At 63.9% G+C, this 55,820-nt stretch carries 54 protein-coding genes (2 of these 54 only partly in view); 28 read left to right on the top strand and 26 right to left on the bottom strand.

The genetic code is table 11. The features are described from left to right. The 3 genes from DOD19_RS07390 to DOD19_RS07380 form a co-directional block, all read left to right on the top strand. A protein-coding gene (locus DOD19_RS07390; RefSeq protein WP_024975724.1) for an ABC-F family ATPase crosses the window boundary here: on the top strand, positions 1–831 show its 3' portion. It extends 792 nt beyond the left edge of the window; 831 of the gene's 1,623 nt are visible here — the last part of the coding sequence; the start codon falls outside the window, past its left edge; the stop codon is at positions 829–831. Between the two features lie 242 nt (positions 832–1,073). After that, positions 1,074–1,697, top strand: a complete 624-nt coding sequence (locus tag DOD19_RS07385) for a carboxymuconolactone decarboxylase family protein (protein ID WP_112184907.1) — start codon at positions 1,074–1,076, stop codon at positions 1,695–1,697. A gap of 319 nt (positions 1,698–2,016) precedes the next feature. After that, positions 2,017–3,564, top strand: coding sequence for an acetyl-CoA hydrolase/transferase family protein (locus DOD19_RS07380; protein WP_024975722.1), 1,548 nt, complete (start codon positions 2,017–2,019; stop codon positions 3,562–3,564). Between the two features lie 17 nt (positions 3,565–3,581). On the opposite strand, the gene DOD19_RS07375 is transcribed toward DOD19_RS07380, so the two are convergent. Both DOD19_RS07375 and DOD19_RS07370 read right to left on the bottom strand, forming a co-directional pair. Beyond that, positions 3,582–4,475, bottom strand: coding sequence for a LysR family transcriptional regulator (locus DOD19_RS07375; RefSeq protein ID WP_024975721.1), 894 nt, complete (start codon positions 4,473–4,475; stop codon positions 3,582–3,584). Positions 4,476–4,644: 169 nt separating this feature from the next. Then, a complete protein-coding gene (locus tag DOD19_RS07370) occupies positions 4,645–5,181 on the bottom strand; it encodes a hypothetical protein (RefSeq protein ID WP_024975720.1) in 537 nt (178 codons plus the stop codon). Between the two features lie 151 nt (positions 5,182–5,332). Here DOD19_RS07370 and DOD19_RS07365 point away from each other — a divergent pair, with 151 nt between their 5' ends. After that, on the top strand, positions 5,333–6,769 hold the full coding sequence (locus tag DOD19_RS07365) for an aldehyde dehydrogenase family protein (RefSeq protein ID WP_024975719.1): 1,437 nt from the start codon (positions 5,333–5,335) through the stop codon (positions 6,767–6,769). Positions 6,770–6,838: 69 nt separating this feature from the next. Here the strand turns inward: DOD19_RS07365 and DOD19_RS07360 are convergent, their stop codons facing one another. Together DOD19_RS07360 and DOD19_RS07355 are read right to left on the bottom strand one after the other, a co-directional pair. Continuing rightward, entirely contained in the window at positions 6,839–7,072 is a 234-nt protein-coding gene (locus DOD19_RS07360) for a DUF1289 domain-containing protein (RefSeq protein ID WP_112184933.1), read from the bottom strand. Positions 7,073–7,104: 32 nt separating this feature from the next. Continuing rightward, on the bottom strand, positions 7,105–9,006 hold the full coding sequence (locus DOD19_RS07355; RefSeq protein WP_112184905.1) for a glycoside hydrolase family 15 protein: 1,902 nt from the start codon (positions 9,004–9,006) through the stop codon (positions 7,105–7,107). Between the two features lie 37 nt (positions 9,007–9,043). On the opposite strand from DOD19_RS07355, the gene DOD19_RS07350 reads away from it, so the two are divergent. The 4 genes from DOD19_RS07350 to DOD19_RS07335 all read left to right on the top strand — a co-directional run bounded on the left by DOD19_RS07350 (position 9,044) and on the right by DOD19_RS07335 (position 13,903). Beyond that, on the top strand, positions 9,044–10,270 hold the full coding sequence (locus DOD19_RS07350; RefSeq protein ID WP_024975717.1) for a DUF2252 family protein: 1,227 nt from the start codon (positions 9,044–9,046) through the stop codon (positions 10,268–10,270). Between the two features lie 65 nt (positions 10,271–10,335). Then, a complete protein-coding gene (locus DOD19_RS07345) occupies positions 10,336–11,466 on the top strand; it encodes a 3-deoxy-7-phosphoheptulonate synthase (RefSeq protein WP_112184902.1) in 1,131 nt (376 codons plus the stop codon). 333 nt (positions 11,467–11,799) lie between these two features. Continuing rightward, a complete protein-coding gene (locus tag DOD19_RS07340; protein ID WP_112184900.1) occupies positions 11,800–13,341 on the top strand; it encodes a methyl-accepting chemotaxis protein in 1,542 nt (513 codons plus the stop codon). Between the two features lie 94 nt (positions 13,342–13,435). Then, positions 13,436–13,903, top strand: coding sequence for a hypothetical protein (locus tag DOD19_RS07335; RefSeq protein ID WP_112184898.1), 468 nt, complete (start codon positions 13,436–13,438; stop codon positions 13,901–13,903). Positions 13,904–13,920: 17 nt separating this feature from the next. Here the strand turns inward: DOD19_RS07335 and DOD19_RS07330 are convergent, their stop codons facing one another. The 12 genes from DOD19_RS07330 to DOD19_RS07280 all read right to left on the bottom strand — a co-directional run bounded on the left by DOD19_RS07330 (position 13,921) and on the right by DOD19_RS07280 (position 25,982). Next, positions 13,921–14,643, bottom strand: a complete 723-nt coding sequence (locus DOD19_RS07330; protein ID WP_112184896.1) for an MgtC/SapB family protein — start codon at positions 14,641–14,643, stop codon at positions 13,921–13,923. A gap of 99 nt (positions 14,644–14,742) precedes the next feature. Continuing rightward, positions 14,743–15,846, bottom strand: coding sequence for an SDR family oxidoreductase (locus DOD19_RS07325; protein ID WP_112184894.1), 1,104 nt, complete (start codon positions 15,844–15,846; stop codon positions 14,743–14,745). 273 nt (positions 15,847–16,119) lie between these two features. Further along, entirely contained in the window at positions 16,120–17,151 is a 1,032-nt protein-coding gene (locus DOD19_RS07320) for an XdhC family protein (protein ID WP_112184892.1), read from the bottom strand. 55 nt (positions 17,152–17,206) lie between these two features. Beyond that, positions 17,207–17,884: a carbon monoxide dehydrogenase subunit G gene (locus DOD19_RS07315; protein WP_112184890.1), complete on the bottom strand. Its 678-nt coding sequence runs from the start codon at positions 17,882–17,884 to the stop codon at positions 17,207–17,209. Continuing rightward, positions 17,875–19,107: a VWA domain-containing protein gene (locus DOD19_RS07310; RefSeq protein WP_112184888.1), complete on the bottom strand. Its 1,233-nt coding sequence runs from the start codon at positions 19,105–19,107 to the stop codon at positions 17,875–17,877. Before DOD19_RS07310 ends, DOD19_RS07315 begins: the two co-directional genes overlap by 10 nt. A 3-nt stretch (positions 19,108–19,110) precedes the next feature. Beyond that, complete coding sequence (locus tag DOD19_RS07305) at positions 19,111–20,007, bottom strand: MoxR family ATPase (RefSeq protein WP_112184886.1); 897 nt, start codon at positions 20,005–20,007, stop codon at positions 19,111–19,113. A 20-nt stretch (positions 20,008–20,027) separates the two neighbouring features. Further along, on the bottom strand, positions 20,028–20,834 hold the full coding sequence (locus DOD19_RS07300; RefSeq protein WP_112184884.1) for a xanthine dehydrogenase family protein subunit M: 807 nt from the start codon (positions 20,832–20,834) through the stop codon (positions 20,028–20,030). Between the two features lie 15 nt (positions 20,835–20,849). Further along, positions 20,850–23,228 (bottom strand): xanthine dehydrogenase family protein molybdopterin-binding subunit, encoded by a 2,379-nt coding sequence (locus tag DOD19_RS07295; RefSeq protein WP_112184882.1) that lies wholly within the window; start codon positions 23,226–23,228, stop codon positions 20,850–20,852. Between the two features lie 18 nt (positions 23,229–23,246). Continuing rightward, positions 23,247–23,774: a (2Fe-2S)-binding protein gene (locus DOD19_RS07290; RefSeq protein ID WP_024975706.1), complete on the bottom strand. Its 528-nt coding sequence runs from the start codon at positions 23,772–23,774 to the stop codon at positions 23,247–23,249. 370 nt (positions 23,775–24,144) lie between these two features. Next, positions 24,145–24,321, bottom strand: a complete 177-nt coding sequence (locus DOD19_RS27695; protein ID WP_009238172.1) for a hypothetical protein — start codon at positions 24,319–24,321, stop codon at positions 24,145–24,147. A 182-nt stretch (positions 24,322–24,503) separates the two neighbouring features. After that, positions 24,504–24,983 carry a CreA family protein gene (locus tag DOD19_RS07285; RefSeq protein WP_112184880.1) on the bottom strand — a complete coding sequence of 160 codons (480 nt, stop codon included), beginning with the start codon at positions 24,981–24,983 and terminating at the stop codon, positions 24,504–24,506. A gap of 33 nt (positions 24,984–25,016) precedes the next feature. Next, positions 25,017–25,982, bottom strand: coding sequence for a LysR family transcriptional regulator (locus DOD19_RS07280; protein ID WP_024975704.1), 966 nt, complete (start codon positions 25,980–25,982; stop codon positions 25,017–25,019). A 64-nt stretch (positions 25,983–26,046) separates the two neighbouring features. On the opposite strand from DOD19_RS07280, the gene DOD19_RS07275 reads away from it, so the two are divergent. After that, complete coding sequence (locus tag DOD19_RS07275) at positions 26,047–27,600, top strand: MFS transporter (protein WP_112184878.1); 1,554 nt, start codon at positions 26,047–26,049, stop codon at positions 27,598–27,600. A 3-nt stretch (positions 27,601–27,603) separates the two neighbouring features. Here DOD19_RS07275 and DOD19_RS07270 read toward each other — a convergent pair whose 3' ends face one another. Beyond that, positions 27,604–30,636: a transglycosylase domain-containing protein gene (locus DOD19_RS07270; RefSeq protein WP_112184931.1), complete on the bottom strand. Its 3,033-nt coding sequence runs from the start codon at positions 30,634–30,636 to the stop codon at positions 27,604–27,606. Positions 30,637–30,739: 103 nt separating this feature from the next. After that, entirely contained in the window at positions 30,740–31,651 is a 912-nt protein-coding gene (locus DOD19_RS07265) for a LysR family transcriptional regulator (protein WP_024975701.1), read from the bottom strand. A gap of 111 nt (positions 31,652–31,762) precedes the next feature. Between DOD19_RS07265 and DOD19_RS07260 the strand changes: the two genes are divergently transcribed. From DOD19_RS07260 to DOD19_RS07230, 7 genes are read left to right on the top strand one after another with little or no spacing between them, the layout of a single operon-like run. After that, positions 31,763–32,872: a muconate/chloromuconate family cycloisomerase gene (locus tag DOD19_RS07260; protein WP_112184876.1), complete on the top strand. Its 1,110-nt coding sequence runs from the start codon at positions 31,763–31,765 to the stop codon at positions 32,870–32,872. A 38-nt stretch (positions 32,873–32,910) separates the two neighbouring features. Then, positions 32,911–33,201, top strand: a complete 291-nt coding sequence (gene catC, locus DOD19_RS07255; protein ID WP_024975699.1) for a muconolactone Delta-isomerase — start codon at positions 32,911–32,913, stop codon at positions 33,199–33,201. A gap of 37 nt (positions 33,202–33,238) precedes the next feature. Further along, positions 33,239–34,174 (top strand): catechol 1,2-dioxygenase, encoded by a 936-nt coding sequence (catA, locus tag DOD19_RS07250; RefSeq protein ID WP_024975698.1) that lies wholly within the window; start codon positions 33,239–33,241, stop codon positions 34,172–34,174. Between the two features lie 28 nt (positions 34,175–34,202). Next, positions 34,203–35,561 (top strand): Rieske 2Fe-2S domain-containing protein, encoded by a 1,359-nt coding sequence (locus tag DOD19_RS07245; protein ID WP_024975697.1) that lies wholly within the window; start codon positions 34,203–34,205, stop codon positions 35,559–35,561. Then, entirely contained in the window at positions 35,558–36,046 is a 489-nt protein-coding gene (benB, locus tag DOD19_RS07240) for a benzoate 1,2-dioxygenase small subunit (RefSeq protein ID WP_112184875.1), read from the top strand. Before DOD19_RS07245 ends, benB begins: the two co-directional genes overlap by 4 nt. Before the next feature lie 36 nt (positions 36,047–36,082). After that, positions 36,083–37,111 carry a benzoate 1,2-dioxygenase electron transfer component BenC gene (gene benC / locus DOD19_RS07235; protein ID WP_024975695.1) on the top strand — a complete coding sequence of 343 codons (1,029 nt, stop codon included), beginning with the start codon at positions 36,083–36,085 and terminating at the stop codon, positions 37,109–37,111. Then, positions 37,108–37,890: a 1,6-dihydroxycyclohexa-2,4-diene-1-carboxylate dehydrogenase gene (locus DOD19_RS07230; RefSeq protein WP_024975694.1), complete on the top strand. Its 783-nt coding sequence runs from the start codon at positions 37,108–37,110 to the stop codon at positions 37,888–37,890. The genes benC and DOD19_RS07230 overlap by 4 nt, the downstream gene beginning before the upstream one ends. Positions 37,891–37,979: 89 nt before the next feature. Here the strand turns inward: DOD19_RS07230 and DOD19_RS27690 are convergent, their stop codons facing one another. Next, entirely contained in the window at positions 37,980–38,147 is a 168-nt protein-coding gene (locus DOD19_RS27690) for a hypothetical protein (RefSeq protein WP_200869025.1), read from the bottom strand. 394 nt (positions 38,148–38,541) lie between these two features. On the opposite strand from DOD19_RS27690, the gene bioA reads away from it, so the two are divergent. From bioA to DOD19_RS07205, 5 genes are all read left to right on the top strand, one after another. Next, positions 38,542–39,948 carry an adenosylmethionine--8-amino-7-oxononanoate transaminase gene (bioA, locus tag DOD19_RS07225; RefSeq protein ID WP_112184873.1) on the top strand — a complete coding sequence of 469 codons (1,407 nt, stop codon included), beginning with the start codon at positions 38,542–38,544 and terminating at the stop codon, positions 39,946–39,948. Then, positions 39,935–41,182 carry an 8-amino-7-oxononanoate synthase gene (gene bioF, locus DOD19_RS07220; protein WP_112184872.1) on the top strand — a complete coding sequence of 416 codons (1,248 nt, stop codon included), beginning with the start codon at positions 39,935–39,937 and terminating at the stop codon, positions 41,180–41,182. Before bioA ends, bioF begins: the two co-directional genes overlap by 14 nt. 1 nt (position 41,183) lies before the next feature. Next, positions 41,184–41,873, top strand: a complete 690-nt coding sequence (bioD, locus tag DOD19_RS07215) for a dethiobiotin synthase (protein WP_112184870.1) — start codon at positions 41,184–41,186, stop codon at positions 41,871–41,873. Positions 41,874–41,928: 55 nt separating this feature from the next. Further along, positions 41,929–42,447 (top strand): hypothetical protein, encoded by a 519-nt coding sequence (locus DOD19_RS07210; protein ID WP_112184868.1) that lies wholly within the window; start codon positions 41,929–41,931, stop codon positions 42,445–42,447. A 165-nt stretch (positions 42,448–42,612) separates the two neighbouring features. After that, positions 42,613–43,137: a hypothetical protein gene (locus tag DOD19_RS07205; protein ID WP_112184866.1), complete on the top strand. Its 525-nt coding sequence runs from the start codon at positions 42,613–42,615 to the stop codon at positions 43,135–43,137. Here the strand turns inward: DOD19_RS07205 and DOD19_RS07200 are convergent. From DOD19_RS07200 to DOD19_RS07190, 3 genes are read right to left on the bottom strand one after another with little or no spacing between them, the layout of a single operon-like run. Then, the gene (locus DOD19_RS07200) at positions 43,106–43,978 is read right to left on the bottom strand and encodes a DUF817 domain-containing protein (RefSeq protein ID WP_112184864.1); all 873 of its coding nucleotides are present in this window, start codon (positions 43,976–43,978) and stop codon (positions 43,106–43,108) included. The genes DOD19_RS07205 and DOD19_RS07200 overlap by 32 nt on opposite strands. After that, positions 43,979–44,188, bottom strand: a complete 210-nt coding sequence (locus DOD19_RS07195) for a DUF1653 domain-containing protein (protein WP_024975687.1) — start codon at positions 44,186–44,188, stop codon at positions 43,979–43,981. A gap of 7 nt (positions 44,189–44,195) precedes the next feature. Beyond that, positions 44,196–44,543, bottom strand: a complete 348-nt coding sequence (locus DOD19_RS07190; protein ID WP_024975686.1) for a hypothetical protein — start codon at positions 44,541–44,543, stop codon at positions 44,196–44,198. Between the two features lie 355 nt (positions 44,544–44,898). On the opposite strand from DOD19_RS07190, the gene DOD19_RS07185 reads away from it, so the two are divergent. Further along, positions 44,899–45,885 carry a hypothetical protein gene (locus tag DOD19_RS07185; RefSeq protein WP_112184862.1) on the top strand — a complete coding sequence of 329 codons (987 nt, stop codon included), beginning with the start codon at positions 44,899–44,901 and terminating at the stop codon, positions 45,883–45,885. Positions 45,886–46,070: 185 nt separating this feature from the next. Beyond that, positions 46,071–46,409, top strand: a complete 339-nt coding sequence (locus tag DOD19_RS07180; protein ID WP_024975684.1) for a zinc ribbon domain-containing protein YjdM — start codon at positions 46,071–46,073, stop codon at positions 46,407–46,409. A 141-nt stretch (positions 46,410–46,550) separates the two neighbouring features. Here the strand turns inward: DOD19_RS07180 and DOD19_RS07175 are convergent, their stop codons facing one another. Beyond that, positions 46,551–47,762, bottom strand: coding sequence for an MFS transporter (locus DOD19_RS07175; RefSeq protein ID WP_112184860.1), 1,212 nt, complete (start codon positions 47,760–47,762; stop codon positions 46,551–46,553). A gap of 74 nt (positions 47,763–47,836) precedes the next feature. Between DOD19_RS07175 and DOD19_RS07170 the strand changes: the two genes are divergently transcribed. Next, complete coding sequence (locus tag DOD19_RS07170; protein WP_051541445.1) at positions 47,837–48,856, top strand: AraC family transcriptional regulator; 1,020 nt, start codon at positions 47,837–47,839, stop codon at positions 48,854–48,856. Between the two features lie 3 nt (positions 48,857–48,859). Here DOD19_RS07170 and DOD19_RS07165 read toward each other — a convergent pair whose 3' ends face one another. After that, positions 48,860–49,777 carry a LysR family transcriptional regulator gene (locus DOD19_RS07165; RefSeq protein ID WP_204360042.1) on the bottom strand — a complete coding sequence of 306 codons (918 nt, stop codon included), beginning with the start codon at positions 49,775–49,777 and terminating at the stop codon, positions 48,860–48,862. Positions 49,778–50,008: 231 nt separating this feature from the next. Here DOD19_RS07165 and DOD19_RS07160 point away from each other — a divergent pair, with 231 nt between their 5' ends. Genes DOD19_RS07160 through DOD19_RS07150 form a run of 3 tightly spaced genes read left to right on the top strand, consistent with a single transcriptional unit; the run spans position 50,009 to position 54,052 of the window. Continuing rightward, positions 50,009–51,310 carry an MFS transporter gene (locus tag DOD19_RS07160; RefSeq protein WP_112184856.1) on the top strand — a complete coding sequence of 434 codons (1,302 nt, stop codon included), beginning with the start codon at positions 50,009–50,011 and terminating at the stop codon, positions 51,308–51,310. A 34-nt stretch (positions 51,311–51,344) separates the two neighbouring features. Further along, entirely contained in the window at positions 51,345–52,556 is a 1,212-nt protein-coding gene (locus DOD19_RS07155) for a M20 aminoacylase family protein (RefSeq protein ID WP_112184854.1), read from the top strand. A gap of 20 nt (positions 52,557–52,576) precedes the next feature. Next, positions 52,577–54,052, top strand: a complete 1,476-nt coding sequence (locus tag DOD19_RS07150) for an amidase (RefSeq protein WP_112184852.1) — start codon at positions 52,577–52,579, stop codon at positions 54,050–54,052. Here the strand turns inward: DOD19_RS07150 and DOD19_RS07145 are convergent. Continuing rightward, positions 54,041–54,970: a LysR substrate-binding domain-containing protein gene (locus tag DOD19_RS07145; RefSeq protein WP_112184850.1), complete on the bottom strand. Its 930-nt coding sequence runs from the start codon at positions 54,968–54,970 to the stop codon at positions 54,041–54,043. The two genes, DOD19_RS07150 and DOD19_RS07145, sit on opposite strands and share 12 nt — an antisense overlap. A gap of 148 nt (positions 54,971–55,118) precedes the next feature. Between DOD19_RS07145 and DOD19_RS07140 the strand changes: the two genes are divergently transcribed. Beyond that, positions 55,119–55,814 carry an NAD(P)H-dependent oxidoreductase gene (locus tag DOD19_RS07140; RefSeq protein WP_112184848.1) on the top strand — a complete coding sequence of 232 codons (696 nt, stop codon included), beginning with the start codon at positions 55,119–55,121 and terminating at the stop codon, positions 55,812–55,814. Here DOD19_RS07140 and DOD19_RS07135 read toward each other — a convergent pair. Further along, a protein-coding gene (locus DOD19_RS07135) for a phosphodiesterase (RefSeq protein WP_112184929.1) crosses the window boundary here: on the bottom strand, positions 55,811–55,820 show its end. 839 nt of this gene lie beyond the right edge of the window; 10 of the gene's 849 nt are visible here — the last part of the coding sequence; the start codon falls outside the window, past its right edge; the stop codon is at positions 55,811–55,813. The two genes, DOD19_RS07140 and DOD19_RS07135, sit on opposite strands and share 4 nt — an antisense overlap.

Below are 55,820 nucleotides of genomic sequence, written 5' to 3'. Positions count from 1 at the left end.
CTGCAGGACTTCGTGCGCCGCTTCTCGGCCAACAAGTCCAAGGCCCGCCAGGCCACGTCGCGCCTGAAGATGATCGACAAGATCAAGGTGGAAGACATCAAACCGTCGTCGCGCCAGAACCCCTTCGTCCGTTTCGAGATGGAGAAGAAGCTGCACAACCTGGCGGTGGAAACCGACAACGCACGCAAGACGTACGACCGCAAGATTTTCGATGGCCTGACCATGGCCGTGCGCGCGGGCGAGCGGATTGCCATCATCGGTGAGAACGGCGCGGGCAAGACCACGTTGCTGCGCTGCCTGCTGAACGGCGCTGTGAAGACCGGCGTACAGCGCGGCATCGAGGTCGACGGCGGCGCCGTCAAGTGGGCCGAGAACGCCAATGTCGGCTACATGCCGCAGGACACCTACGAAGAATTCCCCGAAGACCGCGACCTGATGGACTGGATGAGCCAGTGGACGCAGGCCGGCGACGACGACCAATCGCTGCGTGGCACGATGGGCCGCTTGCTGTTCTCGGCCGACGACATCAAGAAGAGCGTGAAGGTGCTTTCCGGTGGCGAGAAGGGCCGCATGATCTGGGGCAAGCTGATGCTGGGCCGTCACAACGTTCTGGCACTGGACGAGCCGACCAACCACATGGACATGGAGTCCATTGAGTCGCTGCAGATCGCGCTGGACAAGTACGAAGGCACGCTGATCTTCGTGTCGCATGACCGCGAGCTGATTAGCGCGCTGGCCACGCGCGTGATCGAAGTGCGCCCGAACGGCACGCTCACCGACTACCTCGGCACCTACGACGAGTACCTGCAGAGCCAGGGAGTCGAAGTCTGAGCGCCGATCTTCAGCCGTAACCAAGGGGCCGCCGATGTGCGGCCTCTTTTTTTTGCGGCGGGCTTTGCAAGGCGAACGCGCGTTGTCCGATCCTGATCTGGCCTGCACGTGCCGCTTGCCAAGGCTGCGTTGACAGTACCTCCTCCCGATTCCAGAATGCCTTGGCCGAACGCCACACCTGCATCCCTGCCGCTGCGTTCAGCGCCAGCAAAGAACAATCAAAACATATGAGGAGACTCACGTTGAAAAACGTACTGAGGTTACTGTCGACAGCCGCACTTGTGCTGATGACGTCTGCCCACGCAGCAGAGCGCCTGCCAACCATTCCGCCGGACAAATACGACGCCGAACAGGCCAAGGCAGCGCAAGACTTTCAGGCTGCGCGCAAGGTGCCTGTATTCGGGCCTTTCGAGCCACTGATGCATAGCCCGGAGGTGATGAGCCAGACCCGGGCAATGGGCGACTATCTGCGATATCACTCCGCCATTGGCAACACGTTGAGCGAATTGGTCATCCTCGTCACTGCGCGGGAGTGGAGCCAGGATTACGAGTGGTACGTGCACCATCCGATCGCCCTGAAGGCCGGCATCAAACCGAGTATTGCCGATGCGATTGCCGATGGCCGCCGCCCCACCGGGATGAGTGAGGACGAGGAGATCGTCTATGACTTCACGACCGAACTGATCCGCAACAAGCGCGTGGCCGACGGGACCTATGCCCGGGCGGAAAAGCGGTTCGGCAACAAGGGCATCGTAGACATGACCGGTATCTGCGGTTACTACACGCTGCTCGCCATGGAAATGAACGTGGCGCAGTATCCGGTGCCGAAAAAAGCCGCCAAGCTCGCGCGTTTCCCGGAGCCCTGACCGACGTGCCGCCGAGCGAGGACTACGCACAGCTTTGATGCCGCGTATGGTGAGCATCGATTCTTTGCTGTAACTACGGGCCGCCCATGTGCGGCCCTTTGCTTTTGGTGTTCACCGCAAGCGGCAGACGCGCCACCAAAGTCGGCCATTTATGAAAAAACCGACTGGATTCCATGATTTTTTATCGCCATCGGAATTCATTGCCGTCGCTACACTGGGCTGCATATCACAGTGAACAGGCCGAGACCTGCGGACGAGGCGTCACGCATCACACCAAGAAGCGCCAAACGCAGGCCCGGCGAAGTACCCAGGAGACGAAATGACCTCTGATATCGGCGGCCGCATTCGGTTGCAATCCCTGTTGGACAAAGTGGTGTCTGCGGACGAAGCCGCAGCCGTGATCCGCGATGGCATGACGGTCGGCATGAGCGGTTTCACCCGTGCCGGCGACTGCAAAGCCGTGCCGTTTGCCCTGGCCCGGCGTGCTGCGCACGAGCCGCTGCGTATTACCTTGATGACCGGTGCCTCGCTGGGCAACGACATCGACAAGGTGCTGGCCGAAGCCGATGTGATTGCCCGCCGCCTGCCGTTCCAGGCCGATGCCACGCTACGGCGCAAGATCAACGCAGGCGAGGTCATGTTCATTGACCAGCACCTGTCGGAAACCGTCGAGCAGTTGCGTTCACGGCAGATTGCACCGCTGGATGTGGCGGTTGTCGAAGCCACAGCCATCACCGAGAACGGCGGCATCGTGCCGACCACGTCGGTGGGCAATTCCGCAAGTTTTGCGGTGCTGGCGAAACAGGTGATCGTCGAGATCAACCTGAACATGCCCGCCAATCTGGAAGGACTGCACGACATCTTCTTCCCGGTGCAGCGGCCCCATCGTCAGCCGATTCCGCTCATTGCACCGGAGCAACGCATCGGCCTGCCGTATATCCCGATCGATCCGCGCAAGATCGCGGCCATCGTCATCACGGGGCAGGATGACAGCCCGTCCAACGTGTTGCCGCCCGATGCCGAGACCAACGCCATCGCCGGGCACCTGAATGCGTTCCTGGCGCGCGAGGTGCGCACGGGCCGTCTCTCGCCCACGCTGCAGCCGCTGCAGGCGGGTATCGGAACCATCTCCAACGCCGTCCTGCATGGCTTCATCGACTCGCCGTTCCATGACCTCAAGATGTATTCGGAGGTCTTGCAGGACAGCTCCATCGAGCTGCTCGACTCGGGCAAGCTGGCGTTTGCCTCGGCTTCGTCGATCACGCTGTCGCGCCCGGTCTACAAGCGGTTCCTGACGGAACTTGAGCGCTACAAGACGCGCGTGGTTCTGCGGCCGCAGGAGATCAGCAACCACCCGGAAGTGATCCGCCGGCTGGGTCTGATCACCATCAATACCGCGCTGGAATGCGATATCTACGGTAACGTCAATTCGACGCACGTGGGCGGCACGCACATGATGAACGGCATCGGAGGCTCGGGCGACTTTGCGCGCAACGCGCATCTGTCGGTTTTCGTGACCAAGTCGTTGGCCAAGGACGGCGATATTTCGAGCATCGTTCCGATGGTCTCGCATGTGGACCACACCGAGCACGACGTCGACATCATCGTCACCGAACATGGGTTGGCCGATCTGCGAGGGCTGGCGCCGCGCGAGCGTGCTGTCCAGATCATCGGCAACTGTGCTGATCCTCGCTACCGCGAGCTGCTGCGCGACTACGTTGTGCGCGCGCAGCGGCGCGGCGGGCATACCCCGCATCTGCTGGAAGAGGCGCTGGCCTGGCATGTGCGCTTTCGCGATCAGGGTTCGATGGCCCCGGCAGGTTCTACGGATGAGAACCTGCTTCCGGAACCCGTTCTCAGCGCTTGAGGCGTGGGCGCCGCTACTCAGGCGCCCAGCACTTCCTCGCACGTCGCGAGCCACGCACGGGCGGCGTGGGAAAGATAGCGGCCCGGCGACCACAGGTGCGCAAGCGCCCAATCCATGTCGGGAGCGGTCAGGCGTGCCACGGCCAGCTTGTCGCGGTTCGCAAGATTGGCCACCAGCGGCTGTGGCAAGAAAGTCGTGCCCAGTCCCGCAGCCGCCATCGAGGCGAGGAATTCCCAGTGCCCGCTCTGTGCAGCAATGTGCGGCTCGATGCGGGCTTCAAGAAAGGCCTGCCGCAGCTTGCGCGTGAGCGAGAAATCTTCAGCCAGCAACAGCAGCGGTTCGTCTCGCAGTGCCGAGAGGCTGACGGTCTTGCCCTTGGCCCATTTCGCTTTGCGCGGTCCCACCACCCAGATCGGATACTTTGCAAACTGCCGCGTAGCGAGTTCGAGGCCGCTGTCGCCGGGCAGAACCGTGGCGCCGACCTCCAGTTCGCCGTTGGCCACCTGCTGTTCCACCGTCTTGCCGCCGTACTCGGCCAGGTTCAGCGCCAGATTGGGATAACGCTGCCGAAATGCGCTTACGACGGGCGAGAAGAACAGGTTCACCATCGGCGGGATGCCGACCGTGAGTTCGCCCCGTCCAAGCGAAGACAGGTCAGCCACTTCAAGCGTCAGCCTGTGCACCACACCGAGCGTTTCCTGGCCGCGCGCGTACACGACACGGCCCACGTCGGTGAGCCGCACCTGCCTGCCTTCACGGATCAGCAGCGGCTGCCCAACCTCGTTTTCCAACTGACGCACCATCTTGCTGATGGTGGACTGTGTCACCGAGAGCGAACTCGCCGCCTGCGTGAAGCTCTGCAGCCGCGCGGTTTCGACGAAGTAACGAAGGGCTCGGATATCGATGGGCATGGGCGGTCCTCTGCCATGAAGCACGCGAATGGGATTCGCCATGGTAATGAAGTTTTCCCATTCCGCGACGCGGTGATCTCGAAATCTGATGGACGCTCGCATTCAACGGCGCTCGACAAAAAAGGCGGCTCACGCGACCGCCTTTCATGCAAGCCAGGATGCGTTGCTCTCAGCCTGTTGCCTCGTCGATCAGCAGATCGAGCTGGGCGATCACGTTGCTGGTCTCGGGCTCGCCGCGTGTTTTGCTGAGCGCGGTCTTGAGCGTGTCGCGCAGGGCGACGAGTTCGGCGATGTTGCCCGCTTTCTCCACTTTCATCTCAAGCAGATAGCCGCGCAGGCCGAGATACCGGCTGATGGTTTCGGTATAGAAGCGGTAAAGGCGTTGATAGCCTTCGGCGGCCGGCTCTTTTGAAGTGGCTGCAGATGCGGGGGACGCCGCCTCTGCCGTTGCCGCAGATGCGGTGGCCGGTGCCGCCTTCACGGTCGTGGCTCCGGGCGCGTGCGTACGGATATACCCGGCGTTCTCGAGCTCGTCGAACACGGCTTGCGTCATGCCCAGAGGTTGCAGCTGGACGAGGATGTCGTCGCAGGTTTTTTCGCCGTTGATCATCAGAAGGACCGCGCGGTGACGCTGGTCAAGGTGATTCGCACGTGTGCGGATCTCGTCCTGACCTTTTTCGGTCTTCTGGTAGATGGTGGTGGTCATGCTGTCTCCCTCGGCCGGCGCGTCTGCAGCGCGCGCTCTGCTGGCTCTACAATAGACCGATCATAACCGCCCGGGGGTGACGTGGGCCTCAGTCGCAACCCGGATAGCACAACGCGCAAATCGCGCATCCACCAGAGCGAGACGACCAACGATGCAGCAACGCGACAAGCTTTTCATCAATGGCAAGTGGGTGGCGCCGCAGGGCAAGGGCGTCATTGAAGTGATTCATTCGGCCACTGAAGCCGTGATGGGAACCATTCCCGAAGGCAGCGCGGCCGATGCGGAAGCCGCCGTGGCAGCGGCGCGCGCCGCATTTGATGACTGGGCTGCCACGCCCGTGGCCAAGCGTGCCGAATACATCCAGAAGATTGCCGACGGCCTGCAGGCCCGCAGCGAAGAGCTGGCGCAGTTGATTGCCGGCGAAGTCGGCATGCCGATCAAGCTGGCGCGCGCCATCCAGGTGGGCGGCCCAGTCTATAACTGGGGCAATTTCGCCAAGCTGCTCAGCACGTTCGAGTTTGAAGAGCACGTTGGCAATTCGCTGGTGGTGCGCGAGCCGGTGGGTGTGGTGGGCGCCATCACGCCGTGGAACTACCCACTCAATCAGATCACGCTGAAGGTCGCACCCGCGCTGGCCGCCGGTTGCACGGTGGTGCTCAAGCCGTCGGAAGTGGCGCCGCTCAACGCCTTCGTGCTGGCGGAAGTCATTGAAGAAGCCGGTCTGCCGCCGGGCGTGTTCAACCTTGTCACGGGTTATGGCCCGGTGGTGGGCGAGGTGCTCGCAAGTGATCCGGATGTCGACATGGTGTCGTTCACGGGCTCGACGCGTGCAGGTAAGCGCGTGGCCGAACTGGCATCGCAGTCGGTCAAGCGCGTGGCGCTGGAGCTGGGCGGCAAGTCGGCCTCGGTGATCCTGGATGATGCGGACCTGGCATCGGCGGTCAAGGGCACGTTGTCGGCGTGTTTCCTGAACTCTGGGCAAACGTGCTCGGCGCACACACGCATGCTGGTGCCGCGCGCGAAGTATGACGAGGTGAAGGCGCTGGCCGCGCAGTTTGCCGCCGCGTACGTGCCGGGCGATCCGGCGCACGAAAACACGCGCCTCGGGCCGCTCATTTCTGCCGTGCAGCGCGACCGCGTGCTGGGCTACATCCGCAAGGGCTTGGAAGAGGGCGCCGAACTCATTACCGGTGGAGCGGAGACGCCGGAAGGCCTGTCCACTGGTTTCTTTGTCAAGCCGACGGTGCTCGGTAACGTCAAGACGACTGACACCGTGGCGCGCGAAGAAATCTTCGGCCCCGTGCTGACCGTGATCTGCTACGACGACGAGGAAGAGGCCGTCCGCATTGCCAACGACAGCATCTACGGCCTGGGCGGCGGCGTGTGGTCGGGCGACGAGGCGCGGGCGATTCGTGTGGCGCGGCGCATCCGCACGGGGCAGGTCAATATCAACGGCGGGCCGTTCAACATGCAGGCGCCGTTTGGCGGCTACAAGCAGTCCGGCCACGGGCGCGAGAACGGCAAGTACGGCCTGGAGGAGTTCCTGGAGTACAAGGCGATGCAGCTCAATCCTGCGAAGACGGCCTGATCGGCTGAGCGTGCCGCACCAATGAAAAACCCGGCTTCGGCCGGGTTTTTTGCGTTTGATGCGTTGCGCCTACTTGCGGCTGCCATCTGGGTTGTAGCCCTGGGCGGTGCCTTCGGCAAGGATGCGCGTCCAGACCGTGTTGCGTTCTTCGTCCGTCATGAACACCCAGTTGCTGACCTCAAGCTGCGTGCGCCCGCAGCCTTGGCAGACCTCGTCGAAGAGCGTTGAGCAGATGCCGATGCAGGGACTGTCTGGGCGGCCCAGCAGGGTGCTGTCGGAAGCACTGGTTGCGTCGTCTGGCATGGGGCTGAATGCGGTCGATTCGGTCATGGCCGCTATTTTACCGGCTTTGGCCGCTCGTCAGCCTCGCGGCGAACCGGCTCGCCCGTGCGCTGGCTGACGTGATCCGCCGCGGCAGATAGCGCCAGTGCTGAATTCACGAGCGCGATATGCGAAAACGCTTGCGGGAAGTTGCCAACCAGCCGTTTCACGCGCGGGTCGTATTCTTCGGCCAGCAGGCCGACGTCGTTGCGCAGTGCCAGCAGCTTGGTGAAGAGCGCGCGAGCCTCGTCATGGCGGCCTTGCATGACGAGGTTGTCGACATACCAGAAGCTGCAGGCGAGAAATACGCCTTCGCCCTGGGGCAGGCCATCGGTTACGGCTTCGGTGCGGTAGCGGCGCACGAGGCCATCAACGAGCAGGTCTTCTTCGATGGCCTTGACCGTGCCCTGGATGCGCGGGTCAGACGCCGGCAGAAAGCCGACGAGCGGCAGCATCAGAAGCGCGGCATCCAGCTCATCGCCACCGTAGCTCTGCACGAAGCAGCCGCGCGTGGCGTTGTAGCCGTGGGCGCAGACTTCCGCGTGGATGCGATCGCGCACGGCGCGCCAGCGCTCTACGGGGCCATCCACGTTGAATTGCTCGATGGTTTTGACGGCGCGGTCGAATGCGACCCATGCCATGACCTTGGAATGCGTGAAATGGCGCGAGGGGCCACGGACCTCCCAGATGCCTTCGTCGGGCGTCTGCCAGATGTTTTCCAGATGCGTCATCAGCGCGGCCTGCAAGCGCCACGAGGCTTCGTCGCCATCCAGGCCGCCTTTGCGGGCGATGAAGAGGGCGTCCATCAGTTCGCCGTAGACGTCGAGCTGGAGTTGCATCGCGGCCGCATTGCCCACGCGCACGGGTTGCGCGCCTTCGTAGCCGGGGAGCCAGGGAACCGTCCACTCGCCCAGGCGCCGTTCGCCGGCAATGCCATACATGATCTGCACCTGTGCCGGGCTGCCGGCGATTGCGCGTTCGAGCCATTGTCGCCAGGAGCGTGCCTCGTTGTAGTAGCCCGCGTTCATGAGCGCGAGCAGCGTAAGGGTGGCGTCACGCAGCCAGCAGTAGCGGTAGTCCCAGTTGCGCACGCCGCCGAGCTGTTCAGGCAGCGACGTTGTGGGGGCGGCCACGACGCCGCCGGTGCGGTGATACGTCAGTGCCTTGAGCGTGATGAGCGAGCGTTCGACGGCTTCTGTCCATTGGCCTGCACCGTGGCAGCGGCCAGACCACGCACGCCAGCGCGCCTCGATGTCGACCTGGGCTTCAAGCGCATCAATCGATGCCGGTAATGGCAGATGCGAGGGCGAATGCGTGAGCACAAATGGCACCGCTTCACCTTCGCGTACGGTGAAATCCGCGACGGTGGAGAGGTTCTCGCCACGGATCGGGGCAGGGGTGCGCAGCGTCGTCATGTTGGGTCCGGCCACGGCCCGGAGCACGCAATCGGACATGTCGCACGGGCCGTCAGCCGGCGCCCCCGTGACTTCGGACACGCGGCTGACCCACGGTATCGACGTGCCGTAGTCGAACCGCAGCGTGAGGTCCATGCGCACGTCGACGGTGCCAGAGAGCCCCCGCACGATACGGATGAGGTCCGAGGTGTCGTCCCGGGCGCTGGCGGGGCCCGGCAGGCGGGCGGTCATCAGGTCGGTCACGCTGGCGGAACCGGTGTCGGTCTCGAATACGGTTTCCAGCACGAGCGTGCCAGGCAGGTAGCGCCGGCGCGTGGCACGAGCCTCGCTTTGTGGCGCGATGCGCCATCGGCCGTGGTCCGGCGTGCCGAGCAGCGCGGCAAAACAAGCGCCTGAATCGAACCGCGGCCAGCACAGCCAATCGATGGACCCGTCGCGCGAAACCAGTGCCGCGGTTTCGCAATCGCCAATCAACGCGTAATCTTCGATTTTCGAGGGCATTGCGCTCCACTCCAAGCACTTCAACGAGGCCGTGACCATGCATGACAGCACCCGCATCCTGCTTGAATACAACGCCGGGCGTGATCCGGAAAGACTCACCCGCAAGCTGGATGCCATCGCCGCCGACCCGTTTTCATTCTTTCGCGGCACCAACAACCTGTATGCCGCGTCGCTGGCCGATGCTGCGCTGCTGCACGACGCGCCCCGCACGCTCGTCTGCGGTGACCTGCACCTTGAAAACTTCGGCAGCTTCAAGGGCGACAACGGCCTCGTCTACTTCGACATGAACGACTTTGACGAAGCGCTGGCGGCACCGTTCACGGTCGATCTGGTGCGGGTGCTGTCCAGCCTGCAGGTGGCGTCCTTCAGCTGGAAACTGGCCGATGAAGACGCTCACAACCTGTGCCGGCGCTTTCTCGACACCTATGCGGCCGCGCTGGTTGACGGTAAGCCGCGCTGGGTCGAGCGGGCGACCGCCACGGGCATCGTGCGCGATCTGCTGCGTGCCTTGCGCAAGCGCAACCGTGCGGCCTACCTGGCGCAGCGCACCGTGCGCAGCGGCAACCGCATCTCGCTGCGCATTGACGGGCGCCGCACATTGCGTGCCAGCAAGGACGAGGCCCGCCGCGCACGGCGCATCCTCCAGGCGTATGGCCAGCAGGGCAACGGTCAGCGTTTCATTGCCATCGACGTCGCCCGGCGGATTGCCGGTACAGGCAGTCTCGGGCTTGAGCGCTATTCAGTGCTCGCCCGCCCGGAAAACGACCCCGCCACGCTGCGCCTGATCGACATCAAGCTCTCCATCCCAAGTGTCTGGGACGATGTGCTGGGCAGCGCCTGCAGCGTAGCCCCTTGGCGTAGCGAGGCAGGGCGCGTTGTCGATATCCAGCGCATTTCGCAGGCCATTTCGCCAGCACTGCTGCGCGGCGTTGTCTACGGCGCCAAGGGTGAGAAACCGAAGTCGTACGTCGTCAAAAGCCTGCAACCGACCGCCGATCGCGTCGCGCTAGGCTCGGGCAAGAACGTGGTCGCCAACCTGGACGATGCACTGCAGACCATGGCTCGCGTGGCAGCGTGGTGCCATCTGCGCGGCTGCGGCCGGCATGGAACGGATCTCGTGGAAAAGGTGCAGGACTACGCGGCCGGCACGGCATGGCGCAAATCGGCCCTGAAGCTGGCGGCGCATGGCAAAGACGTGTCGCTCAAGCAATGGGCTGAGTTTGCTGAGGACTATCGTCAAGCGCGCGGTGGCAAGGCCGCTTAAGTGCGCGATGGCGCGCCATTGACGTCAGGCGCGCGATTCATATTTGAAGTCCCTCGGAGATCACAATGAAGAACCTCGACAATCCATCACATGATCGCGAGGTGGGCGTCGCCGACGCGACGCAAGACACGACGCGCATCGACGACACCCGCATCGGCGCGGTGCGTCCGCTTATTTCCCCGGCGCTGCTGCTGGATGAGCTGCCGGTGCCGGCCGATACGCAGACGCTCGTCGAAGACACCCGACGGGCCATCGGCAACATCCTGCACGGCCGCGACGACCGGCTGCTGCTCATCGTCGGGCCGTGCTCGATCCACGATCACGACCAGGCGCTCGATTACGCGCGCCGCCTCAAGGCTGCGGCTGATGCACTGAAGGACGACCTGCTGATCGTGATGCGCGTCTACTTTGAGAAGCCGCGCACGACGGTCGGTTGGAAGGGGTACATCAACGACCCGCGCCTGGACGGCAGCTTCCGTATCAATGAAGGGCTGCGCGCTGCGCGGCAACTGCTGCTCGACGTCAACGCGCTCGGTCTGCCTGCCGCGACGGAATTTCTTGATCTGCTGAGCCCGCAATACATCGCGGACCTCATCGCGTGGGGCGCGATCGGCGCGCGCACGACGGAAAGCCAGAGCCATCGACAGCTCGCGTCGGGCCTGAGTTGCCCGATCGGTTTCAAGAACGGCACCGACGGCGGCGTGCAGGTTGCGTCGGACGCAATCATTGCGGCGCGCGCCAGCCATGCGTTCATGGGCATGACCAAGATGGGCATGGCCGCGATCTTCGAGACGCGCGGCAATGACGACGCGCACGTGATCCTGCGCGGCGGCAAGAGCGGGCCGAACTACGACAGCGCGCACATCGAGGCGACCTGCGCGGCGCTGCGCGCGGCAAAGTTGCGTGAACAGGTGATGGTCGACTGCTCGCACGCGAATTCAAACAAATCGCATGAACGGCAGATCGAGGTTGCGCAGGATCTCGCGCGGCAGTTGTCGCAGGGGGAGCACCGGATCGTCGGCGTGATGGTCGAAAGCCACCTCGAAGCGGGCCGCCAAGATCTGAAGCCGGATGTGCCGCTCAAGTACGGCGTGTCGATCACCGACGCGTGCCTGAGCTGGACGCAGACTGAGCCAGTGCTCGACATACTCGCTGAGGCTGTGCGGCATCGGCGCGCGTATTCGTACGACGGGTGATGTGATGGCGGCAGGTTCAGGGTTGTCGCCTTGTACCTATTGCTGATGTAGCTCTGCGCCTCACTCGCCGTTTCCATGATGGCCAGCCGCCGCACATTCGCATGCGGTTCGGCCCAGTACTGTGTTTCGGCACCGAACCGGGTGATCGGCACGTCCTCCAACGGGCACTCGGCAATCACGAAACTGCCCAAGACGAGGCGGGCTGCAGCGATGTATTCGCCTCTCCGCCCTTAAGTTGATCGATTCCGCGGCCGATAGTGCTGAGGTAGCCGGCCGCCCGGCGCGATGGTCGCGCCCGCGTGAAGAGCCGCGCACACCACTCTCGCCGCGCCCATGTCCGCTCGCCTGACCATCCGCACCCGCCTGGTGCTTTCGGTTTCCATTCTGTTTCTGCTTGCCTTGCTGATTGGCGTGGCTGGCCTGCTCGGCCTGCGCGGCGCCAACCATGCGCACGAGGAAACCTTCACCAATCAGTTTCCGTCTGCGCTCGCGCTTGGCGAGTCTGATCTGAGCCTCACGCGCGCCCGCACGGCCCTCGACAAGGCCATGCTGTATCCGAACGACAAGGGCGCGATGAAGTTGCTCGATCGTACCGAAGAGCTGATCGCACGCTCGGATGAAGCGTGGAAAAAATACCTGACGCTGCCCCGCAGTGAAGAAGAGGATCGCCTGGCCAAGGAGGTCGCCACCACGCGTGAAGCCGCGGCGGGCAGCCTGCGCGACATCATCAAGGCGCTGCGCGCGGGCGACCGTGCGACGGCCGACGGCATCATGGAAAAGCGCGTGTCCAACGCTTTCCGCGATTCCAACGACAAAAGCCTCGCATTGAGCAAGAAGCAGCTCGGCTTCTCCAAGGCCAACTATGACGAATCCCAGGAGGCCTACGCGCGTTTTCGCGTGATCGTGACGGCGGCCATTCTCGTCGCCCTCGTGGTCGCGCTTTGGTGCGCATGGTCGTTGCTGCGTGCGATTGTGGAGCCGCTAAACGCTGCGCTGGCCCAGTTCGACCGCATTGCCGCCGGTGATCTCACGCAGCCCGTGCGCATCGACCGTCACGACGAAATGGGCCGTTTGCTCGAAGGCCTGGCTCGCATGCAGACCGCGCTGACCGATACCGTGCGCCGCGTACGCACGGGCTCCGAATCCATCGGCGCCGCCACCAAGCAGATTGCCGCGGGCAATGCAGACCTGTCGCAACGCACGGAAGAGCAGGCCAGCTCGCTGGAAGAAACTGCTTCGAGCATGGAAGAGATGACCTCCATCGTGCGCCAGAACGCCGACAACGCGCGCCAGGCCAGCCAACTGGCCGACAGCGCATCGGAAGTCGCGAGCCAGGGCGGAGCCGTGGTGACCGATGTGGTGGCGACCATGCGCGAGATCAGCACGTCGTCGCGCACGGTGTCGGAAATCATCGGCGTGATTGACGGCATTGCATTCCAGACCAACATCCTTGCACTCAACGCTGCCGTGGAAGCCGCTCGCGCCGGCGAACAAGGCCGTGGCTTTGCCGTGGTGGCCGGTGAGGTGCGCAACCTCGCGCAGCGCAGTGCCGCAGCCGCCAAGGAAATCAAGGAAATGATCGAGGCGTCGCTGTCCAAGGTCGAGACCGGCAGCGCACTGGCCGAGCGCGCGGGCAGCACGATGGAAGACATCGTGTCGTCCATCCGCCGCGTGACCGACATCATGGGCGAAATCGCCGCCGCCTCGAACGAGCAAAGCTCCGGCATCGAACAGGTCAACAAGGCCGTCACGTTGATGGACGAAGCCACGCAGCAGAACGCTGCGCTGGTCGAGCAGGCTGCAGCAGCGGCTGAATCGCTGGAGGAGCAGGCCCAGGCCTTGAACGCCGCCATCGCTGCGTTCCGCCTCGCCTGATGTTGGCCCCGTCGATGCACGGGGCACGCTAAAGACTTGCCTTGAGCGCCGTTTCGGTTGATATAACCGACTGGTCTATTCAAGGAGTCGCCTCATGCCGTTCATCATTGCCGCGCTCGCGCTGGTTGGTCTGCTGATTTATGGCGCAGTCTGGCTGTATGCGGGGGTTGCCGCAACTTACGGCGCGTTGGCGGGCAGCGCGGCGGTGCTGCTTGCCGTGGCGCTGCTGGCCGGCGCAGTCATCACCTTCATCCGGCGTTACCGCGCCGTTCATGGCGTGAACGTGAAAGGGCAGCGGATCGTGTCGCTCAGCGCAAGCTGGGGGCAGGTCGCGGTCGATGCCGAACAGAAACGCGGGACGCTGCAGTTGCACGGGCAAAGCGCGCGCTTTCTCTTCGCCGATATTGCCGGCGCCGATGCGGTTGAACGCGAAGGTGCCTGGACGCTGGCGCTGCGCCTGAAGCATCAGGCGCAGGCAGATTGGTCGATCCCGATGCGCAACCGCCACGAAGCGAGGCGCTGGGCGAAGATCTTTGCGCTAGCGGCGAGCCAGGAGCTTTGACCCGCGCGTTGACCCGCTTATTCCGTCGTGCTCGGGTTCCAGAAGGCCTGCGCCACGTGCGGCTGCGATTGCAGCGACGCAACGATGCGGTCCAGCTCGGCCGCGTTCACGGCGGTCGACATCAGCATCGCTTCAATTTCTACGTGGTCGTCGCCAAAGGGTTCGACTGACAGATCGCTGATCGGGTAGCTGGCTTCTTCAAGCAGACGTTCCAGATCGGCAAGCGCTTCTTTCTGGCGCTCGCTCGTGGAGATGACGCACATCGTGTACGTGACTTCGCTGGCCTGATTGTCCAGCGGCGTGCGGTTGATGCGGTCCACCACGGGCCGCAGCAGGATGTTGGAGGCCAGCACGAACAGCGTAATCAGAATGGCCTGGCCAACAAGATCGGAGCCTGCCGCCGCACCCACAGCCGCCGAGCCCCACAGCGTGGCGGCGGTGTTCAGGCCGCGCACGTTCAGCCCTTCCTTCATGATCGTGCCGGCACCCAGAAAGCCGACGCCCGAAACCACATAAGCGATCACGCGGGTGGTGTCCGATGCGGTGCCGATCTGCGCGGCCATGTCGACGAATGCCGATGCCGCCACCGCCACCAGCGCGTTGGTGCGCAGCCCTGCAGTCCGCTGTCTGACCTGCCGCTCGAAGCCGATCAGCGACCCAAGCGCAAAGGCCGAGGCAAGGCTGATGAACGAATCCACCAGCGTGGCGACATTGAGATGGGCGATGGCTTGCAGCGTCATCGGCGGCTCCTTGTTGTGGTGACCGGAGTCTTGGTGAAGGGCGCCGATGGTTATAGCACGGCGCCATGACACGCCGTGCGAGCCCGGGAGGCCGGACGGCTACTTATAGTCCCACTGCATCTGCTCGGGGATCGGCACGGCGTCCGACGTTTCGAGGCAGCGGTCAAGGTAAGCGAGCAGGGAGCGCGGCTGAAAGCCGGTCTCCTGCACCAGCCGCGTGTTGTCGAACACGTAGCTCATGCTGGCGAACTTGGCATACAGGTGGATGCAGCGCGCGACCAGTCGCACATTGCCGTCGCCCGTCAGGCTCAGGAATTTACGCGCCAAAGCTTTCTCGGCGATTTTTTCCTGATACACGTAGCCGGCCAGCGCCTGGGCATCTTCTTCCGGCGTCTTGCAACGCTTGAAGCGCGGGTACAGCGTTTCGATGCGCTCGGAGTTCGCGTCGCCGGCACTGATGTGATACAGGTCGTGCGCAAGCGCGGGCTTGGTCGACAGCTGCACGATGGCCTCGGCGCAGTCGTCCACGGGCAGGATGTCGACGCGGTCGGACAAGCGACAGCTGAATGTCTCCAGCAGCGCCACCATGCGCAGCATCCAGAAAATACTGCCCGAGGGCTCACACCCCAGCGTGCTATGACCCACCACGATGGACGGCCGCACCACCACCAATGGCAGTTCGGGCACGTCTTCGCGAAGCTTCAGCTCGGCCATGCCCTTGGAATACGTGTAAGGCACCGCGTGCTGCTCCAGCGGGGGGACATCCCAGCTTTCGCTGACATGGCGATCCGCCAACTGGCCGCACGACATGGCCGTGCCGATCTGCAGGAATCGCTTCAGGCGTTTGCCCTGCGCCGCCAGTCGGCCCAGCGCCAGCACGCCCTCCACGTTGGTTTCCCACAGCGACGGATGGTTCGAGAACGTTGCCAGCGCCGCGCAGTTGATGATGATTTCCGGATCGCCCAGCTTGGCGGCACCCGCGTCTCGCAGGTCGAACGGCACGATCTGCGATTCCGTAATGCCGTCCAGCGTGCCCTGTGCAAACTCGAAGCGGCGCAGGTTGCTGCGCAGCCGCGCCAACCCTTCTGCGGGCGTGTCACCGCGCACGGCAAAGCGTGTGTCGGCCAGCAAACCTTTGGCTGCCAGATTGGCGGCAATGGCGCCGCCTACGAACCCGGTCGCACCGGTTAGCAAAATACTCATGCGAGAAAACTTGAATCCCTTGGGTGGCAAAACGGGCGACCAACCCGCTTGCAAACAACACTGCCGCTGCCGCACCGGCGAGGCGCGTATCGGCAGCACGCTCGAGGCAGGGAGGGGCAAATCGTGCCAGATGAAGCCGCGCACACGAAACGGGGTTCGCGGGCCGCAAGATTCGCGTGACGCGATGCGGCCGAAACCTGCGCACAATCAGCGATTTATAAGAATGTAACCTTTCAGGTGCCTTTCAGCACCCCATTCCATCAGAGGGTTGACTCAAGTTTGCGGCACTGCGCAGCTCGACGTGGCATTGGCAGCAATCTCGCGCGCGGCTTTGGCGCCTTCAACTTGCAGGATGGTTGGCAGCGACACGCCGTTCTTGGCAGCCGTGACTTCGGCCAGGATCGAGATGGCGATTTCCGGCGGCGTACGGCTGCCGATGTAGATTCCGACCGGGCCATGCAGGCGCGCCAACTCGGCATCGCTCAGATCGAATTCCTTCAGCCGCTCCCGGCGGTTGGCGTTGTTGCGGCGGCTGCCGAGCGCGCCGACGTAGAAGGCCGGCGTCTTGAGCGCCTCCATGAGCGCGAGGTCATCGAGCTTGGGGTCGTGCGTGAGAGCGATGACGGCGCAGCGCTCGTCGAGCTTCATGGCCATCACCGTATCGTCGGGCATGGTGCGGACCATGGCCACGCCAGGGATCGACCACTCTTCGCTGTATTCCTCGCGCGGGTCGCAGACGGTGACCTGGTAGTCCAGACCCACGGCGATCTGGCACAGGTAGCGCGAAAGTTGTCCCGCGCCGATGACGAGCATCCGGTAGCGCGGCCCGTGAATCGTCACGAGGCGCACTTCGTCAAACTGCAGGCCATCGGTGACGGTAGCGTGCTGCAGCGTCGAGGCGCCGGTCGCCATGTCCAGCGTGCGCGCGACGAGCTGACCGGCTTCCACGACACGCAGCAACGCTTCGATCCCGCTGGAGGCGTTCAGGGGCTCCAGCACGAGTTGCAGCGTGCCGCCGCAGGGCAGGCCAAAGCGGTGCGCTTCTTCAGCGCTGATGCCGTATTTGACGGCTTCGGGCTTGGTGTAATGCAGCCCTTCACGGCGCACGCGGTCGATGAGGTCGTCTTCAATGCAGCCGCCTGAAACCGAGCCGATGACCACGCCGTCATCGCGCAGCGCGAGCATTGCGCCTTCGGGCCGTGGCGACGAGCCCCACGTTTTGACCACCGTGACGAGCAGCACACGCCGCCCCTGTTCCAGCCAGCGCACGCTGGTTTTCAAGACTTCAAGATCGACGCTGTCCATGATGCGTTGGCTGCGCTTTCGCGCGCTTGATGGTTTTGTTGCGGGGATGCACCGATTATGCCCCGTGGTGCAAAAACAGGTAGGCGGCCGCCACGGCCACCAGCGCCACGATAATCCACGGCCAAGGGTTACGCGGCTGCAGCGCGGGGCTGACGTTGGGTGCGGCGCCCGGCGGTGCACCGTGGGCCTGGAGTTGGCCGGCCGCGAGGTCGGGAATTGCCTGCGTGGCCGGCATGCCGTCGACGGGCGGCGCGGCATGTCCGTCGGCGACAGCCGTATCTGCGGGGCCGAACTCTGCCGCAAAACGCTGGAAGAACTCGTCGGCCAGCTTGCGTGCGGCACCGTCGATGAGCCGCGAGCCAATTTGCGCAAGCTTGCCGCCCACCTGCGCGGTTGCCATGTAAGAAAGCCGCGTGACCGTGGGGCCTTCGGGTGTGAGTTGCACCTGCGCGCTGCCTTTGCCGAAGCCGGCTGCGCCGCCCTGGCCGTCGAAATGCAGCGTGTAGCTGCGCGGCGGCGCCACGTCGACCAGTTCCATGCGTCCCTTGAAGCGCGCCTTGACGGGCCCGACGGTGGCGGTCATGGCGACATCGTAGGCGGGGTTGGCGCTTCCCTCGGCGGCGGTGATGCTCTCGCAGCCGGGAATGCAACGTTGCAGCACGGCTGGGTCGTTCAGCGCGTCCCAGGCGGTCTGGAGGGGAACGGGCAGGAGATGGGTCTGGGTCAGTTCCATGGCGCGGTCGATGGGGCTGAGGTTGGGGGGCGGGGGGTGCGCGTGCGGCGAGCATGCGCCAATTCGTGCTCCAGCGCAGCCAGGCTGTCGAAATGGTGCGCTGGCACCATCACATCGACATGCGGCAGGATGGCCCGCACACCACGTGCCCGCGGCTCAAATCCGGCAAAGCGCAGCAGCGGGTTGAGCCAGACGATGCGATGGGCAAAGCGCGCCAGGCGCGCCATCTCGGTGTCGAGCAGGTCGATGTGCTCGTGGTCGAGTCCATCCGTCACGAGCAGGACAGTGGCACGACCGGACAGCGTGCGGCGCGCCCATTGGCGATTGAATTCCGCCAGCGCTGTGCCGATGCGCGTGCCGCCCGACCAGTCCGGCACAAGCTGCGCGATGGCTTGCACGGCGACATCCGGATCGCGCTCGCGCAACTGCCGCGAGACATTCGTCAGCCGCGTGCCGAACAGGAAGGCCTGGATGCGCTCGCGGGACTGCACCAGCGCATGGCAGTAATACAGCACGGCCCGGGAATAACGACTCATCGAGCCCGAGATATCGAGCAGCAGCACCAGCGGCGGTGTGCGATCGACGGGTTGGCGGTATTTCCACCCGGTCCATTCGCCGCCGGCGCGCACGGCCTGGCGGGCGGTCGCACGCAGGTCTGGATGGCGCCCGCGCGAGGCAGCTTTGAGCCGGCGCGTGCGCTCCTGCGCCAGATGGACGCGCCGGCGGCGGATCATGTGTTGCAGCGTGCGCCATTCCGCAGCGTTGAGCGTGTCGAAATCACGCGTGCGCAAGGCTTCGTTTGCAGAGAACGCCAGCGGCGCCACGATGTCATGGCGCTCGCCATCGGGCTTCGGTCCCGGCGGAAGGTTGGTCGACGGTTGCGCGCGCAGGGCATCGGCCAGGCGGTTGCTGCGCGCTGCGGGAATGCCGCCACGCACCTTGGGCAGCAGCAGGGCGCGCAGCTTGCCTTCCCAATCCGGATCGCGCCAGAACACGTTGAAGGCCGCATCGAACAGCGTGCGTTCGTCGGGGTGCGAAACGAGCAGGGCAGAGAGCGCGGCCTTTACGTCGTCGCGGCGGCCGATGTCGATATGGCTCAGGGCTTCGATGGCATCCACGGCGCGCGAGGGCGCCAGCGGCATGCCGGCGTTGCGCAGCAGCCGCACGAAATGCGTCACGTTGCGCGCCAGCATCGGGAACTGCGTTGGCAATGTCGCGTGCATGCCTTACTCCGGCAGCGCGGGCGCGGCCAGCAGTTGCTCGATGGTTTGCGTATCGACGCGCGCCAGGTCGTCCTGGTACTTGAGCAGCACGCCTAGCGTGTCCTGCACGGACTGCGGATCAAGCTCGGTCACGTTCAGCGCCGCCAAGGCGCGGCACCAGTCGATGGCTTCGGCAATGCCCGGCGCCTTGAACAGGTCGATACCGCGCAGGCGGTGCACGAAATCGACCGCACGCTGCTGCAGGCGGGCAGCGGTTTCGGGCGCGCGCTGCGCCACGATCTGCAGCTCTCGTGCCTTATCCGGGTAGCCAATCCATTGATACAGGCAGCGCCGCTTGAGCGCGTCATGCACCTCGCGCGTGCGGTTGGACGTCATGATGACCAGCGGAATCACCTGCGCGCGTACCGTGCCGAACTCCGGAATCGACACCTGGAAGTCGGACAGCAGCTCCAGCAGAAAAGCCTCGAAGGGTTCATCTGCGCGGTCGATCTCGTCGATCAGGAGAACGCGCGGTGTGTCGGGATGGGCGGTGTCGGGCAGCAGCGCCTGCAGCAACGGGCGCTTGAGGAGGAATTCATCGCGGTAGAGCGTGTCGGCGCGTGGCTTCTCACCGGCGGCCTCGGCCAGGCGCAGCGCCATGATCTGGCGCGGGTAATCCCATTCATAGAGCGCGCTGGCGGTGTCGAGCCCTTCGTAACACTGCAGCCGCAGCAGCGACGTGCCGAGCAGCCCGGCCGCCGCCTTCGCCAGCTCGGTCTTGCCGACGCCGGGTTCGCCTTCCAGAAACAGCGGCCGCTGCATGCGCAATGCAAGAAACAAGGCCGTGGCCAGCTCACGGCTGGCGAAATAACCCTGGCCTTGCAGTTGCGCGATGCAGTTGTCGATGGAATCGACCGGCATGCCGTTCCTTGGCGGTGTGCTCAGTGATGGTGCGCCAATGCCTGCTCAACCGCGCGCGCTGTCAATACCGGAATGAGGTGCGCCCGATATTCCGGCGAGGCATGCAGATCGCCCACCAGATCGTCGGCGGGCACCACCACCTTGCGTGCGGCTTCTGCTGTAAAGCTGGCTGCCAGCGCCTGCTCAAGCGGCGTGCAACGGAACACGCACGGCGCCGCACCCGTGACCGCCACACGCACGTTGCTGCCCTTGCGGCTGACGAACACGCCCACCAGCGCAAAGCGCGACGCCGGGTTGCGGAATTTCACGTAGGCCGCCTGGTCCGGCACCGGAAACTGCACCTCGGTGATGAGTTCGTCCGCAGCCAGCGCGGTCTCATACATGCCGAGGAAGAAATCGTCCGCCGCGATGTTGCGCCGCTCGGTGACCACGGTCGCGTTCAGGCCCAGCACCGCGGCCGGGTAGCACGCCGCCGGGTCGTTGTTGGCAAGCGACCCGCCGAGCGTGCCCATCGCGCGCACCTGGCGGTCGCCGATGCCACCGGCCAGTTCCCCCAGCGCGGGCAGCATGCGGGCGATGTCCGCGTTGTCCGCCACATCGGCATGGCGTGTGGCTGCACCCACCGTAATCACACCGGGTTGTGTGCGAATGCCGGACATGCCCGGAATGCGCGTGACATCCACCAGCGTAGACGGCTGCGCCAGCCGCAGCTTCATCGCTGCCAGCAGGCTCTGCCCGCCGCCCAGGTATTTGGCGTCGGTGTGCGTCTTCAGCGCGGTGACGGCGGTCTGGGCGTCGGCGGCTTTCTGGTACTCGAAGTCGTACATGGTTCGCTCCTCTGCCTAGGCCTTGGCCGCTTGAATGGTTTGCCAGACACGATGCGGCGTTGCTGGCATCTGGATGTCCTTCACGCCCAGCGGCGCAAGCGCGTCGACGATGGCGTTGATCAGGGCCGGCGGCGATCCGATCGCGCCCGCCTCACCGCAGCCTTTGACGCCCAGCGGGTTGTGCGTGCACGGCGTGCCCTTTGCGGTCTCCACCGTAAAGCTGGGCAGGTCGTTGGCACGCGGCATGGCGTAGTCCATGTACGAGCCGGTCAGCAACTGGCCATTTTCGTCGTACACGCACGCTTCGAGCAGCGCCTGCCCGATGCCCTGGCCAAGCCCGCCGTGCACCTGGCCCTCGACGATCATCGGGTTGATGATGTTGCCGAAATCGTCCACCGCGACGAAGCGGTCGATGTGGACTTCGCCGGTATCCGGGTCGACTTCCACTTCGCAGATGTACGCGCCCGCCGGGTAGGTGAAGTTGGTCGGGTCGTAGAAGGCGTTTTCGTCCAGCCCCGGTTCGAGTTTGTCGAGCGGGTAGTTGTGCGGCACGTACGCCGTGAGCGCCACTTCGCCAAAGGTCTTGGTGCGATCTGTGCCGGCCACGCGGAAGACGCCATCCTTGAATTCGATGTCCTCCGCCGACGCCTCCAGCAGATGCGCGGCGATCTTCTTGGCTTTGGCTTCGATCTTGTCGAGTGCCTTCATGATGGCCGAGCCGCCCACGGCAATCGAACGCGAGCCGTACGTGCCCATGCCGAACGGGATGCGCCCGGTGTCGCCGTGCACGATCTCGATGTTGTCGATGGGCACGCCCAGGCGATCGGCCACCACTTGCGCGAACGTCGTCTCGTGGCCCTGGCCGTGGCTGTGCGAGCCGGTGAAGACCGTGACGGAGCCTGTCGGGTGCACGCGAATTTCACCGGCCTCAAACAGGCCCGCCCGCGCGCCTAACGCCCCCGCAATGTTCGACGGCGCCAGGCCGCACGCCTCGATGTAGCAGGAGTAGCCCATGCCGCGCAAGCGACCTTTGGCGCGCGATGCATCGCGTCGGGCCGCAAAGCCTTTCACATCGGCGAGTTCGATGGCGCGGTCCAGGCACGGTTCGTAGTCGCCCGTGTCATAGGTCAGGCCAACCGGTGTGGCATAGGGGAAGGTGCGGATGAAGTTGCGGCGTCGCAGTTCAGCCGGGTCGACTTGCAGCTCGCGCGCGGCAGTTTCAACGAGGCGCTCGACCACATACGTCGCCTCGGGCCGGCCGGCACCACGATACGCATCGACGGGCGCGGTATTTGTGAATACCGCTTTCACCTCGGCATAGATGGCAGGCGTCTTGTACTGGCCCGCAAGCAACGTCGCATACAGGATGGTCGGCACGCTGCTGGCAAACGTCGACAGATATGCGCCCATGTTGGCCGTCGTATGCACGCGCATGGCGAGGAAATTGCCCTGCGCATCGAGCGCCAGTTCCGCATGTGTAACGTGGTCGCGGCCATGCGCGTCGGTCAGGAAGGATTCGGACCGCTCGGCCGTCCACTTGATCGGCCGGCCGACCTTCTTCGATGCCCAAGTAAGCGCAACGTCTTCCGGGTACAGGAAGATCTTCGAGCCGAACCCGCCGCCCACATCCGGCGCAATCACGCGGACCTTGGCTTCGGTCAGACCCAGCACGAACGCCGACATCAGCAGGCGCTCCACGTGCGGGTTCTGGTTGGCGACGTAAAGCGTGTAGCTGTCGTCCTGGCGCGAATAGCTGGCATTGACGGCGCGCGGTTCGATCGCATTCGGAATCAGCCGGTTGTTGACGATGTCGAGCTGTGTCACGTGCGCGGCCTTGGCGAAGGCTGCGTCAGTCGAGGCCTTGTCGCCGTGGCCCCAGGTGTAGCAGGTGTTGTTGGGAACGTCGTCGTGGACGGCGGTGCCGGCGGAATCGGCGGTGGCGGTGTCGACCACGGCAGGCAGTTCGTCGTATTCCACGTCGATCATCTCGACGGCGTCTTTGGCGATCTTCACCGATTCAGCCACCACCAGCGCGACCTGATCACCCACGTGGCGCACTTTGCCTTGCGCGAGCACAGGGTGGGGCGGCTCCTTCATCGGCGTGCCGTCAATGCTGTGGATGAGCCAGCCGCACGGCAGTCCGTTCACCTTGTCGGCGGCCAGGTCGTCGCCTGTGAGCACGGCCAGCACGCCCGGATGGTTGCGTGCGGCATCCGCATTGATGTGCTTGATGCGCGCATGCGCATACGGCGAGCGCAGGAATACCGCGTACGACTGGTGGGCCTGGACGACATCGTCCGTGTACTGTCCGGCGCCCGTCAGGAAGCGGAAATCTTCCTTGCGTTTGACGGACGCACCGATCAGGTGGTTGTTGGGTTCTGCGGGAGCGTTCATGGTGGTCTCCTCGCGGGGTCAGGCAGCGTGGGCGCGCGCCGCGGCCAGGCTTTGCAGGGAGGCATCGTCGCCCTCAGCCTCAGCCATGGCTTCGGCACCGTGCATCACCGCACGCACGATGTTGTGATACCCCGTGCAGCGGCAAAGATTGCCGTCGAGCTGCTCGCGCACCGTGTGTTCATCGGGATGCGGGTGTTGCGCGACCAGCGCCGTGGCCGCCATCACCATGCCGGGTGTACAGAAGCCGCATTGCAGGCCGTGGCATTGGCGAAAGGCTTCTTGCATCGGGTGCAGCGCGCCGTCTTTCGACAGGCCTTCGATGGTGGTCACCTCGGTGCCCTCAGCCTGCACGGCCAGGATGTTGCAGGACTTCACAGCGCGCCCGTTCATATGCACGGTGCAGGCGCCGCATTGCGCGGTATCGCAGCCGACGTGCGTGCCGGTCAGGCGCAAGTTTTCGCGCAGCAATTGGACTAGCAGGGTATGAGGTTCGACACTGACGGTGACAGGCGCACCGTTGACCGACAGCTTGAGGCTGATCGCCATGGGAGTCTCCTTGGGGGATGGGCGCCGGGTGCCATGCTGTGCGCCTTCCTTGCTACGAAGACGTGCGCGTGGTCTCGATATCGGTGGTCGCGGCTCTACTCAGTAAAGCACAGGCGAACCAGAAGACAACCGCAGCGCGGTGAACCGGTCGGAGGAGAAAGGCCGATGCTGCGGCACGCAGACAAACCAAACAAATGCCGCAGAAATGACAAAGGGCCGGAATCCGGCCCTCGATTGGCACCAGGCGGTCATGACCTGGCGGGTGTGGCGGCGGGTGTGATGACACACGGCCGGCGCACGGTGCTACTGAAACTGCGATTGCTGCATACAGCTAGCTTGGGCACACGCCCATCAACAATAGCGTGGCGGGTTAGGCCTTGGCGGTGCGGTGCGTGCCAAACAGGTTCGCGATTGCCGAGAAGAACTGGGCGAACGAGAACGATTGGCCGCTCGGACGGCGATAGTAGTAGATACCTTCGGACATTTCGCGCTCGATCAGTTCGCGTTCGAGTTGATCGGTCAGCTTCAGGTCGTTCGTGTTTTGCATGATTGGCCTCTTAGGGAAATCCCGGTTAGGGAATACCCTGATCATACACCAGATGATGCAATGCACCATACGTAGGCTTACGTATGCACCCCTTTTGCGCCGTCTACCGTTGCTCGGCCACCACGCTTGCGTTGCCACGCACCAATGTGGTGCTAGCACCGCTTTTCTATACGTCTTGCGCCTCACTTCACCGGAATGGGTTGGCTGGCCGGGATCGGAACCGCCGTCACACTGTTCTTCGGGCTGCCCGAAATGACCTTGTCTGAATACGTCAGATAGACCAGCACATTGCGCTTGCGATCGACCGTGCGGACCACGTGCAGCGTCTTGAAGACGAGCGACAGGCGCTGCGTGAACATGTCGTCCTGCTGCGGCAGCGGTTTGACGAAGCTGACGTCGCCGACCTGGCGGCAGGCCACGGCGGCTTCGCTCACGTCTTCGGCCACGCCCAGCGAGCCCTTGATACCGCCGGTGCGCGCCCGCGAGACATAGCAGGTCACGCCCTGCACGAGCGGATCGTCAAAGGCTTCGATGACGATCTTGTCGGAGCCCGTGATGCGGAAATTGGTGCTGACGCTGCCAATGTCTTCGGCGCGAGAGCAGCCAACGGTGCTCAGAGCGAGCGCGGCAATCAAAACGGGGAGTTTGGTAAACGGGCGCATGGCTTTGCGTAGATAAAAAGGAAAGATTGAAAGTCAGAGCAGCGACTCAGGCGGCCAGGACGCGGCAGCTTCGTCCACAAAGGTGGGCCGCATGTCGGTGTGCTGGCGGGAATGCTCTATGCGGCGGTGCAGGGCGTCCATAAAGACTTTGACCTTGGCGGGCATCAGGCGGCGGCCCGGGAAGACGGCATACACGCGCATCGGCGGGGATTGAAAGTCTGTCAGCACCTCCTGCAGCGCGCCGGAAGCGATCAGGTCGGTAGCGAACACAGAGGTGATGCGGGCGACACCCAGACCCGCAATGGCGGCCTGCATGCGCAGTTCGCTGTTGGAGGTGCGCATGCGGAAGTCCAGGGGCAGATTGATCGTCTCGCCGCCGGGCGTGCGGAACTGCCATTCGGCTTCGTTCGAGGTGCCGAGGCAGGGCCAATCGGCGAGTTGGTCTGGGTGGGTGAGCGGCCCGAGGCGTTCCAGCAGTTGCGGGGCGACGACCACGGCGCGCCGCAAATCAAAGACGCGCTGAGCGACGAGGCCGGAATCAGGCAACGGGCCACGCGGCACCGTCAGCATGATGTCGTAGCCCTGGGCGAGCGGGTCGATCTGCCGCGGCGCGACATCCACCTCGATGCGCAGGCCGGTGTGCTCGCGCATGACTTCCAGCACCACCTCGGCGAGCTGCTTGGCGGCAAATTCATACGGCATGGCAATGCGCAAGGTGCCCGCGGGTGACTGGAACGTCGCTGCCGCGTCTTCCGACACTTCGCGCAGCCGCTGGAACAATGGGCCCGCGTCGCGCAGCAGGGCTTCACCGGCATCGGTCAGGCGCAGGCGGCGTGTGCTGCGCTCGAAAAGGCGCACGCCCATCTTGCCTTCGAGCCGTGACACCGCCGTGCTGACAGACGACTTGGGCAACCCCAGCCGATCGGCCGCGCGCGTGAAGCTGCCGAGCGTGGCCACGGTGCAGAAAGTGTCCCAGTCGTTCCAGTCCGTCGTTCGCATAGTTGAACAATGAATTTGTTGGCAGGCGATTTCCGCCGGTTTCGAGGCAAATTACCATCCCTGCATGAACACGCCAAGCACAGACCACACGGTTTCTCCGCCGTCCGCACCTCGCAAACCAGTCGCCGCATCGACCGTCGGCAGCCGGATGGAATTGCGCATGGTGGGCATGGTGATTGGCTTGGCGACGGGCGTGGACTACATGTCCAACCTGATGTTCTCGATTGCCGGGCCGCATATCGAAGGCGGGGTGCTGGCGTCACAGGATGTCTATCTCTGGGCCGTGACGGCGTATGCGGCAGCGGCCAGCCTGGCGATTCTGGTGATGGGGCGGCTGGCCGATCACATGACATACCGGAAGCACACGCTGTTGTCGCTTCTGGTGTTCATCGTCGGCACGCTGATGTGCGCGGCGGCCGAGGGCGGCACGATGCTGATCGTCGGGCGGGCGGTGCAGGGGTTTGGCGGCGGGCCGATGTTGTCCACTTCGCGCATCTTTGTGCAGCACAGCCCCGCGCACGAACGCCGCACGATGATGAAGGGCATGATCTACGGCATCTTCGGACTGAGTTGCGTGTCACCGATGCTTTCGGCGGCGCTCACGGAGCAATTCGGCTGGCGCGCCATCTTCGTCGCGCAGTTGCTGGTGGCCGTTGTAGTGTGCGGGCTGGTGGCGGCGTTCTATCCGCATCCGAAGATGCACGAGCGCAAGGGCGATTTCGCCTCGCTCGACTGGCCCTCGGCCATCGCGTTCGGGCTGGCGGCGCTGATTGCGCTGCACGGTTTCCAGCAGGCGCGTTTCATTCATCCGGATGGGTCGCCCGCGCAGGTGGTGCCGATCATTGCGGTGGTGGCGCTCATCATCTGGATCGGTATTCGCCAGACTGGCCATCCGTTGCCGTGGGTCGATTTACGGGCGACGCTGCAGCGGCGCTTCCTGATGGGCATGGTCTTCTACGCCATCTATTACATGTTTGCGAGCGCCTGGGGGTTTCTCTCGTCGAGCCTGCTGCAGAACGGTTTGGGCTTCCGTTACGAGACCACCGCGCAATTGATGAGCCTGGGCGGCCTGGTGACGGTGGTGCTGGGCATCCTGAACTTTCAGTTGACGAACGTGCTGCCAACCAAGCGCGTGCTGATCTCCATCGGCTTTGTGCTGATGGCGACGGCCTTGCTGTGGATGTCGCGTGTAGCCATGCCGGGGGCTTCGGTGGCGGCGGTGGTGCCGGGGTTCATGATAGAAGGCATGGTGGGGATGTTTGTGGTGATCCAGGTGGCGGGGCTGTCTTACGTGGATTTGCCCGCCAAGGATTTTGGCCATGCCTACCAGTTCAAGGGAATCATGCGGGCTTGGGCGCAGGCGTTTGGGACGATGGGGGCCACGTTGTTGCTGCAGCGCGGACAGGCGCAGCATCGCACTGACCTGGTGGGGCACGTAAGCGCGCTGACGCCGGCCTGGCAGTGGCCGCATCCGTTGCAGGGTTCTGAGTTGATTCGCATCTCGGCGGAGATTGATCGGCAGGCGACGTTGTTGGCTGTGGGGGATTTGTTTGCCTGGGGCGCGGCAGTGGCGTTGGTTTGCGCGGGGGCGATCTGGTTGCAGCGGTCTTTGCGTTGATGGTCAATCCAGCTTTTGTTCCGGTGCCGTGGCCTGCGGCATCTTGCAGTTGAAGGCTGGCGCCTCGTCTTGCAGGTTCAGGTGGTTCATCAGCGTGGGCGCCAGGACTTTTAGCACTTGCACCGTCAGTGCGCTGGTGAATTTGTACTTGGCCGCGTCTGCGCCGGCTACGTAGGCCACGACGGTGCCGAAGTAACGGTCTCCCAAATAGAAGACGAAGGCGCCGGAGCGGCTGACGACCCGCTCCGAGATAAGGCCACCGCCGCGGCTGAAGGTTTTGAAGCGGTTGTCGCCGGTGCCGGTTTTACCGCCGATGGCGATGGGTTTGCCATCCTTCTGGACGAACGTTCCGGAGATCCGCTTGGCGGTGCCACCTTCGACGACGCCGGCCAGCGCGGATTTGACCAGGGGTGGAATCTCGGGCGGCAGCACGCGTTCTCCAGCGCTGGGGTCGCGGCAAAGCATGACTTCATAAGGCGTGTCGGCGGCGAAGCGCAGGCGGTCGATACGCACGCTGGGCAGGCGGATGCCGTCGTTTTCGATGATGCCCATCAGCTCCGCCAGCGATGCCGGCCGGTCTGCCGATGCGCCGATGGCCGTGCCGTATGACGGCACCAGCGATTCAAACGGATACCCCAGCCGCTTCCACATGGCATGAATCTGCTGGAACGCTTCAATCTCCAGCATCTGTTTGATGCGCTTGTCTTGCGCGGCTTTGCGGTGCGATTGCAGCAGCCATTTGTAGACGGACACGCGTTCATCGGCGCTCGCCTCGTTCACCTGCGCGAGCGTGGCTTGAGGATGGGTCCGCAGGTACGCCACCAGCCAGAGTTCCAGCGGATGCAGCCGGGCGATGTAGCCGCGGTCGGCCAGGTCGAAACGTTGGACGGAATACTTCTCATACAGGTTGGTCAGTTCAGCCTCATCCAGCTTTGCGCCTGGCAGGTAGCTGCGGATGAACGCTGCGAGCTTGCCCGGACCGGCTTCCGGGTCGATGCTGCGGTAGATCGTGGCTAGTCGCACCGGTGTGGCGCGGGTGCTTTGCACGAGGATGGCTTCGCGCTCCTGGTCGGTCTTGCCCTTGTACTTTGTGTAGAACCGGCCCATGAACAGCTTGCCTTCGCGGTCGGCAAAGCGTTGCAAGTAGACCTGCCGCTGCGGGGAGTCCGGGTTGGTCAACGCCTCGGCGCCGGCGTTGGGCAACTGATGCTGAAAGTAGCGCGAGATGTCGCGCATGATCCGCACGAACACCAGATTGACGGAGTGCTTGAGCCCCTCGCGCACCGTGAAGTTCTGGGTGCCTTCCCATTTCTCGAAGTTCTCGAAGCTCTGCATGCCGCCGCCGGTGGCAAACCATTCGCCGGCGTTGCCGGAATATTTGCGCTCCATCGATGCATCGAGCATTGCCGTGAGCGACCGGTCTTGCGTATGGGCGAGGTAGTCGACCGACCAGCGCTCGATCGGGTTCTGCACGGGGATGTTGATCTTGCGCAGCGCCGCCGCAGGCTGGTCGGCATAGCGCTTATGCAGCTCGGCCACGATCTGGAGATACGTCACCAGCGTGCGCAGCTTGGCCGTTGAGCCCAGATCCAGCTTGACGCCTTCGTTGATGTCGAACGGCTTGTCGAACGTGTCGGCCTGCACCAGCACCCGGTTGCCGCCGGGCGCGCGTTCGTAGAGCGTGAAGCTGTAAGTCACGCCGCGCGGGTCGCCGCGCTCCAGCATCATGTCGCCGACGAGGCCGGCGGCCTTGGCGTGCGCCGGGTCGCGCAGCTTGCGCAGCTCAGTTGAGATATCGCGCTGCAACGGCGCATCGAGCGTGCTGCTGGCGGTCAGGTCGAGCCGGTCAAGCGCGTACATGCGCGAGATGCCCAGCATGCCCGCCAGGTTGACGCGTACGGCGTTTGTCCCCTTGTGCTCGATGGGCGGAGGCGGCACGCGCGTGTTCAGGGCCTGCTGCTTGAGCGATTGCGCAATGGCCGCATCGCGCAGCGCTGGCGGAATCACGCCGGATACGGCCAGCACGCGCAGGTACGCATCGGTCAACGTTTCCAGTTCATCGAGATTCTCAAGATAGTACGACGGGCGCCGCTGCGATACGAGCAAGCTCAGCGCCTCCTTGTATGCCAGCGCACGGTCTGCCAGCGGCGCGGCTGAGTTGGGCGAGAGCAATGCATTCACCTGTGCGAAGTCGCGTCCGTACCAGACCCACAGCGCATCGCCAATCCCTTGAATCTCGCCAAACCCGGCGCGCGCGCCCAGCGGTACGGTGTTCAGATAGTCGACTGCAAGCTGGTGGCGCGTGACGGTGGTGTCTTCGCCGTTCAGATAGGCGCGGGCGGATGCGGAGGCCATCTGGCGCAGCTTTTCGCTGGGGGAATCGGTGCGGCCTTCTGGCGAGTGGCGGTACTTCTCGATTTGCGTAGCGAGCGTGCTGCCCCCGGGCGATTCATGCGCCGGGTTGACGACGTGCAGGGCGCGATCCCACACGGCGCGCGCCAGGCGCGACCACTCCACGGCCGGATTGCGCTTGGGGTATTCGGTCTGCAACAGCGTGCGGTTCTCGATCGCGAGCAGCGAGTCGACCAGCAGCGGCGGCACCGACGCAAAACTGTCATACACACGTTCGGGGTGCCGCACGCGGTAGATCGGGCTGCCATCGTCGTCCAGCAACTCCAGCCCCGCCTGGTCTTTTTCGCGATAGGGCGGATTCATGCCGCTGTCCATTCGCGCGACCATCTCGCTGGATGGCACGGCCTGCTGAGCGACGATGTAGCCGCGCGAGCGCAGGCGGTCCAGAAAGGTCGGAAGGTCGTGATAACCGAGCCGCTGGTCGTAGGGGCCGGAGTTCGGGTAGCGGGCCGAATTGTTCGGCCCCGGTTTGACAGGAAAGGTCTGCGATTTCGCCAGCTGCGCAAAGTAGTGGGCTTGCCAAGCAGAGGTGCGAAATTCACGAGCGACAAGCAAGGCAGCTATCGCAAGCAACAGCGCCCCGACGAGGGCCAACTTGATGATGGGGCGGCGTATTCTTTTCACTCGCTTGCGCTCCAATCGCAGGCGGACGGGCGCCTTGCTTCAATCTAGCTCATGCGGCCGTCGTGTCCAGCGGCTTGTAACTTTGGGGCCGCCATTGCAAGCCTTACGAGGGTGCGTAATACGGGATCTTCTGCTCGTCATACAGCCGATACGTCAGTGCCAGCATGGCACGGATGTCTTCAGACTCGTCGAGCAGTCGCGTGCTGAAGATAATGGGCGAGACCAATTGCGGATCGTCGAGTTCCATGTAGCAGACATCTTCGCGCCGCAAGCCCGCCACACTGCGCGGCACGACTGATACACCTTCGCCTGCGGCGACCAACCCCAGGGCGATTTGCAATTCCCGTGCCTCGTAGATCTTGCTGGGTTCCAGGGCGCGATCGTGGAAGAGGGCGAGCACCTGGTCCGCATAGCTCGGACGCGGTGTGCGTGGATAGATGATGAGCGTGTCGCCGACAAGGTCGCGCAGGGATGCGGTCGTCCTGCCGTCCAGCAGCGCATGGCCTGACGGCAGCGCGACGATCAACCGCTCATCGCGCAGGAGGATGCGCCGCACGTTCGGGTCTTCATAGCGGATGCGGCCGAACCCGACGTCGATGCGGCCGTCCTTGAGCGCCTGAATCTGGTCCATGGTCGTCATCTCGTGCATGGTCAGATCGACCATCGGGTACTCCGCCCGAAAACGCCGGATGACCTTCGGCAGCATCCCATACAGCGTCGAAGCCACGAAGCCGACGGACATGCGCCGCTCGATCTGACCCACGCGCTGCGTCATCGAGGCAAGTTCTGCGGTCTGCGCGAGCAATTGCCGCGCGTGCGCGTGGAAAAAGCGGCCGGCTTCGGTGAGCTTGAGCGGGCGGCTGCCGCGCTCGAACAGCAGCACGCCGACTTCCTCTTCCAACTGCTGAATCTGCCTCGAGAGCGGCGGCTGCGCGATGTGCAGCCGTTCAGCTGCACGCGTGAAGTTCAGCTCTTCAGCAACGGCAACGAAATAGCGAAGGTGGCGCAGCTCCATTTTTATACCTGATGGGTATGAAACTGATACTAAATCGGTGTTGGACGCAATAAATCGCGCTGAGTAATCTGGATTCCACGTTGATAGCAGTTCTTCTGATACCTGGAAAACATGATTCGCTCGATCGAGGCCATTCTAGTGGATGTGCCCACCATCCGTCCGCACAAACTGTCCGTCGCCACCATGCACACGCAGACGCTCGTTCTCGTGCATGTGTGCTGCGAAGACGGCATCGAAGGCTGGGGCGAGGCCACCACCATTGGCGGCCTCAACTACGGCGAAGAGAGCCCCGAGAGCATCAAGGTCAACATCGATACGCACATCGCGCCGCTGCTGATCGGCACGGAGGCCCGCAATGTCGCGGCTGCCATGGCCAAGGTGCGAAAGACCATCCAGGGCAACCGTTTTGCCAAGTGCGCGCTGGAAACAGCGCTGCTGGATGCGCAGGCCCGCCGGCTTGGCGTGCCGCTGTCGGAGCTGCTCGGCGGCCGCCTGCGTGATGCGCTGCCGGTGGCCTGGACGCTCGCCAGCGGCGACACGAAGAAGGACATTGCCGAGGCAGAGGCGATGCTGGCTGAGCGCCGTCACCGCATCTTCAAGCTGAAGATCGGCCTGCGCCCGGTGGCAGACGACGTGGCCCACGTGCTGGCCATCAAGCGCGCCCTGGGCGACGCCGTGAGCGTGCGCGTGGACGTCAACCAGGCCTGGAGCGAGCTTGATGCCGCCAACGGCATCGCCGCGTTGCAGGCCGGCGGCATCGACCTGATTGAGCAACCGGTGCGCGCAGAAAGCCGCGCCGCGCTGGAGCGCCTTGCCCGCCAGTTCGCCGTGCCGATGATGGCCGATGAAGCGCTGCATGGTCCGCTGGATGCATTTGAGTTGGCCTGCTCTGCCAGCGCCGACGTCTTTGCCGTGAAGATCGCGCAATCCGGCGGCCTCGTGCCGGCCATGCAAGTCGCCGCCATCGCGCAGCTTGCAGGCATCGGTCTGTACGGCGGAACGATGCTCGAAGGGGCCGTTGGCACGGCAGCGTCAGCTCACGTGTTTTCCACCTTTGGCGAGCTGCAGTTCGGCACCGAGCTGTTCGGCCCCTTGTTGCTCACGCAAGAACTGCTGACCGAGCCGCTGCAATACCGCGATTTCATGTTGCAAGTGCCCACCGGCCCCGGCCTGGGCATCCAGATTGACCGCGACAAGCTGGCGCGCCTGCGCCGCCAATAAGAACAACCAGACCTCGACACCCCACCAAGGAGACCACGATGCTGTTCCACGTCCGCATGGATGTCCGCCTGCCGGCCGACATGCCCGCCGATGTCGCCAACGAGATCAAGGCGCGCGAGAAAGCCTATTCGCAAGATCTGCAGCGCAGCGGCAAGTGGCGCCACATCTGGCGCCTGGTTGGCGAGTACGCGAACGTCAGCGTCTTCGACGTGCAGAGCAATGCCGAACTGCACGACATCCTGACGGCGCTGCCGCTGTTTCCGTACATGGAGATTTCGGTAACACCGCTGTGCCGTCACCCCTCGTCAGTTCACGGCAATGACGCCTGAGACATTCCCCCCAGAAAACCACGTGGAGACACCCATCATGAACGCGCGCGTATTCCAAACGAAAGAAGTGCAGGACCTGCTGAAGGCCGCCACCAATCTGGACGGCAAGGAGGGCAACGCCCGCCTGAAGCAGATCACCCATCGTTTGCTGGCCGACCTGTTCAAGGCCATCGACGACCTCGATATCACGCCCGATGAAGTGTGGGCAGGTATCAACTATCTGAACAAGCTCGGCCAGGACGGCGAGGCCGCATTGCTGGCTGCAGGTGTGGGCCTGGAGAAGTATCTCGATATCCGCATGGACGCTGCGGACGAGGCACTTGGCATCAACGGTGGCACGCCGCGCACGATTGAGGGTCCCCTGTACGTTGCGGGCACGACGGTACGCGATGGCGTGTCCAGGATCGATATCGATCCGGATCCGGCTGCGGGCCCCCTGATCATTCACGGCACGGTGACCGGTGCCGACGGCAAGCCGGTGGCTGGCGCGGTGGTCGAGTGCTGGCATGCGAACTCGAACGGCTTCTATTCGCATTTCGATCCGACCGGTGCGCAAAGCCCGTTCAACCTGCGCGGCGCGGTCAGGACCGGTGCCGATGGCAAATATGAATTCCGCACGCTGATGCCGGTGGGCTACGGCTGCCCGCCGCAAGGTGCCACGCAGCAACTGCTGAACGGGCTTGCCCGCCACGGCAACCGGCCTGCGCATGTGCACTTCTTCGTCACGAGCAATGGCCACCGCAAGCTGACGACGCAATTCAACATCGAAGGCGATCCGCTGATCTGGGACGACTTTGCCTATGCCACACGCGAAGAACTGATTCCGCACGTGGTGGAGAAAACCGGTGGTGCCGCGCTCGCCCTGAAGGCCGATGCGTACAAAGACATTGAATTCAATATTGCCCTGACGCCACTGGTTCAGGGCAAGGACAACCAGCGCGTGAATCGCCTGCGCGCTTCGGCCGAGGCTTGAGGCCGAGTGCCTCAACGTGGAGAAAACCATGTCCGCCTTGATCGATAAAGCCAGCGAACTGGACCAACTGCTGTCAACCGCCGTGGTGGATGACGAGGAGGCAGGAATTTTCCGCTGCCGCCGCGACATCTTCACCAACCCGGATCTGTTCGAGCTGGAGATGAAGCACATCTTCGAGAACAACTGGGTGTATCTGGCGCATGAAAGCCAGATCCCGAACAACAACGATTACTACACCACGTGGATCGGCCGCCAGCCGATCGTCATCACCCGCGACAAGACCGGGGAGCTGCACGCGGTCATCAACGCGTGCGCGCACAAGGGTGCGATGCTGTGTCGCCGCAAGCATGGCAACAAGGGCAGCTTCACGTGCCCGTTCCACGGCTGGACGTTCTCCAACACGGGCAAGCTGCTCAAGGTAAAGGACGAAAAGACCACTGAGTATCCGGTGCAGTTCAACACGCACGCCTCGCATGATCTGAAGAAGGTGGCGCGGTTCCAGAACTATCGTGGCTTCCTGTTCGGCAGCCTCAATGCCGACGTGCAACCGCTCGAAAACTATCTTGGCGAAGCGCGAGTGATCATCGACCAGATCGTCGATCAGGCGCCCGATGGCCTGGAAGTGCTGCGTGGCAATTCTTCCTACGTCTATGACGGCAACTGGAAGATGCAGATGGAGAACGGCTGCGACGGCTACCACGTGAGCACCGTGCACTGGAACTACGCCGCAACGATGGGGCGGCGCAAGGAAGGCGGCACTCAGGCGGTGGATGCGAACAGCTGGAGCAAGTCGGTGGCGGGCGTCTATGGCTTCGAGCACGGTCACATCCTCTTGTGGACCAAGACGATGAATCCGGAGGTGCGGCCCGTTTATGCACACCGCGACGAAATCAAGGCGCGCGTGGGCGAAATCCAAACGGACTTCATCGTCAACCAGACCCGCAATCTGTGCCTGTATCCGAACGTGTTTCTGATGGATCAGTTCAGCACGCAGATTCGCGTGGTACGGCCAATCAGTGTCGACAAGACCGAGGTCTCCATCTTCTGTTTCGCGCCAAAGGGCGAGAGCGCAACCGACCGTGCCACGCGCATCCGCCAGTACGAGGATTTCTTCAACGTCACGGGCATGGGCACCGCCGACGACCTGGAGGAATTCCGCGCCTGCCAGAACGGATATGCCGGCACCACCGCGCTGTGGAACGACCTGTCGCGCGGGGCGCCGCTGTGGATTCACGGCCCTGACGAGAATGCAACCAGGATGGGATTGAAGCCGCTCATCTCGGGCGAGCGCAGTGAAGACGAAGGCCTGTTCGTCTGCCAGCACGAATATTGGGTGCGCGTCATGCGCGAGGCACTCAAGCAGGAATGCGAAGGGGTGCCGGCATGAGCACGGATTACCAGAACATCTGCGCCGCCCTGTACCGCGAGGCGCGACTGCTTGACGACCGCCAATGGGACGTGTGGCTCGAGTGCTACGCGGAAGACGTCACCTACTGGATGCCCGCATGGGATGACGACGACCAGTTGACCGACGACCCGCAGAGCCAGATCTCGTTGATGTACTACGCCAATCGCTGCGGGCTGGAGGATCGCGTCTTTCGCATCAAGACCGAACGCAGCGGCGCTTCCACGCCGGAGCCGAGAACCAGCCACACGGTCACCAACGTGGAAGTCCTGGCCGAACGCGGCGATGAAGTCGACGTGCGCTACAACTTTCACACGCTCAGCCATCGGTACAAAACCACCGATCACTTCTTCGGCACGATGTTCGTCACCCTGCGCCGCACCGGCGATGGTTTCCTGATCGCATCCAAGAAGATCGTCCTGAAGAACGACTACATCCGGCAGGTGCTGGACGTTTATCACGCCTGATCTGCACCCACGTATCCAAGGCAGCGGAGGTATCCCATGTCCAGTTTCACAGTCGCATTGAACTTCGAGGACGGTGTGACCCGTTTCATCGATTGCAAAGCGGGGGAGAAGGTGCTCGATGCCGCCTTCCGCGCCAAGATCAACCTGCCCATGGATTGCTCCGATGGTGTGTGCGGAACCTGCAAGTGCCGCGCCGAGAGCGGAAGCTACGACCTCGGTGACGACTACATTGACGATGCCCTGACCGAAGACGAGAAGAACACCGGCCTCGTCCTGACGTGCCAGATGGTGCCGCAAAGCGATTGCGTGATCGCGGTGCCCACCACGTCGACCAGCTGCAAGACTGGCCAGAGCAGCTTCGGGACAACGGTGTCGAAAGTCGAGTTGCACAACGACGCAGCCGTCGTGCTTGAACTGGATGTGGATGCCACTGCGCCGGTGTTTCTCCCTGGCCAGTACGTCAACATCGGCGTGCCGGGCAGCGGGCAGCATCGCTCGTATTCGTTCTCATCCGCCCCCGGAGAATCGAAGATCAGCTTCCTGATCAAGAAGATTCCCGGCGGCGTGATGAGCCGTTGGCTGGAAACCGCACGGCCGGGGGACAAGCTCGATCTGCACGGGCCGCTGGGCAGTTTCTATCTGCGCAATGTGCAGCGGCCGCTGTTGTTCCTGGCGGGCGGCACGGGCCTCGCGCCGTTCCTGTCGATGCTTGAAGTGCTGGCACGCACCAATTCGCAACAGAAGGTGCATCTGATTTATGGCGTGACCCGTGACCTAGACTTGGTGCAGGTCGATGCGCTGGAAGCCTATGCAGCACGGTTGCCGAACTTCAGCTATGCCACCGTCGTGGCCGACGCCGCGTCGAATCATCCGCGCAAGGGTTGGGTGACGCAGCACGTGCCGGCCGACGCCCTGAACGACGGCGACGTGGACGTCTATCTGTGCGGCCCACCGCCAATGGTCGACGCCGTGCGCAAGTACTTTGACGATGAGGGCGTGAAGCCCAACAGCTTCTACTACGAGAAGTTCACGCCCAATGCAGTACCGGAGGCGAAGGCGGCATGAGCATGCAACGATTCTCAGGCAAGACTGCCGTCGTGACGGGCGCGGCCCAAGGTATCGGGCGTGGCGTGGCATTGGCGGTGGCACAAGAGGGCGCCCAGGTGCTGCTGGTGGATCGAGCAGAACTGGTCTACGAGGTGCAGGCCGAGATTGCCGCTGCCGGCGGTCAGGCCCACGCCACCACGGCGGATCTGGAAACCTACGCTGGCGCTCAACATGCGGTGCAGGCCGCGCTTGATGCCTATGGCCGCATCGACGTACTGATCAACAATGTCGGCGGCACGATCTGGGCGAAACCGTATCAGCACTATGAAGAAGCGCAGATCGAGGCGGAGATCCGCCGCTCATTGTTTCCCACACTGTGGTGCTGCCGCGCTGTGCTGCCGCACATGGTGGAGCGCCGGCAGGGCGTGATCGTGAACGTGTCGTCGATTGCCACGCGCGGGATCTACCGGATTCCGTATTCGGCGGCCAAGGGCGGTGTGAACGCGCTCACGGCCAGCCTGGCGCTGGAGCATGCGCAGGACAACATTCGCGTCAACGCCGTCGCCACGGGTGGCACCGAGGCGCCGCCGCGGAAGATTCCGCGCAATACAGCGCCCATGTCGGAGCAGGAAACCGCGTGGTACCAGGGCATCGTTGACCAAACCATTGCCAGCAGCCTGATGCACCGCTATGGAACGATCGACGAGCAGGTGCGGGCGATCCTGTTCTTGGCTTCGGACGAGGCCTCGTACATCACCGGGACGGTGTTGCCGGTGGGCGGTGGAGATTTAGGCTAGGTGCGCGTGAAGCGGCCAAAGCAAAAACGGCGCCGATGCGCCGTTTTTTTTGTGCCTTTGCGGCATGGCTGACGATTCAGCCGCAGGCCTTAGCCCAGGTATGAGCCCGACTTGCCAACCACTTCTGCGTACACCAGGTTGTCATCCCAACCGTTGCGGAAGAAATTGACCACTGCGCGCAGCAGCGATGGGCGACGGGCGGCCTGCACTTGAGCTTGGCCGGCGAACTTCGGGGTGTAATAGGCTTGCTGGATCATGATGTTTTCTCTCGTTGCGTTATCTAGGGTTTTCCCAAGTATAGGGTTATCCCTAGGGCGGGGCAATGACGCAACGCAAACGTGCGGTCCATTCTGAACATCACTCAAAGTAAATAATCCTTCAGCCCTCCCGCCTCCGTCGCAAGTTTCGAGGTCGCGTTCGGCCGATGCCTGCTCGATGTGATTTTTAGGGCCTTTTTTATTGCGCCGGAAAAGATTTTTTAGCGACAAGTTCCATGCAGGACGTTGGAAATCCGCCGAAGAAGCGCGTTTCGTCTTTCTTTTTCGGTCTATGTGTCGTTAATTTCATTCAACGTGCGGGCTTGTTGTTTGATCGATATGCCCTCTACCATACGCCGCCGAATCCCCCGCTTCTGTTTCGAGGAGGCCTCGTATGGCGTATCCCCCAATTCCGGTGCCGGTTGACGGCGCGTCCAGCGCCAATACGGCGTGGCAGGCGCGCAGCCGCGCGGCCGTCTGGCATCCGTGCACCCAAAATGCACGGCTCGATGCCATGCCGCCGCTGCCGATCGCACGCGGCCAGGGGCCGTGGCTGATCGACTTTGACGGCAAGCGCTACCTGGACGGCACCAGTTCTTGGTGGGTGAACCTGTTCGGCCATGCGAATCCGCACATCAACGCGGCGCTGAAGACCCAGCTCGACTCACTGGAGCACGTCATGCTGGCGGGCGCCACGCATCGCCCGGCAGTGGAGCTGGCTGAGCGCCTGATCGACCTGACGGGCGGTGTGCTGGGCCACAGCTTCTTCGGCTCCGACGGTGCTTCTGCCGTGGAAATCGCACTCAAGATGAGCTTCCACGCCCATCGCAACGCAGGGCAGGGCGCGCGCAGCCGTTTCGTCTGCCTGGAACATGGCTATCACGGTGAAACGCTCGGCGCGCTGGGCGTGACCGATGTCGCGATCTTCCGCGATGCGTATGACCCGCTGATTCTGCAATCGCACCGCGTGCCATCGCCGGACGCGCGTCTAGCCGGCCCAGGAGAGACCGCCGCCGACGTGGCCGAACGCGCGTTGGCCGCGCTGCGCGATTGCCTGAGCACCAACGCCGGCACCATCGCCGCCGTCATCATCGAGCCGCTGGTGCAGTGCGCCGCCGGCATGGCCATGCACGACGTGAGCTATCTGCGCGGCGTACGCGCGCTGTGCGATGAATTTGGCGTGCACTGGATTGCGGACGAGATTGCGGTCGGCTGCGGCCGCACCGGTACGTTCTTCGCGTGCGAGCGGGCTGGCGTGTGGCCGGACCTGCTGTGTCTGTCGAAGGGCATCAGCGGTGGCTATCTGCCGCTATCGATCGTGCTGTCGCGTGACGCCATCTATGACGCCTTCAACGACGATGCACCGGTGCGCAGCTTCCTCCATTCGCATTCGTACACGGGCAACCCGCTGGCATGCCGCGCGGCACTGGCCACGCTCGATCTGTTTGCTGAAGAAGACATCTTTGCGCGCAATCGCGTGACCGCCGCGCGCATCGCCCAGGGGCTGGCGCCGCTGTCGCACGATGCGCGTTTTGCCCATCTGCGGCAGACGGGGATGATCACCGCGTTCGACGTGCACCCCGAAGTGGCCGGTGCCCGTTTTGCTGAACGTTTTGCGCTGACGGCGCGTACGCATGGGCTGCTTCTGCGCCCCATCGGCACCACCGTTTATCTGCTGCCGCCTTATGTGCTGACCGACGAAGAGGCCGACATCCTGGTCGAACGCACGCTGCAGACGCTTGAAGACACGCTGGCCCAAGCTACAGGCGAAACAGAAGGACACACCTATGCGATTGCTTGACGACCTGCAGGCGGGACTTGCCGCCATCGATGCCGCGCACCTGCGCCGCGTGCGTCGCACCGCTTACAGCCCGACCGACCGCAGTCAGCGCATCAGCGTGTCCGGGGGCGAACCGCGCGACATTCTCGGCTTTTGCGGCAACGATTATTTGGGCCTGGCAGCGCATCCCGCCTTGGCCGAGGCGGTGACGCGCGGCACGCAGCAATATGGCTTCGGCAGCGGCGCATCGCATCTGGTCAGTGGCCATTCGATCGCACACGCGCGGCTGGAAGCACGCATGGCTGCGCTGCAAGCTGAACACATTCCCGAGGCAGACGCGCTGTTCTTCTGCACCGGCTACATGGCCAATCTGGCCGTGGTGAGCGCCATGGCGCAGGCCGGAGGCATCCGCCCGGCGGAGGAGTGCACGATCTTTTCCGACGCGCTGAACCACGCCTCGCTCATTGACGGGGCACGGTTGTCGCGGGCGCCGATCAAGGTCTATCCGCACGTCGACCTGGCTGCGCTGGAAGCGCTTCTGGCCGCGAGCACCAGCCGCAACAAGCTGATCGTCACAGACGGCGTGTTCAGCATGGACGGCGACATCGCGCCGCTGCCCGAACTGCTCGCGCTGGCCGAACGCTACGACGCCTGGCTGATCGTCGACGACGCGCATGGCTTGGGCGTGCTTGGCGAAAAAGGTTCGGGCGTGCTGTCGCATTTCGGGCTGCACTCGAAACGCCTCATCTATGTCGGCACCTTCGGCAAGGCCGCTGGTGGATCGGGCGCGGCCATCGTCGCGCACCGGCTGGTGATCGATTGGCTGGTCCAGCGCGCACGCACGTACATCTTCACAACCGCCACGCCGCCGGGCATTGCGTGTGCGGTGGAAGCAGCATTGGATCTGATCGCGGGCGAGGAGGGCGCTGACCGCCGCGCACGCCTTGATCGCCATATCGCCGTTTGGAGTGCCCATGCGCAGCGTTTGGCCGCGCGTTTCGGTTGGCAATGGATGCCATCGCCCACGGCCATCCAGCCGATCGTGATTGGCGAGAACGCCCCCGCATTGGCGCTGGCCGCCGCGCTGGAACGCGAAGGCATCCGCATCGCCGCCATCCGCCCGCCGACGGTGCCAGCGGGCACGGCGCGTCTGCGCATCACGCTGTCGGCCGCACATACCGATGCAGACATCGAGCGCCTTGCGCAGGCGCTGGAAACGGCCGGCCAGTCTCTGCAACCGGCCAAGGCAGCCTGATATGCGCGCGCGCTTCGATTGCTTTGTCACCGGCACGGATACGGAGATCGGCAAGACGCTGGTCAGCGCGACATTGCTGACCAAGCTGACTGATGCCGGCTACCGCGCCGCAGGCCTCAAGCCGATTGCTGCAGGCACGCTGGCGGGCGCGCCCACGCGCACCAACGAAGACATCGAGCAACTGCGCGCCGCTGCGTCGGTCGATCTGCCGCTCGACACCGTGTGCCCATGGCTGCTCGATGCGCCGATGTCTCCGCATCTGGCCGCAGCGCGCGAGGGCGTGACGATTACGCTGCCGCCGATTCTCGATGCGTTTGCGCACGCCAGATCGTTGGCGGATGCCGTTGTGGTGGAGGGTGTCGGAGGTTTCCGGGTGCCGCTGTCAGACGACTTTGATACGGCCGAGATGGCCGTGGCGCTGGGCTTGCCCGTGGTGCTGGTTGTCGGGTTGCGCCTGGGCTGCCTGAACCACGCCGCGCTCACCGCCGAGGCAATTGCCGCACGCGGCCTGCATCTGGCAGGCTGGGTCGGTAACGTGGTCGACCCGGCCATGGCAGGGCTTGACGACAACGTCGCCACCTTGCGCCGCTGGATCAACGCACCGCATCTGGGCACGATCCCGCGATTGCCGCACGCCGATGCGCGCCTGGCCGCGACGCACCTCGATATCACGCCGCTACTCGCGCGTTGAACCTAGGCGCGGCGGTAAACTACCGGCTTCACTCAGTTAGGCGAGGGCGGTTGTCATGCGCGCAATGCGGTGGGCGGCGGTAGCGATTGTGGTTGCGGCAACGGCGGGATGTGCGGCACTGGAGTCCCCCGTCACCAAGGGCCAACGATTGGTGGGTGCGGACGAGCCCGCCGTGCAGGCACAGTTTGGGCCGCCGCGCGAAACCTATCCGCTCGATGGCGGCACCCGCTGGCTCTATCCGACCAAACCGTACGGCCAGTTCACCTACGCGGCCGACTTCGATGCCAGCGGCAAGCTCGTCGCCTTCAAGCAAGTGCTGAGCAGCCTTGAGTTTGCCCAGGCCAAGATCGGTGTCTGGACCCGGGACGACGTGCTGCGACATTTCGGCCAGCCGGTGGAAACGGCGTATTTCCCGCGCATGGACCGCCTGGTCTGGTCGTACCGCTTCAAGGCGGACGACGTCTGGCCGTCGCTGATGCACTTCTACTTCGACCCCGCCGGTGTATTGCAGCTCACGCAGCTCACGCCCGACCCGCTCTACGATCCGGACCGCCCGCGACTGTTCCGCCGATAGCTGGCCGGCAGTTGAGGCAGCGCAATTCGATTGTGCGCTCAGGGTTCCTCCCGCATTGCGAGCTTTGCGCAGCGACCTAAGCTAGAAAGCAGGGGAGGCAGACGCCGCCGGCGCTTGCCGAAAGCAACCGTCACCAGAACGGGCGCGCATTGTTGGGGGTGCATCATGCTGACGCATCGCTGGGTCGATATCGACCCGATCGCAGCGGGACAACATCCGCTGTACGGCATTGCCGGATGGCTGCCGTGGGTACTGGCCATTGCCATCGCCGGGCCAACGTGGGTGTTCTGGCAAGGGGTGTCGATGGATGCGCTGCAACTGGCCGGGGCCGATCTGTTTGATGCCAACGCGCCGGGCAGCGGGGCGATCAACCTGACCACGCTGCTTTATCTGATCTCCTGCGTGACGGTCTTGGTACTGGCTACCACGCACGACAGCGCTTTCCGGCCGGCCATGCTCGCGCACATGGCGCTGCTGCCGCCGCTGATCGGGCTCATGTTGATGGCGGGCGGCATTCCAGGAGCGCGCACCACCTTTATCGACGGCGCCGCCGTGGCGGTGGCGCTGACGTTCACGTGCGGCGTCTACCTGCAGCTCTCGCGCCGCGTGCGCATCACCTTCGAACTCCGCGACTGGGCGCCGGGCGAGCATGCCTGGTTCAAGCGTCAGAAACGGGCCGCGGCGGGTTGACCAGCGTGACCATCACGTAGCTCATGATGGTCAGGAGGAACCAGGCGCCGAGCTTGGCTATGGACACCATTTCCCAGCCCTGCAACTGGTTCGGATAGAGCCACGTGCGCGTGAACGTGCCGATGTTTTCCGCGAGCCAGATGAAGAGCGCTACCAGCGTAAAGCCGAGCAGAAACGGCATGCGCCGGTGGACGCGATCAATGCGGAAGTGGATCCAGCAGCGCCGGAATGCAACCGCAATCAGCGCCATCAGCACGTAGCGCAGATCCCACCAATAGTGGTGCAGGAAGAAATTCGCGTAGATGCCCAGAGAGAGCAGGGCCGTCACGGCCAACGGCGGGTGCTGCGAGAAGCACAGGTCGAATTCGCGCCACGCCCGCGCGATATAGCTCCCCACAGAGGCGTACATGAAGCCCGTGAACAGCGGCACGCCGCCGATGCGCAGCACCGACGCCTCGGGATAAATCCACGAACCGACTGCAGTCTTGAACACCTCCATGCCCGTACCGGCCACATGGAACATCAAGATCACTTTGGCTTCGTCCCACGTCTCCAGCTTCAGCCAGAGCAAGGCAATCTGAATGATGACCGCGGCAATCGTCAGAGCGTCGTAGCGGGCAATCGGCGCGTCGGCCGGATACCAGAAATGCGTGCCGATCAGCAGCGCGACCATCAACCCGCCGAACAGGCATGCCCACGCCTGCTTGATGCCGAAGACGACAAACTCGTGCAGCCCCGCAGCCAATTGGCCATGGCGCGCGGCCCAAGCGCCGGTGCGGTCGCGCCAATACGTAAAACGGGCCCGCAGGCCCGCTCGCAAGGAGAAGGTTTCGGTCGGCATTCAGTCGATCAGCGCAAAGCGCGGCACCTGCCGGCCGTCGACTTCAACCATTTCATGGAACATTGTTGACGGGCGCGTCCAGATCGTGCCGTTGGCGGCGCGATAGACCGTCATCTTGATGGCAGGATCGGGCTCGTACGTGGCCTCGCACAGCCATTCGTATTCGCCGCCCTTGTAGTGGCGGTAGCGTCGCGTCGGGGTGCTCTGCATGGCGGCTTCAGTGTTGCGTGGGCTTGTCGTCTTCGTCGACGTAGGGCATGTGTTTGCCCTCCTGCGTCTGCGCGCCGAGCTTGGCGTCTTCCATGGCGTCTTGATACGCGAGCATGGCGGCGGCCACGGCTTCCGGCTCGCCGTTGAACGAGATCACGCTCTCGCCGCAGTTCGGGCATTCGCCGCCGAAGATGGCGTGGATGCCAGGCATGTCGCGCGGTTCCATCCCTTCGAATTCGGTAAAGGCGGTCTTGCAGGCCCCGCAGACCAGCTTTTCGGGGCGCAAGGCGTCCAGTCGGCTCTGCGCCTGGGACATGCGTTCGGCTTGCGTGCCGCGTCGTTTGGCTTCGCCCATGGGCTTCTCCTGTTCAGCAACGGTCGTTGAAGGCTGGATCATAGAACGAAGACCGGTGCCTGTCGCGCACTTGACGGATTGCCCACGAATCGAACGGGCGGGATGTCCGCGAAAAAGCGATGGCAATGACGCGCAGAGGTGAGGGCGGTCAAGCGAAAGAAAGTCGGATATTCAATGAATGGATTGAATTGAAAGTGTAAGCAGATTCTGCTTTGGCAGATTATTTTCGGTTGAATTTTGTGTTGCGGTGGATCAATGAAGTTTTAATCATCAAACGCAATGAAAACCACGCTGCATAAGCTGATGTCTCTGGCATAGGTTGTTGAATCTTCGTGAAAAGAATAAGGAGTTCGCCATGAAGACATTGCTGCAGACAACGCTGATCACGGCAATGGCAGCGGCTTTGGCCGCGTGCGGGGGCGGCGATGATGAAGGCGGTGCCGTACTCCCCGTGCCGCAGCAACCTTCCTCCATCCGGCTGGCGGACCCTGCCAACGGTTACCTGAACGCGCGAACCGCTGCCGCCTATACGTACTTTGGTTCTCGCGATACATATAGCCTCTACGCGATCAGCCTTTTCTCCGTCATCGCTGCGGGCAGCCAGGCGGGCCCCGGAACCTTATCGTCCAACTGCACGGGCGGAGGCACCGCATCCATTACATTCAACGATCGTGATGGTTCGAACAGCATCTCGGCAGGCGATACCGCCAGCATGACGTTTGCGAATTGCCAGGAGAACGTTGAACTTGCCGGCGCAACGTTATTGACGACGCTCAATGGCGGAATGTCATTTGTCATCAATGCGGCGTCGGGCCCGACAGCAAACCTGCAGGATTTTTCGTTTGTCGCGGCCGTCACCGCCAATAATCTCGGTGCGCAGGCAGGTACCGCTTCAATGACATTCAATGGAACGATGACGATTTCCAAATCGATTCCGCAGCCCGACAGCACGCTGAAATACATTGCGACGTCCAATGACGCAACCGTGAACCGCAACATCAATGGCGTCCAGGATTCCATCAGGCTGGCAGGCTGGCGTCTGGATGATGCGCTTTCGCTGCTGACCTTTACCGATGAGGTGAAGCTTTCCGGCAACCTGAATTTCACGACGGCCTCGGGCAACGAAAACCTTCTGCTGACTACGACGTCGCCGTTGGTCGTGGGCGCCTCGGGCGTACCGAGCGCCGGCTCCGTGGCGTTCGCCACCACGGAGGATCAGGCGAGCGCATCCTTTGCCTCCACGGGCGATGTGGCGCTGGCGATCGACGCAGGGAAAACGGGGACGGTTTCCGCGACCCTTTCAACGACGATCAGCGTGCTGGAGAGCCTGTTCGGCAACTGAGCACGGCAGCTTTCAGGGCGTCGCAACGGACGCCCTCAAGAGCGAGATGGAAACGGGCCCCGGTTGGCGGCGGGGCCCGTTTTCTTGCTGGCGCGGCGCATATCGGCGTGACAATGGTCAAGCCATTCGGGAGGTTCCGGCTGGTATAGTGCGGGCCCCAATTCAGCCGCTTCATGCCACTCGATATGTCCACGATTCCCGCCTGTCCTCAATGTGCCTCTGAGAATACCTACCAGGACGGCGAAATGATGATCTGCCCGGATTGCGCCCACGAATGGGACCCTCGGGAGCCCGCAGCCGAAGTGGAGGCCGAACCGGAGATCAAGGACAGCAACGGGAACCCGCTGCGTACCGGCGACGCAGCGCTCCTGATCAAGGATCTGAAGCTCAAGGGTGGTTCTGGCACGCTCAAGGCGGGCACCAAGGTGAAGAACATCCGGCTGGTCCCGGGTGACCATCCGATCGATTGCAAGATCGATGGCGTGAGCTATCTGCTCAAGCCGGAGTTTTTGAAGAAGGCTTAAGAGGTGTGAGGCGAGACCGGTGGATGCCGGTCGACCATCTATTTAACATAATGCAAATTATGAGAAATAAAGGTGCGCGCTTTGAGGTTGGACCCAACCCACACCCGACCAGCCCAGCCCAGCAGCGCGCATCTTGCTCCGTCACTCAGCCATTGCCGGCACCATCTCCAGGCGCTTGGGCACGCCCGTCACGATCGTCGCGACGGCAACGGCCAGCACCACGGCGGCGCCAATGAACACACCCACCGCGCCGTTCGCGTCGAACACCACGCCGCCCGCTGCCGCACCGGTTGCAATTGCAAGCTGCACAGCCGCGACGATCAGGCCACCCGCGCTTTCGGCTTCATCAGGCACGGTGCGCGTGACCCATGTCGACCACGCCACCGGCACGCCGCCAAACGCCATGCCCCACAGCGCGATGAGCACGGCATCGAAGACCGGCGCACGGCCCAGCGCAACAAGTGCGATGCTGAGCACCACCATCAGCGCGGGCATGGCGATCAGCATTGGCCGCAACCGGTGTTCCAGCACACGGCCGGCGAGCGATGTGCCAACGAAGTTGGCAATGCCGTAGCCCAACAGGATCGCTGACAGGCCGTTTACGCCAACGCCTGCAACCTGTTCGAGGAATGGCCGAAGGTACGTGAAGAACGCAAAGTGACCGGTGAACACCAGGATCGTGGCAAACATCCCGATGCCGACGCTCGGGCGACGCAGCACGTCGATCAATGTGCGCAGGCGCGTCGTGCCGCTTGGCGCCATCGACGGCAATGTCGCGACCTGCGACACGAACGCAATCACGCCCAGCCCTGCTGCGGCCAGGAACACATTGCGCCAGCCGATCAGGTGGCCGAAGTAGCTGCCCAGCGGCGCGGCGGCGATCGTGGCGACGGCCACGCCGCTGAAGATGATCGACAGCGCCCGCGGCACCATCGCGGCAGGCACGAGCCGCATTGCGGTGGCGGTGGCCATGGTCCAGAAGCCGCCCAGCGCAATGCCAAGCACCACGCGGCCGATCAGAATCGTCGTCAGGTTGGTCGCGAACGCCACCGCAAGGTTGGATGCCACGAGCAGCACCGAGAATGCGAGCAGCACGCGCCGCCGGTCGATGGAGCGCGTGACAGCGGCGGTCAGCAAGCTGGTGACGAGCGCAACCGTTGCGGTGGCCGTGACGGCCTGTCCTGCCACGCCCTCGGTCACGCCGAGGTTTTCCGCCATGGGCGTCAGCAGGCTTGCGGGCAGGAATTCGGCCGTGACGAGCCCGAACACGCCCAGCGCCATCGCAAAGACAGCGCCCCAGGCGGGTTCACGCGGAGCCGCGATTGAGGCGGCCGTGGAGATTCCGGGATTCATGCGTCGGTCCGTAGAAAAAGATCAGGGGAAATACCAATAAGGCCGCATGGTAGGGCCCCATCGCCGGACGGTCTATGGCATACAATCCGGTCTTGTTGATCAATCGTCCGGATTTTGGGATGCCCTCTTCTCTGCCATCTGCCTTGCCCGACGTGCACGACCTTGTCAGCGAGTTGCTGCTGGGCATGCGGCTGAGTGGCGTCCAGTACCGCCGTATCCACGTAGCCCGGCCCTTCGGGTTGAGCTTTGGCGAGGCGCCAGGCCGTGCGCAATTCCACTTTGTTGGGCGCGGGCCGGTGCTGCTGCGCGACGCGTCGGGCGCAACGATGCAGCTTGAGGCTGGCGATGCTGTGCTGCTGCCACAGGGCACGCCGCATGCGTTGTTGTCCGATCCGGATGTGCCGTGCCGCGAGATCGCCGGCTTTGAAGCCGCGAAGATCTGCGACACGGTGGCGTCGGTTGGCGCCGGTACGGAATCGGCGCCAGGGGATGCGCTCATTTTCAGCGCCTGCATGGAGTTGGATCTGGGCGGCATGCAGCCCCTAGTGGGCACCATGCCCGAGTTCATGCACGTCGGCACCCTGCTCGCGCGCTATCCGGAAATCCGCCCGATGCTTGATGCGATGGAACGTGAATCGTGCTCGGAGCGCGCAGGTTTTGCGGGCATCCTGGCGCGACTGGCAGACGTAGTGGCCGCTTTCATCGTGCGCGGCTGGGTGGAATGCGGCTGCGGCGACGCGACGGGCTGGGTGCAGGCGCTGCGCGAGCCGAAACTCGGTCGCGCGATCGTCGCGCTGCATCGAGACCCGGGCCGCAACTGGAGCGTTGCCGAGCTGGCGGCGCAAGCGGGCGTTTCGCGTTCGGTATTTGCCGAGCGCTTCCTCGCAGCCACCGGAATGACGCCCGTACGCTATCTGACCGAGCTGCGGATGCGACTCGCCGCGCAATGGATCACGCGTGACCGCGAGGCAATTGAAGCCGTCGCATACCGGCTCGGCTATGGGTCTCTCGCTGCGTTCAGCCGCGCCTTCAAGCGGGTGGTCGGGCGCCCGCCAGGGGCCATGCGCACGGAAGGCGCCGAACTTGACGCGTGATGTTCAACGATGGCGATAGCCCTGCGCCGCGTGCCGGATCTCCTTGCTGAATTCCGCACACACATGCGTCATCAGGTCGGCCGAACGGTAGACCATGTAGACATTGAAATCCGGCAGTTCGTCTTCCATCGGCAAGACTTCGAGCGAGCCGGGAACCATGCGCAGCGGCCCGCCGGTGCCGCTGAAGACGAATTCCGACCACATGCTGACGACGTCCGTCTTTGTGGCCAGTTGCAGCCCTAGCAGATTCGATGCGCTTTGCACGATCCGGCGGGGTATTTCGAGGCGGTGCAGCCGCATCAGGCTGGCCATCGGGCTGCCCGGGTCTTCCAATGGGTCGAGCACGAGCCAGTCGGCATCCAGCAGCGGGCGCAGCCTGCGTACGCGGCGCAGCGGATGGCCCGGGCGCACCGCCAGGCGCATCGGCACCGAAAACAGCGGCTCCCACTGAAAACTCCCCGTGCCGGGGCCGCTGTTGCTGGAGATCAGTCCGATATCGAGCCGCCCTTCGCGCAGCCCTTCCAGAATCTGCTGCGGACGTTGCTCGAAGCCGCGTAGCGCGACGTTGGGAAACCGCTTGCGCAGTGCCGCCATCGCGTCCGGCAGCGGTCCGCTCGACGCCACGGCGGTAAAGCCGATGTTGAGTTCGGCCTCCGCATGCCCGCGGATGGATTCGATGTCTTCCAGCGCGTGACGCAACTCCTGCTCGACCACGCTGGCCCGTTTGACGAGCGCCATCCCATACGCCGTCAGGCTCACGCCGCGCACCGAGCGCGACAGCAGCGTGACGCCAAGCTCCCGTTCCAGCTCCGCAATCGCCTTGGATAACGCGGGCTGAGAAATATGCAGCCCGCGCGAAGCCTCGTGGATGCTGCCGTGCTGTGCCACGGCAAGCAGGATGCGCAACTGGTGCAGCTTCACGTGGCTCCTCCCCATTGTTGGGCGCACTGCCCGGCACTCGGCGCGTCACCCGATTCCGCCCCAGGATTCGCGAGCTTTCCCCGATAGCGGATACACGCCGGTTATGACGGTGATTCTATTTGGTTATCGAGATGAATATTTACGATTTTTTCCGACTGCGGCTTGGCGGAATACTGCAAGCGCCAAGGGTTCATAGAAGCCCTCTCGCCAATACCCCGGATGGAGACCCTCATGAATGACGCCACCCTGCAGCCGCCCTTGCCCGCCTCGGTCGCTGCTGTGTCCAAGCCTGTCGGCCAGGCACGACTGATTGCCGCGTGCTCGATCGGCAATGCGCTGGAGATGTATGACTTCACGGTCTACAGCTTCTTCGCGCTGATGATCGGCAAGCTGTTCTTTCCGTCCGACAGCGCGTATGGCTCGCTGCTGCTGGCGGTGGCAACGTTCGGTATCGGCTTTGTGATGCGGCCGCTGGGCGGCTTCGTGATCGGCAACTACGCAGACCGCCACGGGCGCAAGGCCGCGATGACGCTGACGATCGGGCTGATGGTCATCGGCACGCTGTGCCTGGCGGTGGCGCCTACGTACGCCACTGCAGGCCTGCTCGGCCCGCTGGTCATTCTGGCCGGGCGGCTGCTGCAGGGTTTCTCGCTGGGCGGAGAAATCGGTGCGTCGACTGCGATGCTGATGGAATCCGGCGGTATTCGCGGGCGTGGCTTTCGCGTGAGCTGGCAGCTGGGCAGCCAGGGCCTTGCAGCCCTGTGCGGCGCACTGACCGCGGCCATTCTGTACGGCAGCCTGTCGCCGGAAGCGCTGCAGAGCTGGGGCTGGCGTGTGCCGTTCTTCCTCGGCCTGCTGATTGCGCCGGTGGGCCTGTATATCCGCTCGCACCTCGATGAAACGCATACCGCCGAGGCGCATGCACCGAGCCCGCTCGGCACCTTGTTCCGCGATCACGGCGGGCTCGTCATCAAGGGCGTGCTCACGATCATCGGCGGGACGGTCGGCACGTATCTGGTCATCTATTTCATGCCGACCTACATGATCCGCGAGCTGCATCTGCCGCCCTCGCTGTCGCTGCTTGCCGGTTGTGTGACGGGGGTGACCAGCTTTGGCGCATCGCTGCTCTCGGGTTGGCTTGCGGATCGCCTGCCGCGCCGCAAGCCGCTGGTGGTGGGCGCAACGCTGGTCACGGTGGTGGCGCTCTATCCGGCCTTCTGGCTGATGACGCATTACCCGAGCGTGCCGCTGGTGCTCGCGCTGTCGGCGTTGCTCACCGGCACGCTGTACCTGGGCACCACGCCGATGCTGCTCATGATGATGGAGCTGCTGCCCATCAAGGTGCGTGCCAGCGGCCTGTCGGTCATCTACGCGATTGGTGTCACGGTGTTTGGTGGTTCGTGCCAGTTTGTCGTGACCTGGCTGCTGGCCCGCACCGGCAATCCGCTCTCCCCTGCCTTTTACATGATGGCGTGCAGTGCCATCACGCTGCTGACCGTGCTGAGCCTGCGTGAAGCGCGCGAAGCCCACTGAACCCGATTCCAACCTCCAACCCCGGAGCCCCGACATGACCAAAGCGCCCACGCTCACCCCGTTCCAACTGCTGCCGCATCTGCTGCCGCCCGTTCATATCGATGCAGAAACGTTCGTCAACATCCGCCGCCAGATCCACGCGCAGCCTGAACTCGGTTTCGAGGTGGGCGCGACCAGCACATTGGTGGCCGATCTGCTCAAGAGCTGGGGCTACGAGGTGCATACCGGCATCGGCAAGAGCGGCGTGGTGGGGCAACTGAAGCTCGGCAGCGGCACGCGCCGACTCGGCATTCGCGCGGACATGGACGCCCTGCCCATCGTTGAAGCAACGGGCCTGCCCTACGCCAGCCGCAACCACGGCAAGATGCACGCGTGCGGCCACGACGGCCACACCGCCATCCTGCTCGCGGCGGCCAAGGCACTGGCCGAGAGCCGCGACTTTGACGGCACGCTCAACCTCATCTTCCAGCCTGATGAGGAAAACCTGTGCGGCGCGCGCGCCATGATCGAAGACGGGCTGTTCGAGCGCTTCCCGTGCGATGCCGTCTATGCCTTGCACAACATGCCGGGCGTGCCGGCCGGTAGCTTCCGCGTGTTGCCGGGGCCGGTGAGCCTGTCTTCCGACGTGGCCGACGTCACCATCAAGGGCATGGGCGGGCACGGCGCGATGCCGCATCGTGCGCGTGACCCGATTGCCGCATCGGCTGCCATCATCACCGCGCTGCAGACCGTGGTCGCACGCAACGTCGCACCCGACGACACGGCGGTGGTATCGGTCGGTTTCATTCGTGGCGGTGCAACGCACAACGTGATTCCCGAATCGGTGACGATCGGTCTGAATGTGCGCGCGGCGCGGCCGGAAACGCGCGCGCTGGTGGAAATGCGCATCCGCGAGATCGTCAGCCTGACCGCACAAGCCCATGGCGTCGAGGCGCAGATCGACTATCGTCAATTGACGCCGCCCATGGTCAATACCGAGGCAGAGACGCAACTGGCGCAGCAGGTCTGCACCGAACTGGTGGGTGCGGCAAACGTCGTCACGCAGGCGCCCAAGGGGCTCAACGGCAGCGAAGACTTTGCTTGGATGCTCAACGAAGTGCCCGGCTGCTACCTGATCCTCGGCAATGGCGAAGGTGAATTCGGCGGCTGCATGGTGCACAACCCTGGCTACGATTTCAACGACCAAGTGTTGCCGCTGGGCGCAGCTGCCTGGGTGCGTCTGGCGCAGACCTACCTGACCGCGTGAAGTGAACTTCAAGTCAAGCCATGCAAGCCAACCTCAGCCAGGCAGCCACACCCGCGGCCGCCAACGAAGAGATCGTGCAATGGAGCGCGATCGAGCTGTCGCGGCGCATCCACGCGCGCGACGTGTCGTGCGTGGAAGTCATGGAAGCGTTCCTCGCGCAGATCGATCGCCATAACCCGGTGGTGAATGCTGTCGTGGCCCGCATCGATGCCGAATCCGCCATCGACCAGGCGCGCGAGCGGGATGTGCTGCTCTCGCAGGGCTTGTCCGGCGGCTGGATGCATGGCTTTCCGCAAGCGCCGAAGGATCTTGCGGCCGCCGCCGGCATGGTGACGGCGATGGGCAGTCTCGCCATGGCGCGCAATGTGCCGACACACGACAGCATCGTCGTGGAGCGCATCCGCCGCCAGGGCACCGTGCTGATCGGCAAGACGAACACGCCGGAGTTCGGCCTCGGCTCGCACACCTACAACCGTGTGTACGGCATCACACGCAACGCCTGGAACCCCGAGCGCTCGGCCGGCGGCAGCAGCGGTGGCACAGCCGTTGCGCTGGCGCTGAACATGCTGCCCGTGGCCGACGGCAGCGACATGATGGGCTCGCTGCGCAACCCGGCTGCCTGGAACCATATCTACGGCCTGCGCCCAAGCCTCGGGCGCGTGCCCTACGGCCCCACCGGCGACGTGTTCTTCCAACAACTGGGCACCGAAGGCCCAATGGCGCGCAATCCGCAAGACCTCGCTTGGTTGCTCGCCACGCAGGCCGGTTACGACCCGCGAGCGCCGCTGTCACTGGGTGACGATCCGGCGTGCTTCATGCGGCCGCTGCACCGTGATTTCCGGCAAGCGCGCATTGGGTGGCTGGGCGATTTTGGCGGCTACCTTGCCGTCGACCGCGAAGTGCTGGCCGTCAACGAGCAGGCGCTGGACACATTCGATACGCTGGGCTGCCATGTCGAAACCGTACGGCCCTTCTTCGCGATGGATGCGTTGTGGGAATGCTGGTGCACGCTGCGCGCGCTGAGCGTATCCGGCAACCTGGGGCTCCTCTACGCCAACGCAGCCACGCGTGACTTGCTCAAGCCCGAAGCCATCTGGGAAATCGAGCACGGACGCAGCCGCACCGCCATCGACATCAACCGCGCCATTGCCACGCGTGCGAGCTGGTATCAGGCGCTGCTGGGGCAGTTCGCACAGTACGACTTCCTCGTCCTGCCTTGTACGCAAGCTGCGCCCTTCCCCGCGGAAGAGCACTGGCCCAAGACGGTAGCCGGCCGCGCCATGGACACGTATCACCGCTGGATGGAAGTCGTGATTGGCGCCACGCTGGCGGGTGTGCCGGCCGCAAGCCTGCCGTCGGGTTTCACCACCGACGGCCTGCCGCTGGGCTTGCAGGTCATTGCCCCGCCGCGGTCAGAATTTGCGCTGCTGCAGCTTGCCGCTGCGTGGCACGAAGCGTTCGCGCCGGCGCGTACCACGTCGCCGCTATTGCGCTGAGCGATGCACGCGTGCCGTGTTTTCGCGGCACGCGCATAGCCAATCCCACACAGAGCGCACGGCGGCGTCTTCAAGCCGCGCAGATGGCGCCACGGCCCAGAAGTCATAGCGCTGAATGACGGGCGCTGCAAACGGCTGGACGAGCGCGCCACTCTCCAGCGCATCGCGCACCAGCGGCAGATTCGCCAGGATCACGCCCTGCCCGGCCATTGCCGCCGACATGGCGTGCCCGTCGTCGGACAGCACGATGCCCGTGTCGGTCTTGAGCCTGTGCTCGATACCGGCGGCGCGTGCCCACATCGGCCAGGCAATCGGCTGCGGCAGCGTGCGCTGCCATTCGGAGTGGATGAGCGGCACGCGCGCCAGATCGTCATGCGACTGGACGTTCAAGCCCGGATGGCAGACCGGCGCATAGGCATCGCCAAAAAGATGTTCGCTGATGAGCCCGTTGGCCGCAGCGGGCGTATCGCCATAGCGCACTGCAAGGTCTGCGCTGCCGCCGTACAGGTCGACCACAGTGTCGGACGCATGAATGCGCAGATCCACCTCCGGATGCTGCGTCGCGAATTCACCCAGCCGCGGCACCAGCCAGCGCGCGGCAAGCCCCATCGGCGCGGTAAGTGTGACGCGCTGACGGGTCGGTTGCGCTTGCGGGCCACGAAGGGCATCGATCACCTGCGCAAACGCGTCAAAGCCGGTATTGAGCACGGGATACAACTGCTGGCCGGCGGCTGACAGGCGCAGCGCCCGCACGTGGCGCTCGAACAGCGTCACGCCCAGCGCGTCTTCCAGGCGGCGGATCTGATGGCTGACGGCCGTGGGCGTGACCGACAGCTCGTCGGCAGCGCGCTTCATGCTGAGGTGGCGCGCGGTGGCTTCAAAGGCGCGCAGCGCGCTCAGGGGTGGCAGTTTTCGCATGCGCGGGATTGTGTCATGGGCGCTTTTCCCGCGTGAGCGGCATGGATGAATCCATGTCAGCTGTGGCACGCAAAACAACTCGTTTGTCGCGGTGCAGCGCGGTTCGTAGAGTGGCCACACCTCCACTCAACTCAAAACGGATGCGTAAATGAGTTCTCCGATCCGCCTGTTGCACCTCGATTCAAGCGCCCGGCCGGGCACCTCCGAGACTTCGCGCCATGGCTCCCACACGCGTCGGCTCTCCGCGCGCTTCGTGCGGCGCTGGCTAGAACATGCGCCCGACGCGCAGGTCGTCTATCGCGACATCGGCGCTGAACCGCCCTCGCCCGTCGACGGCCCCTGGGTGCACGCCGCGTTCACGCCGCCTGCGCAGCGCGAGCCGTGGATGCACGACCGCCTTGCGCAAAGCGATGGGCTGATCGACGAGTTGCTTGCCGCCGACGTGATCGTGGCTGGCGTGCCGATGTACAACTTCGGCATGCCCGCGCAGTTCAAGGCGTACATCGACAACATCGTGCGCGTGGGCCGCACGTTCGGCTTCGACCGCAGCCGCACCGGCGAGCCCTATTGGCCGTTGCTGGCCGGCATGAACAAGCGCCTGGTCATCCTGAGTTCTCGCGGCGATTTCGGTTACTGCCCTGGCCAGCGCATCGCCCACATGAACCACGTGGAAGGCGGCGTCGCAACAGCGTTCGGCTACATCGGGATCAGCGATGTGGCATCGGTGGCCATCGAATACGACGAGTTTGCAGACGACCGGCTGCGCGCATCGATTGCCTCGGCAGAAAACGAGGTCGATGCGCTGGTCGCACGCATGGCAGGCGCCGCCGTGGAAGCGGCTTAGTCGATC

The sequence above is a fragment of the Ralstonia sp. GX3-BWBA genome, assembly GCF_003290055.1.
Lineage (GTDB): Bacteria > Pseudomonadota > Gammaproteobacteria > Burkholderiales > Burkholderiaceae > Ralstonia > Ralstonia holmesii.
Note: the sequence above shows the minus strand (reverse complement) of the source record. Positions and strands in the feature narration are given on the sequence as shown.

What these genes read in the sequence shown, in the direction of transcription:
- benC (WP_024975695.1), top strand. Translation starts at nt 36,083, where the DNA reads ATGTCCAGTTTCACAGTCGCATTGAACTTCGAGGACGGTGTGACCCGT.
- DOD19_RS07285 (WP_112184880.1), bottom strand. Translation starts at nt 24,983, where the DNA reads ATGCGCCCGTTTACCAAACTCCCCGTTTTGATTGCCGCGCTCGCTCTG.
- DOD19_RS07145 (WP_112184850.1), bottom strand. Translation starts at nt 54,970, where the DNA reads ATGCGAAAACTGCCACCCCTGAGCGCGCTGCGCGCCTTTGAAGCCACC.
- catA (WP_024975698.1), top strand. Translation starts at nt 33,239, where the DNA reads ATGAACGCGCGCGTATTCCAAACGAAAGAAGTGCAGGACCTGCTGAAG.
- DOD19_RS07315 (WP_112184890.1), bottom strand. Translation starts at nt 17,884, where the DNA reads ATGGAACTGACCCAGACCCATCTCCTGCCCGTTCCCCTCCAGACCGCC.
- DOD19_RS07380 (WP_024975722.1), top strand. Translation starts at nt 2,017, where the DNA reads ATGACCTCTGATATCGGCGGCCGCATTCGGTTGCAATCCCTGTTGGAC.
- DOD19_RS07205 (WP_112184866.1), top strand. Translation starts at nt 42,613, where the DNA reads ATGCTGACGCATCGCTGGGTCGATATCGACCCGATCGCAGCGGGACAA.
- DOD19_RS27690 (WP_200869025.1), bottom strand. Translation starts at nt 38,147, where the DNA reads ATGATCCAGCAAGCCTATTACACCCCGAAGTTCGCCGGCCAAGCTCAA.
- DOD19_RS07290 (WP_024975706.1), bottom strand. Translation starts at nt 23,774, where the DNA reads ATGGCGATCAGCCTCAAGCTGTCGGTCAACGGTGCGCCTGTCACCGTC.
- DOD19_RS07365 (WP_024975719.1), top strand. Translation starts at nt 5,333, where the DNA reads ATGCAGCAACGCGACAAGCTTTTCATCAATGGCAAGTGGGTGGCGCCG.
- DOD19_RS07280 (WP_024975704.1), bottom strand. Translation starts at nt 25,982, where the DNA reads ATGCGAACGACGGACTGGAACGACTGGGACACTTTCTGCACCGTGGCC.
- DOD19_RS07195 (WP_024975687.1), bottom strand. Translation starts at nt 44,188, where the DNA reads ATGCAGAGCACCCCGACGCGACGCTACCGCCACTACAAGGGCGGCGAA.
- DOD19_RS07185 (WP_112184862.1), top strand. Translation starts at nt 44,899, where the DNA reads ATGAAGACATTGCTGCAGACAACGCTGATCACGGCAATGGCAGCGGCT.
- DOD19_RS07260 (WP_112184876.1), top strand. Translation starts at nt 31,763, where the DNA reads ATGATTCGCTCGATCGAGGCCATTCTAGTGGATGTGCCCACCATCCGT.
- benB (WP_112184875.1), top strand. Translation starts at nt 35,558, where the DNA reads ATGAGCACGGATTACCAGAACATCTGCGCCGCCCTGTACCGCGAGGCG.
- DOD19_RS07275 (WP_112184878.1), top strand. Translation starts at nt 26,047, where the DNA reads ATGAACACGCCAAGCACAGACCACACGGTTTCTCCGCCGTCCGCACCT.
- DOD19_RS07350 (WP_024975717.1), top strand. Translation starts at nt 9,044, where the DNA reads ATGCATGACAGCACCCGCATCCTGCTTGAATACAACGCCGGGCGTGAT.
- DOD19_RS07370 (WP_024975720.1), bottom strand. Translation starts at nt 5,181, where the DNA reads ATGACCACCACCATCTACCAGAAGACCGAAAAAGGTCAGGACGAGATC.
- DOD19_RS07230 (WP_024975694.1), top strand. Translation starts at nt 37,108, where the DNA reads ATGAGCATGCAACGATTCTCAGGCAAGACTGCCGTCGTGACGGGCGCG.
- DOD19_RS07210 (WP_112184868.1), top strand. Translation starts at nt 41,929, where the DNA reads ATGCGCGCAATGCGGTGGGCGGCGGTAGCGATTGTGGTTGCGGCAACG.
- bioD (WP_112184870.1), top strand. Translation starts at nt 41,184, where the DNA reads ATGCGCGCGCGCTTCGATTGCTTTGTCACCGGCACGGATACGGAGATC.
- DOD19_RS07325 (WP_112184894.1), bottom strand. Translation starts at nt 15,846, where the DNA reads ATGAGTATTTTGCTAACCGGTGCGACCGGGTTCGTAGGCGGCGCCATT.
- DOD19_RS07375 (WP_024975721.1), bottom strand. Translation starts at nt 4,475, where the DNA reads ATGCCCATCGATATCCGAGCCCTTCGTTACTTCGTCGAAACCGCGCGG.
- DOD19_RS07295 (WP_112184882.1), bottom strand. Translation starts at nt 23,228, where the DNA reads ATGAACGCTCCCGCAGAACCCAACAACCACCTGATCGGTGCGTCCGTC.
- catC (WP_024975699.1), top strand. Translation starts at nt 32,911, where the DNA reads ATGCTGTTCCACGTCCGCATGGATGTCCGCCTGCCGGCCGACATGCCC.
- DOD19_RS07200 (WP_112184864.1), bottom strand. Translation starts at nt 43,978, where the DNA reads ATGCCGACCGAAACCTTCTCCTTGCGAGCGGGCCTGCGGGCCCGTTTT.
- DOD19_RS07305 (WP_112184886.1), bottom strand. Translation starts at nt 20,007, where the DNA reads ATGCCGGTCGATTCCATCGACAACTGCATCGCGCAACTGCAAGGCCAG.
- bioA (WP_112184873.1), top strand. Translation starts at nt 38,542, where the DNA reads ATGGCGTATCCCCCAATTCCGGTGCCGGTTGACGGCGCGTCCAGCGCC.
- DOD19_RS07360 (WP_112184933.1), bottom strand. Translation starts at nt 7,072, where the DNA reads ATGCCAGACGACGCAACCAGTGCTTCCGACAGCACCCTGCTGGGCCGC.
- DOD19_RS07180 (WP_024975684.1), top strand. Translation starts at nt 46,071, where the DNA reads ATGTCCACGATTCCCGCCTGTCCTCAATGTGCCTCTGAGAATACCTAC.
- DOD19_RS27695 (WP_009238172.1), bottom strand. Translation starts at nt 24,321, where the DNA reads ATGCAAAACACGAACGACCTGAAGCTGACCGATCAACTCGAACGCGAA.
- DOD19_RS07330 (WP_112184896.1), bottom strand. Translation starts at nt 14,643, where the DNA reads ATGACGCTGCAAGCCATCGCCCATCTCAATGTCGCCACGCTGGTGGAT.
- DOD19_RS07340 (WP_112184900.1), top strand. Translation starts at nt 11,800, where the DNA reads ATGTCCGCTCGCCTGACCATCCGCACCCGCCTGGTGCTTTCGGTTTCC.
- DOD19_RS07160 (WP_112184856.1), top strand. Translation starts at nt 50,009, where the DNA reads ATGAATGACGCCACCCTGCAGCCGCCCTTGCCCGCCTCGGTCGCTGCT.
- DOD19_RS07320 (WP_112184892.1), bottom strand. Translation starts at nt 17,151, where the DNA reads ATGGACAGCGTCGATCTTGAAGTCTTGAAAACCAGCGTGCGCTGGCTG.
- DOD19_RS07300 (WP_112184884.1), bottom strand. Translation starts at nt 20,834, where the DNA reads ATGTACGACTTCGAGTACCAGAAAGCCGCCGACGCCCAGACCGCCGTC.
- DOD19_RS07175 (WP_112184860.1), bottom strand. Translation starts at nt 47,762, where the DNA reads ATGAATCCCGGAATCTCCACGGCCGCCTCAATCGCGGCTCCGCGTGAA.
- DOD19_RS07265 (WP_024975701.1), bottom strand. Translation starts at nt 31,651, where the DNA reads ATGGAGCTGCGCCACCTTCGCTATTTCGTTGCCGTTGCTGAAGAGCTG.
- DOD19_RS07245 (WP_024975697.1), top strand. Translation starts at nt 34,203, where the DNA reads ATGTCCGCCTTGATCGATAAAGCCAGCGAACTGGACCAACTGCTGTCA.
- DOD19_RS07150 (WP_112184852.1), top strand. Translation starts at nt 52,577, where the DNA reads ATGCAAGCCAACCTCAGCCAGGCAGCCACACCCGCGGCCGCCAACGAA.
- DOD19_RS07310 (WP_112184888.1), bottom strand. Translation starts at nt 19,107, where the DNA reads ATGCACGCGACATTGCCAACGCAGTTCCCGATGCTGGCGCGCAACGTG.
- DOD19_RS07140 (WP_112184848.1), top strand. Translation starts at nt 55,119, where the DNA reads ATGAGTTCTCCGATCCGCCTGTTGCACCTCGATTCAAGCGCCCGGCCG.
- DOD19_RS07170 (WP_051541445.1), top strand. Translation starts at nt 47,837, where the DNA reads ATGGCATACAATCCGGTCTTGTTGATCAATCGTCCGGATTTTGGGATG.
- bioF (WP_112184872.1), top strand. Translation starts at nt 39,935, where the DNA reads ATGCGATTGCTTGACGACCTGCAGGCGGGACTTGCCGCCATCGATGCC.
- DOD19_RS07335 (WP_112184898.1), top strand. Translation starts at nt 13,436, where the DNA reads ATGCCGTTCATCATTGCCGCGCTCGCGCTGGTTGGTCTGCTGATTTAT.
- DOD19_RS07355 (WP_112184905.1), bottom strand. Translation starts at nt 9,006, where the DNA reads ATGCCCTCGAAAATCGAAGATTACGCGTTGATTGGCGATTGCGAAACC.
- DOD19_RS07345 (WP_112184902.1), top strand. Translation starts at nt 10,336, where the DNA reads ATGAAGAACCTCGACAATCCATCACATGATCGCGAGGTGGGCGTCGCC.
- DOD19_RS07190 (WP_024975686.1), bottom strand. Translation starts at nt 44,543, where the DNA reads ATGGGCGAAGCCAAACGACGCGGCACGCAAGCCGAACGCATGTCCCAG.
- DOD19_RS07155 (WP_112184854.1), top strand. Translation starts at nt 51,345, where the DNA reads ATGACCAAAGCGCCCACGCTCACCCCGTTCCAACTGCTGCCGCATCTG.